Origin of the sequence: Acaryochloris sp. 'Moss Beach', from assembly GCF_021497025.1 — a bacterium.
Lineage (GTDB): Bacteria > Cyanobacteriota > Cyanobacteriia > Thermosynechococcales > Thermosynechococcaceae > Acaryochloris > Acaryochloris marina_A.
This window is the reverse complement of record NZ_CP071717.1, coordinates 864930-922600: the sequence shown is the minus strand read 5'-3', so window position 1 is coordinate 922600 and position 57671 is coordinate 864930. Positions and strand designations below refer to the sequence as shown.

Sequence of the window (57671 nt, the reverse complement as noted above, 5' to 3'; positions counted from 1 at the left end):
GGAGTGGATTCAGCCTTCTCTTCAGGAGCCGTTGCTACAGCTTGTTCCTCTGGTTTAGGGGGGGCAGAATTGGGCTCAGTGACAACTTGAGTATTGGCAGTGGCTGCCTGTTCTTCTGTCATGACATTACCTGTGAGTGGATGGGCAAAATTTTTTATGAGAAAAGCATGGCATTGAGCTGCTTGTAACTTTTTGAGGGTAAGGCAAGCAGCCATTGATTTTCGTAGGCATGATGGCTATTCCAGCTAGGGAACCATCATGCCCTTGACTTTAATGGAGAGGAGAATTGATCCATCAATCCCTGAAGTCGGCGTTATTCTCCAGTGGGTTGCGGAGTTTCCACCGGTTGTGAAGACTCAACTTTGAAGGCTGCGCTAAGCGCTTGGGGAAGATTCTCAAACTTGACGCCCATGGCTCTTAGGCTATGGAATAGATGGCCCTGCAAGCAGTAGAAGCCGACATAGTAAGTCACATTGGATAACCAAGCTCGGGAGCTGTATACACCATCTCCTAATTCAACAGAGTCCTTGAAGTAAGGGGCAATATTAAATTTCACTTCCAGGGCAGCACCGTAGAATTCAACGGGATAGACAAATGTATTAACCGCGCAGAAATAGGCGGAAATGAATCCCATGATGGCAACGGCTCCTAGGGATAAGCCGATCAATCCATCTGCACTATAGTTATCTCGCCGGGCTCCCAGCTGTTGTTCCCAACTGAAGGGGGTGACATTAATGTGCCAAATTCCACCGATAATATCGAATAAACCGATTAAGATATGCCCTGCGGCTAAATCACCTAAATTATCGATAAAAAATGGATTAAATCCAGGCGTAGACCAACCATATTTGTAGATATGGGTGAAATTCTCAACAGTGGGGGTGATAGCTTGAACGTCCCCTATGGTGGGGTCATAAATACCGTGATTGATCATCCAGCCTGCAAACATGAGTGAAGCAAATCCGATAAACAGGAGGTGATTGCCTAAGATATATCCCAACTGTTTTGGATCATCCCAGTCAAACGCAAACTGTTTCGTATTGCCTCGGCCTCCTTTGGACAGGTCAGACGGACCCACGGCGAGGTGATAATAGCCACCAAACAGTAGAACGATACTCGCGACCCAATGCACTAAGGCAATGGCCAAATAGGGGTATGTATCGGTAACGACTCCTCCTGGACCTACACCAATCCCTTCTGCTGCCATATGAGGAATCAGCACTAATCCCTGATCGTACATGGCAACACTGGGGTCAAAAACCTGTAATTCAGATAGGGTGTTGAGCCCTACCCAAAACATAATAATGGCAGCTTGGAGAATATGGGCTGCTAACCATCTCCCTGAAGCAGAGGGTGCAATTAAGCGACTATTCCCTGCGTACCAGGGATAGTCTTGTTTTCCAATTGAGGATTCCATAGGGATCTTCCAAATATAAATAAAAGAAAAAAGGGATATCGAACAAAACGAGGGTTTTGAATATTGCTGCTTTATATCAGTGCAGAACAAGAGCGATTTGTTGCTCTTGTGGTGAGGGGATAAACCCTGGAACTTTAGGTGGTGACGAATCGTGACGGTTGAGTTTCTTGAGGACGACGTGACGATATTGCTGGGCCGCAACATCATGGGGGTCGATCGCTAAAGATTTTTGGAAAGAGGCTAACGCCTCTTCATACCGTTCCAGTTTGACCAAGGTTTCGCCTCGGTTATTCCAGGCGAGAACCTGCCCACTAAATCCCCATTGCTGATCACCTAATAGGGCCATGTCACAGGAATCTAAGGCTTCGGGATATCGACCTAAGACGCTGAGAATGCCGCATCGGTTGGCTAAACCCAAGGAGTAGTCGGGCTTTATCAACAAGGCATTATCAAAAGAAGTCAGTGCTTTCGCATATTGGCGAAAATCGAATAACTTTTGGCCATGGTTGATCCAAGTTGCGGCTACATGGGGATTGAGCTTTAAGGCTTGTTCACAAGCCGCTAGGGCATGTTGGCCCTGTAGATGTTCGCATTGCTTAAACCAATACAGAAATTCTGTTTTGTCAAAGGTTGATGATTGTGTTTGCCCACCTTGTTGGCGTTGAGATGAGACACCATTGCTACTAGAAAGGGCCATCGCTGCCGATGAACCATTCAAGAGAATGAGCCCTGATAGTAAAAGGATGATTAGACTGAGAGCAATGCGTTTCATATCTCCACCTTTCATCGGCACTGGATCCGACAGATTTTAACTGTGTTAAATCCTTGATCTAGGAGGTCAAGGGCAGGATTCAGTTTTGCAGCAATATTCTGATGCTGGGGCGGCGCGATCACAAACCGACGACGGCCTAGCCCTGAAAAAAAAAATAGGGAACTGAATACTTACAGCTCCCCTTGCCATGTCTCTGAGAGGAGAACATTTTTAAGAGCGATCAATGATTGTCAGAATAGATTTATTGATATTCAATGTCAATAATATAATCACGCATTTGTAATAAAACTCAATAATAATAGACCTATTCTGGTAGGTCGATCGAAGCTGTACTCTATAGAACTAACTATTCATGAGATTTATTACTCGTTTTCTTGAAGGCAACGATTTTGATCTGTTAGCGACCTTGTGCAACTATTGAGAGTAACTATCAATAAATTAATCGTACAAAGGAATATCACTGATGATTCGCAATAGTCTCAAACGTTTGCTGATCAGCACTGTAGGTGTGTTTTTAGGTCTGTTGATGATGACCAATGCTGCTTGGGCTACCACTTACTCGTTTAAGAGTGCTGGCAATATTGGCAATGAGGGAGTGATCTCTGGCAAGGTTACCTATGAAAAAGATGTTGTGGTTGATGCCTTGAATACCGGCAAAGATCTAGAGGGATTGATGGGCAGCCTAACTATCAATGACTTGGGTAAGGATGCAAGATTCTCTTTTGAATATATTTCTCCACATACCGGAGTAAAACATACAGAAGAGACCATCTGTAACCGGAATATTTATGATCTCAGATAATGGGCAAGATGGAAATTATTCGATTGGTGGTCAGGATGGTCCCTTCTTTAGTTTTGACAGTGGCGGTAACCTCTACTTAGTAGACTTCAAGTCCTGCGTCGGCGAAGAGGGCGGACTAGCCAGCTCAATTTCTAAGAGAGATCCCAAGATTGCTTACAGTGAACTGGATGTTCAGTTTAGTCAATACAAGTTGGCTGAATTTGACTATATCGGCAATAAGCCTCCCAGATTTATCCAGAAAAATATAAAAAATTAAGTTCGATAGAGACATTGCTTAAGTCGTTTTCTTTTCTAAGCCCAGCACTTACCTCTTGGTCTCGAAAACGAAATTGCATGAGTTAAGACATGGTTTCGATAGTGCACTCGTTGCCAAAATTATTCAGTTAGCTTTATTTACCCATGGCGGATTAGATTGGCTTGTTAGTCTAACTGCCCTTTAATTAGGTCTCCAAGACTTTAGCCATTGATACTCCTCTAAAGGGAAGGGTTGCTTACCCCAGATTTAAATGTGCTTTTATCGACAAATTGAGTTTCAATCAGAATAGATATATTTACTACTGAATTTTCTCAGTTTGCTCTATAGGGTGTAATGCATGCACTTTCTTTTCGAAATTCCTGCTCCGCCATATTTTTTGGTTGGCATTGCTGCTCTCGGCGGATTTGCTTGTGGCAAAGCGTTTGAAGTTTCTATCAGACGCAAGACGCAAGAATGGTCTGAGGGGCTATCCGATAAACCACTCCGGAATATTTATGAACCCAGGCTATTTGTGCCTTATCTAGGTATCTGTCTTTGTAGCTGGATTTTTGTGGGCTCAGCCTTAACGACTTTTGCGGTTACCTGGGCTGTTGGGTTTGCCATGTCTTCCTTTGTGATTCTATCCAGTGGGCTGCTGGTGTGGTATCAGCTGGGAATACTCCTGAGAACTCTAGAGGAAGGTGGGTCTGAAGCCCTAGAAATTAAATAATCTGACCCAACCATGATGGGTGAATCACTGTCCTTTTGCATTTTTGCAAGTTGGGCAAATGGCGTGAATTGTCAATTGACAGTCTAGGAGATGAAAACCAGATTGCTTGGCTTTGGTTTTCCCCACTTTGAGGATTGAATCACTTTTGAACTCAATCGTTTGATTACATTTGACACAGATCAGATGATGATGATGATTCGGGTAGGGTTGGTTCAGCTCATAATGTTTATGCCCTTCAGCGAATTCTAGTTCTCGGAGAATCCCCATATGAGACATGAGTTTGGTATTTCTATAAATGGTTGAGAGGCTGATGGGGCTGCCTTGTTGTAATAACAGCTCGTAGAGATCTTCGGCGCTAAGATGTTGCCCTTTCTGTAACTCTTGAAAGGCGGTCAAGATGATTTCCCGTTGAGGAGTTAGTCGCCACCCTTTCTCATTTAATTCTGCTTTGAGCGAACTGGAAGTATACATGTACCGTCCTAACTAGATAATTTCCTCTGGACTGGGGTAGATCGATGGCTGTATATAAAGGCAGCTGTTAGTTATGGCTGTGATGTTTCCACAAAATCATTGCAAGTGAACGCCAACGCTATATCCAGCCATAACAGTAGAAAAAGGACAATGCATCTGAGCTTATGGGAGTTCAGTCTGTCTCCAAATTTACAACAATTCTCAATAAAAATAAAAAATCATTGCCGATTAGAGGGCAGCAAATAGGCAGGTAGGGATGAGAAAATCATCCCTTTCTATAGCTTGATCTTGGGCAGTTATAGCTTTTACTTATCGAATATCTTAATGAGGACAGAAATTATCTCTTGCATTATTGATAATCACTTGCAATAATGGTGTTGTGAATAAGAATTATTCTCAATTAAGTTAGGAGATGCTTATGGCCGGTGTAACAGGTGAGCGCCCATTTGGCGAGATAATTACCGATTTTTCGTTCTGGAAGCTCCATGTCATCAATATTCCAGCTATTTTTATATCGGGCTGGTTCTTTGTCAGCACTGGGCTAGCATATGACGTCTTTGGGACGCCCCATCCTAATGAATATTTTTCTCAGTCTGAGTCTCAAGTTCAGATCGTGACGGATCGATATGCCGGTAAACAGCAAATCGATGAATTCCGCAATCTTAGTCCAAGCCTTGACACCAACTAATTAGGAGACATTAGATATGACATCTAGAACTCGACTCCAGCGCCCTCCTGAAAGGACATATCCCATCTATACGGTGCGATGGTTAGCGGTACACACGTTGGGTGTTCCCTTGGTGTGGTTCCTCGGCGCAATTGCATCCATGCAATTTATTGACCGAATGAATGTCTATGAGGCAGTTGCTCCAACGGTCATTGCTGGACTTGATCTGCGGCTCGCCTTGGTGCTGGCGCCAATCTTGTTTTCAGTTGTATGGAACGTAATACTGTTTGGTGGTCCGACGTTGCAAGAACTCCAAGAAGTCTTACAACGCGAATAAGATTGGCAAAACGACGCTAGCTTGACACTCTCTTGAGGCAGAAGGGGGTGTCTTTTTTTATCTCTAAGCCATGCTGATTTTTTAGGTGCAACAGCTTTTTTCGAAAGCGGCCTCTCTAAACCGATTGCTAGAGGTTAGTCTGGGTATTGTCATTAGCCTGCTGAGAGGAGTAGCTGGCGGAGCATGGTAGCGATATTACACCTATTAATTGTGTTTGGCTCGATATTAAGGTTCTGAGTGTATTTGCATCGCAGTCCCACTACAAGCGTTTGAATCACTCAATCCGATGTTGCAACGATAGTGCTGTTGGTGGAAATGGCTATCACCCCCCATTCAAGCCTGCCATTTACCCCTTGTCTGTCTTGAGTACCAGGTCTTTAGAGACTGATCAGAGTTTTGTGTAAGCGGTCTAGAATCCAAACACACCAGGAGACCGCATCATGTCTAGAAAGAAACAAGTACCCAATCGAGTTGATGAGCTATTGGATGAACTCATTGGAGAGAATCCACAGCCAGAGGATATTCTGGGCGAATCAGGACTGCTCAAACAACTCAGCAAACGCCTAGTGGAACGAGCCTTGGCAGGTGAATTGACTCATCACCTGCATCAATCCTCCGTCGATGAGCGTTCTCATGGCCCTAGAAACAGTCGCAATGGTTACTCGAAAAAGACCGTCCAGACTGAACAAGGAGAGATGGACCTATCGATTCCTCGCGACCGTTGCAGTGAGTTTGAGCCTGTCCTCGTGCCCAAAGGCCAGCGACGTATCGCGGGACTCGACGAGAAAATCATCGCCTTATATGCTCGTGGCATGACCACTCGTGATATTCGAGCTCAATTGGTGGAGCTGTATGGGGCCAATATCTCTGAGGGTCTGATTAGTGACGTCACCAATAGTGTCATGGAGGAGGTTAAAGACTGGCGCTCAAGACCATTGGATGAGGTGTATCCGATTGTCTATCTCGATGCCCTGTATGTGAACATCAAAGTCAATGGCCAAGTCAGCAAGCGAGCCGTCTATGTCGCGCTAGCGGTAACTGTGGAGGGAAACAAAGAGCTGTTGGGATTATGGATAGGGGCTGCCGAGCGGGAGGGAGCAAAATTCTGGCTTTCAGTGCTCACAGACCTTAAAAACCGAGGCGCTCAGGATATCTTGATTGCTTGCTGTGATGGTCTCAAAGGCTTTCCCCAGGCGATTGAATCGGTCTATCCCGATACTCAAGTTCAAGTTTGTATCGTTCATCTCATTCGCAATAGTTTGCGCCATGTGCCTTGGAAGGAAAGTCGAGCCGTAGCTGCAGACCTCAAGCCCATTTATCAAGCGGCCACTTTGGAGGAATCTGAGGCTGCCTTGGATGCGTTTGCCAACAAATGGGACCAGACGTATCCTGGCATCAGCCAAATCTGGATACGGCATTGGGATAATATTGCTCCGTTGTTTAAGTACCCAATGGCCATCCGAAAGGTTATCTACACCACTAATGCCATTGAGTCGCTCAATCGCTCACTGCGAAAGGTGATTAAGACCAAAGCTGTCTTCCCGAATGAAGAGTCTGTCTACAAATTGATGTTTCTGGCGATGAGGAATATCTCGAAGAGATGGACCAGACCGATTTTGAATTGGAAGGCGGCGCTGTCCCATTTTGCTATTCTGTTCCCAACACGATTCAACTATTGAATACGTTACGGCTTACACAAAAATCTAAACACTCTCGGTCTTTAACTTTTACTGCCGTTTCTTTAGGTTTGCCGGACAGGGGAAACACTAGAATACCTTTAACCTTAGGGTCCTCGACGAGGCCTTGTAATCGGTGGAGTTGGTTGTCTGTAATGGCAATGCCGACCTGGGCGTGGGCGTATTCTAATTCCTTGGCAAAATTAGCTTCGTTATAGGCTTGGACAAAGACTCGATCCACATCCCAGTTCTTCCAATCCGCAGCAAAATGGTAGTTAGGTGAGATTATCTCAGCCCCCTATTCTTGAGAAGCTATATAAACCGGTGCTCTGAGGATCTGAGCTTCGGTCCAAATGTGTTCAGTTAATCCAACTGCCATGGCAGGAGTTCTCTGTTGAAAGCGCTTTTTACCCTCGGTTACTTCTAGAGGAGTTCGTAAACTGCGATGCACTCTCACCCAGTTGTAAACTGTAGCACTCCACCAAGCAACGGCCTGACGAGTATTACTGCGATGAGCGAAAGCAAGTGAGCGTCTGACTTGATGAGCATTCATCCGTCGTGCAGTGCCATTGAAACGCTCCACAGTTGAGGTGTTGGGAATGTTGTACCCTATTTCATCTAGCGCTTGATTGATCCGTTGCCAGCTCCCATGAGCTTTGCTCACCTCTACGGCTTCTAACTTTTGTCCCTGACGATGCTTGATGACTTGGACGTGGGCAAGGGTTCGAGGAATCCGATACTTGGGGGTTGGGAGGTCGACCCATCGTGCTTTGACGGGGGGGGGGAGGTAAGACACCCCGAAGATGACCGGAAAGAGAGTGCGATAACTCGCTTCTCCATCGGTCATCAGCACCAGGTCTTGGGGATGAGCTAGTCGTCTGTGACTGCCTTGCATCAGCCTTTCTATCAGGTCTGTGTTACGGGGACCAACGGCCACGTGGACAATGAATTTACTGGCGGCATCAATGGATACCGCATCCCAACACTGCTGCTTTTTGCTGGCGACGTATCCATGACGTTCGTCCATCTCTAGTATGTCGATATCCAGTTGCTGAGCTTCCTGCTCATGAAAGTCCTGGGCATGCTGACCAAACTTGAGGGTCAAACGTTTCACCGTATCCGGATGGGTGGAGGTCAGACGTGATGTTCCTTTGATAGACGTTCCTTCTGCAATTTGACGACCTACTTCTATTGCTCGAGATTCAGGGATTTTTGTATTCCAAAAGGCAGTGTTCTTGCGTTCACTGAACTCTGCTCCACAGCTATGACAGCGCAGATACCGTATTCGATCTTGTCCGTAGACTTTACGTACTGTTAAATTCTCAAGGCCCGCTTGACCATAGCTTTCACAGTTAGAGTTCACGCAAGCTAGCTCTGAAAGTAATGGCCTTTTTTTCTCTTCCATGGGAGTATCTTGGCTCAATAACTCCCTTCAGCAATACCTTTTTCGAGCCTCCCTTAGCTAGAGGGGCTGAGATAATCTCACCTAACTACCAGCAAAATAGCGTTTGGACCAGTAAGGATTATGGTGACAAAGATCGAAACTCACCTTCGGGTTGGCTTTTTTCATTTCCTTGATCAGGCGTTGGGAAAATTTCGTCAGACTGGCAGTTCGGTCCACCTCGCCCGGAAGTTCAGCGTGATACCCCAAATAGTCATCCCACTGCACCGCATCAATGGTGGGATATTTCTGTACAAACTCCACCATAATTTCCGTGAATAAGTCTGCAACCTTGGGGTGATCGACGTCCAATACATAATGTTCGATACCGCTATAGGTTTTATCGACGCCGGGAACCAACCATTTTTCAGCCACGGCCCGTTCATAAACTGGGCTGTTTTTATCAATTTTGATGCCCTTCTCAAAGTAGGCATGCACTTGCATATCTTGCTTATGGGCTTCGTCGATTAACCAGTCTAGCCATTGATCTTGAAACAGATTAGGGCAGCTAGGAAACCCCAACTGTTGAGCCATCACTTCGCTTTTATACATGGTGCAGGCATTGCCCCAAACCCCATGCAAAATTGTGTTGAACCCTTGGGCGCGATAATACCGCACTCGCTCTCGAATAGTTTCCTCAGAAGCGTTATTGGTGACTTGATACCGACTCAGATAAATCCCCCTCATCTTCTTTTGAGTCCAAGCCTTAGGAAATTCAATTTCTTTCGGTACTTCAACTTCAACCACTTCTGGCGTAGGCAGGGGTTCGACAGGTTTAATGGGAACCACCTTGGGAGTGGAAGAGGGAGAAGGCGATGATGGATTGAGAGTAATCGGCTGATTTAAAACGGGAATGGTAACGGTTGTATCTTTAGGGAAATATCGACCTACCTGTCGATTCTCTGCTTGGCTAAACCACCAGCCCCCAACGCCTAAAATCAACAAGATTAAGGAAATAGGAATACTGCCACATCCACAGCCTGAGGGCTCTTTCTTCTTCTTTTTTGCCATTGATGTAAGTGTTGAATACCACTATTTGTTTAGTAGAGAGTTGTAGAAGCCTTCCTTGAAAACAAGGACTTCTTTGGGACGCTTATGTTTAAAAAGCTTGAAACTGGGTGTAATCAGAGCAAAGCCAAATTGAAAGGATACACATTCAATTCCAGTCATAATGGTTGACTCATCCGTAGACTTAATCCATTGACTGAGTTTCTCAATGGATAGTCGTTTCAGTAAACTGCGATTTTGGAAAATTGGGTTTGCGGGTAGAAACAGAAGAATGCGATCGCAACGGTGATTGGGGGCACGATAACCGATGTTCAGCCCAAGCACACCAAAATGATCACTAATTTCAAAGGAATCAGGGTTCACAAATGTTGATGGTGAATACTTCAAGGCTCGTCGAACTTGCTTAGGAGTCATTCCTAGCTTGACTGGTCCAACACTCTCATAGGGTTTGATTAGGAAATTCATCAACCGTGAACCCAAAATCTAGCTTTTAGACGTTCTTTCTCAGTATTCCCCAGAGTTCTAAACGCAAATCCTTTCCATGCTCTCGAATCCAAAACATTTATATTCAGAAATTGCCTTCATAAAGAAACACCTATGCTTCCGGTCGTTCTACAAAATTCATTGGACAATATAGGCTAATCAGCTGCTTCAGGTCTGAATCATGCAACTTTCCACCCGCTCTACTGCCACACCCCCTGATATCAACCACCGTATTTTAGAAGCAGCCCAACGATTATTTGCCCGTCAAGGATTTGAAAAAACAACAACCCGTCAATTGGCAGAAGCTGCTGGGATTGCTGAGGGTACACTGTTTCGGCATTTTGAAAATAAAAAAGCCATCCTGGTCGCAGTGGTCACCCAAGGCTGGAGTGAAATGCTCACAGACTTGCTCACCCATTTAAGTGAAATGGGCAGCTATCGATCCATCGCCCAACTGATGCGCGAGCGGATGTTAACACTTCCAAAGCAGGCCGACCTCATGCGGGTTTGCTTTATGGAAGCTCAGTTTCATCCTGAACTCAGGGATCGAATCCAAGCGGAAATCATTTCTAAAATGACCAACGTGGTAGAAGCCTTTATTCAAACTGGAATTGAGCGAGGAACCTATCGTGATCTCAATCCCCAGGTTGTGGCCCGTGTGTTTTTAGGCATGTTCATGATTTCCGGATTTAGCCAAGATACCCTCATGGATGAAGATCCTTCTCCTGGGTTTCAGAGAGAAATGGCCGAGACCCTGGCAGATATATTCTTGAATGGAATTCTTGCCCAACCCTCAACATAAAAGCAGCCAGAGATCTGAGACTCTGACTGCTTTATCGAATTTAGTTGAGGTAACCCCTAGACTTTTTATCTAGAGCGCTAAAGAACACCCAAGTAGGTGAGTCCCAAAATCGCTCCAGCACCTAAGACATGACCAAAAACTTGGGTCCCCAGCACAGCATTGAAGCTAAAACCACCAAACAAGCTGGATGCTGGCATGCTAGGGCCAACATTGGGATACTGAATGCTGTACTTTGCGATCGCAATTGCCATAATATTGGCTGCAATCATTACAACACCTACTGTTGGGGTCCAATTAACCGCGCGGACGGCAACCGTAAGAAAAGTTGGTGTGAACAATTTGTATGCTCCTTAACCCTAAAAATAATATTTCAGTCTGAACTGAATGTTGATGAGTGCAATAAGAGTGCCTTGTAGAAAGATACTGTATCAAAGGTGCATCGTGAATCTTTGTATGAAGATTTACTAAAGCTCTTGTCAATAATCTTTATGGGCTACGTCAATAAAGTTCATGTTGAGAGGGCAAGGGGACATCTATTGTGGTACTTGCAACAATGACTCAAGAAAATTTTATTTTCTCAATCCAACCCCAACCACCCAGCTATTCAAAGCTATAAAGCATTATTCGTGCTGAGACAGAGCAGGAACATAGATACCCGATCCAGCTCTTTTTCATCCCACTAGTGTGTAAGTGATTTTTGCAATTCCCACTGACTTAAGAGCAATATAAATATATACTTTTGTAAATTAAGCTTTTATTTATATTCTCTCTATAAAGATTTATTCAATCAAGGAGTAACTGTGTACATTGTCCAGATTGCCTCTGAATGTGCCCCAGTAATCAAAGCCGGTGGGCTCGGAGATGTTGTTTATGGTCTTAGCCGAGAACTCGAAGTTCGAGGCCATTGCGTTGAACTCATCTTGCCAATGTACGACTGCATGCGCTACGACCACGTTTGGGGCCTGCATGAAGCCTATCGAGACTTATCAGTTCCTTGGTATGGCGGAGCGATTCATTGCAATGTCTATTGTGGTTGGGTCCATGGCCAAATGTGCTTCTTCATTCAACCCAACTCTGGTGATGATTTCTTCAATCGGGGTCATTTTTACGGAGCGACCGATGACAATATGCGCTTTGCCTTTTTCAGTAAGGCAGCCTTGGAATTCTTACTCAGATCGAATAAGCGACCCGACATCATCCACTGCCATGACTGGCAAACGGGTCTTATCCCAGTGTTGCTCTACGAGGTGTATCAATATCATGGAATGGAGCGCCAGCGTGTAGTTTATACCATTCATAACTTTAAGCATCAGGGAATTTCGGGAGCGAACTTACTATCGGCAACTGGACTCAACAGAGAATCCCACTATTTCAACTCTGACCGACTCTTAGATAATTTCAATCCCTTTGCTATAAACCTCATGAAAGGTGGGATTGTATATTCCAATTACGTGAATACTGTATCCCCCCATCATGCCTGGGAAGCTCGCCATGAAACGGTGGGATATGGGCTAGGAAATACCCTAGAAATCCACCACAGCAAGTTTAGCGGTATTCTGAACGGCATTGATTACAATGTCTGGAACCCCGAGAAAGATGACTATATCCCCCATTCTTATTCCGTCAATGATTTAAGCGGCAAAGCCCTCAATAAAAAAGCCCTGCGAGAGCGTTTACTACTGCGGGATATAGACCGTCCCCTCATTGCCTTTATTGGTCGCTTGGATGAACAGAAAGGGATGCATTTAGTTCACCATGCCATCTACCATGCTCTGAATCAAAATGCCCAATTCGTTCTCTTAGGATCTGCCACTGAACCTGGGATTAATACTTGGTTTTGGCATGAGAAGAATTTCCTCAACTCAAACCCAGATTGTCATCTCGAACTCAGTTTCAACGAAGAACTGGCCCACCTCATTTATGCTGGGGCAGATATGATTGTGGTCCCCAGTAACTATGAACCCTGTGGATTAACCCAGGTAATCGGCCTACAGTACGGCACTGTTCCCATTGTGCGTGGGGTAGGTGGTCTAGTGAACACCGTCTTTGATCGCGATTTTGATCCAGAAAAGACTCCCGAAGAGCGCAATGGCTATGTTTTCTATCAGACCGATAACCATGCCTTGGAATCAGCGATGAATCGAGCCATTGGTCTATGGACGGATTATCCGAAAGAATTTCAAAAGCTAGTGATGCAAGGCATGGCCCATGATTATTCCTGGAACTGTCCTGGAGAGCAGTATCAAGATATCTATGAAATGGTTCGTTGTTAAACCATTAGGCCAGTAGCATCAGTCATAAAATTTGATCCCCCATCTCCATCTTCAATGGATGGAGATAGGCTTTAGGATCTAAATATGAATCGCTTTATGGACAGTGACGCATAACCGTGACCGATGCCGTTTCGACAACCACCCTGCTCAAAGATCGTGATCGATTAGAAGCCAGACTTAAAGAGATCCCCCCCGAGCCGGGGGTGTATTTTATGCGAGATGTCAATGATGACATCTTGTATATCGGCAAGTCCAAAAAGCTGAGAAATCGTGTCCGCTCCTATTTTCGACAAATCCAAGACCATCCTCCTCGCATTGAACTGATGGTTCATCAGGTGGCGGATATTGAGTTTATTGTCACGGATACCGAAGCAGAGGCTTTGGCCCTAGAAGCCAACCTGATCAAACAACATCAGCCTCACTTTAATGTTCTCCTAAAAGATGACAAAAAATATCCTTACCTCTGTGTGACCTGGTCCCAGACCTATCCCCGCATCTTTATCACCCGCAAACGAAGGCTGGGAAAGGCACAGGATAAATACTATGGCCCCTATGTTGATGTGTGGCAGCTTCGTCAGACCCTGCGGTTGGTCAAACGTCTTTTTCCCTTACGACAACGACGGAAGCCCCTGTTCAAAGATCGTCCCTGTCTCAATTATGAAATTGGTCGCTGTCCTGGTGTTTGCCAAGCCTTAATTACGCCAGAAGCCTATCGCCAAATTCTGCAAAAGGTTGTGATGATTTTCCAGGGGCGCACGACTGAGCTTATCAACACCTTGTCTCCGCAAATGGAGCAGGCCGCTGAAGATCTAAATTTTGAGCTGGCAGCGCGGCTGCGGGATCAGATTAAGGGCTTACAGGGGTTGGGGGTTGATCAAAAAGTTGCCTTGCCCGATGACACCGTATCGCGAGATGCCATCGCCCTCGCTGCCGACGATCAAATTGCCTGTGTCCAGCTTTTTCAGATTCGGTCCGGACGCCTAGTGGGCCGTTTAGGGTTTATGGCCGATGCCCAATCAGGCTCCCTGGGAATGATTTTGCAGCATGTGCTAGAAGCCCATTACGGTAGCGCTGACCCTGTAGAACTCCCCTTGGAGATTTTGGTGCAAACTGAGTTGCCAGAAACAGACTTGTTAGCGAGCTATCTCAGCCAGCGGAAAGAACGCAAAGTCAGCATCACCTGTCCCCAGCGGCAGATCAAAGCTGAACTGATCGAAATGGTCGAACGCAATGCCCAGTATGAGTTAGCTCGTACCCAAAAGAGTCGAGATCGCACCCTCAATGCCCTCCAGGACTTAGCCGATCTCTTAGACCTTCCAGACCTCCCCCATCGGATTGAATGTTATGACATCTCTCATATCCAAGGGTCCGATGCCGTCGCCTCTCAGGTGGTCTTTATCGACGGTCTACCCGCTAAACAACATTACCGACGCTACAAAATTCGCAATCCCGATATCAGGGCAGGGCACTCAGATGATTTTGCCAGCCTAGCGGAAGTCCTACATCGACGTTTTCGCCAGTATCATGAATTCCCAGAACAGCCTCGACAGGGCACCTCTGACTGGCCTGATCTAGTGGTCATTGATGGAGGCAAAGGGCAGTTATCAGCAGTCTTAGGATCTTTAGCAGAAATTGAAGTCGTTGAAGATCTACACATCATCAGCCTAGCCAAGCAACGAGAAGAGATTTTTCAGCCTGGAGAAAGCCAGCCATTGCCGACGGACTCTGAACAGCCTGGCGTCCAGCTCATTCGTCGCTTACGAGATGAAGCCCACCGATTTGCCATCAGCTTCCATCGACAAAAGCGATTAGAGCGAATGCGGCGCTCGCGGCTAGATGATATTCCAGGGCTCGGTCACCACCGCCAAAAAGAACTACTAGCCGCTTTTCGGTCTGTTGACTATATCCGGGAAGCTAGCCCAGAGCAATTAAGAGCCGTCCCTACGATTGGCCCTCAGCTCGCTCAGAAAATCTATGATTATTTTCATCCTGCTTAAAAAAAGATGACGTTAGTTGATCTTTCTATAACAACAATAAAGTATTTTGATAAATTATTTTTTCTTGAGAATATTATTAACGCATCTATCAAACTCAGAAATTGTGATCGGGTATTCTGCTTTTACAAAAAAATTAATCATCCCGTCAGTAAAGTAAAAAAAGTCTTTTTTGTATGATCCCCAACCTTCAAGCTCAATAGTTTACAGAAGTATTCCCTCTGAGAAATGGTTTTCGCCAACGGGGATCAAATATAAAATTCATTGAAAAATCTCAGTCACCTTTAAGAAGTCGATGCTATAAAAGAGGGGATCAAGGGTTCGAAATTGTCAACAAGCTTAAGATTTAAACACATTTTTTTTAATCTTTTTTTTAGCTTCTGTCACTGGGTCACTCACTTCTCTCTTTAACAAAGGTATTTAATTATGAGTCGCATAGAAAAAGTTCGCTGCCCCAACTGTGGAAGCCAGCATGGAGAGCGTCACCATATTGATAATTTAATGCGCACCCAGTGTATAGAATGCGATTATTTGATGATCACTGATGCCAAGACCGGTGAGGTCGTTGAGGCCTATGCACCTGGACTTTATATGCATCAGCTTAGGAGCTGCGCACCCTTGAAAAGCTAAGGCAGCTCTACTGATGTTGGCTTAGCAATGTGGGGTAGCCCCCAACCCAGTTTTTCCCGCAGGATTTTGAAAAACTCTGGAGATCCCAATCGGATAAAACGAGCTGAATAGGGCGACTTAATTACGCGAACGCGATCGCCGGGTGCTATGTAGCATCCGGCGTTTCCGTCTACTTCCAGCACTAGCTGCTGTTTGTTTGCCGGAACGACCTCTAACGGTTCTGTATCCGCAAATACCAATGCTCGCGACGCCAGGGAGTGGGGACAAATCGGGATCAGCTGCATCACCGGCACACCGGGCGCAATCACAGGGCCACCAGCAGCTAACGCATAAGCTGTAGAGCCTGTTGGGGTAGATACCAGCAGGCCATCCGAAGCAATATCAACCACTGCATGCTCGCCAACGGCAATTTCAAAGTGGCACATCCCTGCTAGCGGTTCTTTATGAAGCAACATCTCATTGAGAGACAGAGCTTCCCAGAGGACTTTGCCGTCCGTAATTACCTGTACCGTCAGAGTAGCGCGCTCTTCTACGGAAAACTGACCTTGCAACAACAGCTCGAGAACATCGTCTAATTGATTGACATAGGTTTCCGTCAAGAACCCCATATGTCCTGTATTCACCGTCAGCATGGGCACATTACAGGGAGCCAGTTGTCTGGAGGCAGACAAAACAGTGCCATCTCCACCTAAGACAATGGCAAATTTGATATCCTCATCAAATCCGTTAGGCACCAGCTCATCAATGGCTGAGAAACAAATCGGATGCTCGGGTCGAGAATATCCAAGAATGCCGCCCACCCCTGTAGCCAAAGAGACTTGCCAACCACAAGCATGCAGCTTGTCTTTGAGTTCAGTCGCAATTCGGCACGCGAACGGCTTGAGTTCGTTATAGATAATGCCAGCTTTCGGCACGCTCAAGGTTCAACCTATCGTTAGGAACTGGGAGTTTTGAAAGGGCTCCGTTTGCGGGATTGTTTTTGATTCTTTTCGTATTCCAATTGCTTAAGTTTCTTGAGAATACGATCAAAATATTCTTGCATATAGGCTTCCAGAGTAGCAATCTCAGATTCATCCACTCCAAATACCTTACAGGTCTCTGCCATCGGAACGGTAATTGGAGCCTGAGAAGTAACCACTTCACTAAACGCTAAGCGATCGGCAATGTTCCAGCTCCATTGGAAGAAACGGGCTATTTTCTGCCCACTCCGCAATAAGCCAATCGGCATCCGTGTGACTTTGGCGGGCTGATTAGCAATATTCTCGCAAAGAGCCACAATTTGTTCAGGGGACCAATCTTTGGGGCCAGCTAAATCAAAGGTTTTGTTTTCAGTTTCAGGATGGGAGAGGGCATTCACCGCAAACTTAGCGATGTCTTGAGTATCCATGTAGGCCGTTGAGGTCGCCTCATTCATCACCCAAACGGATTGGTCTTCTAGGATGGGAATAGCATATTGCCCAATGAGACCTTGGAAAAAACCACAGGGCCGTAGGATCGTGTAGTTGAGGCCAGATTCTTTAAGAAACAGCTCGGTGCAGTTTTTAATATCCATCAAGGGCACATTCGGATAGTTCTCTGCCCCCAAAATAGAGAAAAAGACAAATCGCTGGATACCGGCTGCTTTGGCAGCCTGAATTAATGCAACCTTGCCATCCCAATCCACTTCTCGAATACCGATGGAATCTGTGGCTCGAACCGTTGAGGCGTCAATGACGGCAGTATGGCCTTCCATAGCCAATCTGAGGGTTTCTGGATTCCGTACATCTCCTTTAATCAGGGAGGCTCCCCATTCCCTAAGAAAAGTGGCAGCACGAGGTGCGCGTACTAAACAAGTGACCTCATGTCCCTCATCTAAGGCTCGACGGGCAATTTGCCTGCCAAGTGTTCCTGTAGCACCGACAATTAATAGATTCATGAGGTCGTAAATTACAAATCTTAACTTTTGTAATATTTTATCAGAAAGTTGAGGGTTGCATGGGTGAAATCAAGAGATTTCTCTATTCACTAACGGGATTTTCCCGGTAGATTTGAGCGGGGATCATACTGCCGCAGGCTAGAAAGTTTCTCATATAAGTCTTTTTCGGCTGCACTGAGATCAGGGGGGGGAACGATTTGAATCTTGACTACTAGATCGCTGGCACTCCCCTTAGCCCTCGGCCATCCCTTCCCCTTTAAACGCAAGGATTGTCCGGATTTGATACCGGCAGGAATATTCATGCTGACCGTTCCGGTCGGAGTAGGAATATCAACCTTGGCCCCCAAGACAGCTTCATCTGGAGCAATGGGTAGAGTACATAGAATATTCTCCTTGTCAAACTTAAAAAAAGGATGGGAGTCTAGTTTGACTTTGAGGTAAAGATCCCCTCTGGATTGATTAATGGGGTTCACTTGCCCTTTACCTTTGACTCGAATCCGGCTACCGGGCTTTGTACCGGGCGGTATCCGAACGGTGATGGTCTCAGTGCCGCCAATAGTCAGTCGTTTTTCTACGCCTTCTAAGGCTTCCGAAAAGGTCAATTTTAATTCTGCTTCTGCATCTGCAGAAATACTAGGGGTGTTGAAGCCTGCGAAGTCTTGAAACCCACCAAACCCTGGCGTACTGGATGTACCCCCACGGTAAGAATAGTTTTTGGAACTGGCCGATGAGTTACCTGCCCCAAACCCACCTGAAAACCGCCCTAATAACTCATTGATAAAGTCGTCAAAACTGCCATATTGTCCAAAGTCAACATCGAATCCTCCAGCCTGTCCACCGGCTTGATTCCAATATTGGCCATACTGATCGTATTTGCGTCGTTTATCTGAATCTGACAGCACTTCGTAAGCTTCGCTGATTTCTTTGAATTTGGCCTCGGCAGCTTTATCTCCCGGATTCATATCCGGGTGGTACTTTCGAGCTAGTTTACGAAAAACCTGTTTTATTTCTGCTTCACTCGAAGATTTATTCACCCCAAGAATTTGGTAGTAGTCTTTGTAATCCGCAGCAGGCATTGGCGTTACTCCTAGGGTCAAGCAAGACAAAACAACAAATACTGGGTACCAACCTATCGGTGTCAGTCCGTTGGTTTCCAGAACAGGCAACCACGCAGTCTAGGGGCAAGGAAGGATCATGCTCTTTGTTTATCTGAGGATGAAAGCGTCAAAACACCTGAGATAGAAGGGTTGGCGTAACTTTACCCTAACAAGTTTATGGCATTAATATGTTCGGTTTTTGCTAAAGCAGGGTGAGGCATAACCGTACTCTTCTTATAAGTTCTACTTCATCACAACGGGTGACTCAAAGCCGAGGTTCCTCAAGCCTAGAACAGCATAGTCTAAGCCAGTAAACCAATACCTAACAAAAGACCACTGACAAAATGTAGACCTACGGCGATAAACTTACAGTCCTTAACTAGGTCAGGCTGATCGTGATAGCGCCAAACATGGCGACAGAGATGGATGGCTAAGGGCAAACTCACGAAACTCAACACAACCCCATGGCCAAATAGTTTGAACACCATAAACATCAAAATCAGACCAAAAATCCCCCCACAGATCCAAGGCAATAATCGGGCGCCCCGAGCTGTGCCTAAACGAGCAATGGGGGACCGTTTGCCTGCTGCTAGATCATCTGCGATTTGATGAAAATGGGAGCAGAACAGAATCAAGCTGGTGGTGAGGCCAATAATAATGGCGGCAGGCAAGGGGCGAGTTGACCAGGTTTGGGTTTGGCTATAGTAGGCCGCAAACACGGCCAGGGGACCAAAGGTAATGAAACAAATGAGTTCTCCTAAGCCTTGATATCCCAAGCGGAACGGCGGGCCTTGGTAGGTGTAGCCCAGGAAGCAGCTGAGTAAGATTAGAGCCAATACAGTGACATCTTGCTGCCACCAGGCAATCGCAACTAATCCTAGACAGCCTAAGCCCAGAAAGCCATTCGCTAGCCAGAAAATCAGGGATTGATTGCCGGTTAAATTCACCAGGGAATGGGCCTTGTTCACGTCAATCCCGGTGTCGGCATCAAAGACATCATTGGTGAGATTCAGCCAGGCAATAATCAGGATGGCGGCGCTGAGGAACGTCCAAAAGATAGGGATATTTAATTGCTGTTGTTCTGACCATGCGATCGCAGATCCCACCCAAATCGGTATCACGGCCACACTATACATGGGGGGCTTTAGGGCAGCGAACCACAGCTTACGAGTCGGCAGGGTTTGGGTGGTCATAGAAAAATTGCAATGGCCTTCATTAAGTTTAGGGTACAGGATTGGCACTTTCTAAGCATTTGTGAACAAGGGGGCGGTGAACCGCACGGGTTGCCCCTTTCAATGGTTAGATGGAATATTAGGTACGAAGTCTGGCCGGACGTAGCGGTAATGCTACAGCCAGATTATGTCCTTTACATTGGAGGTCATCTGCACTCCCGGCGGCCCACCTTGCTATCCTCGATTTCATGACAGTAACTTCCTCTTCTGCCAATTTATTTCAGGACCGCAAGTCACTCCACGAGTTTCTCGCTTCCTGTCGTACAATCGCCCTTGAAAAGGAACATGCCCAGGTTGTCAGTCTTTCTTTGGAGCTACCCAAGTTAGACCCATTGGCTGCCCTAGACTTGCTGCAACAGGCAGACCATCCTCATTTTTATTGGGAAAAGCAGTCGCAACGAACTGCGATCGCAGCAACGGAACCGTTACTCCATTTACAAATCGATGGTACTCAACGGTTTACCCAGGCCCAACACTTTATCTGTACTTCTTTGGTGGATACCGTCTCCGCGGGTGCCCTCCATCTTCCCTTTGCGGGACCTCATTTTTTCTGCAGTTTTACCTTTTTTGATCGCACGAATCAAGAACAGGCGTTTTTTCCTGCCGCTTCCGTTTTCCTCCCCCGCTGGCAAGTCGCTTGTGTTCAGGACCAAGCAGTACTGGTGGCTAACGCTGTTATTGATTCGGAAACCGCTTTAGAACCTTTGGCTCGGAGCATTTGGGAACATTGGCAGCTACTGCAAACCCCTCGTCGCTGTCCTTCACCGCGATCACAACCCTCCCAATTTACCTATCCCCAATTAACCAATGCAGACGCTTTCACAACAGCGGTAGCCGATACCTTAGGCCTTATTAAGGCCAACAAACTGCAAAAGCTGGTCTTAGCCCACACATTAGATGTCAAAACACCTCAACCACTGGATTTATGCCATGCCTTGGGGACACTCCGGGAACGCTATCCAGAATGTTATGTCTTTGCCGTTAGTAATGGTCAAGGCCAGAGCTTTATTGGCGCTAGCCCTGAACGACTGATTGAATTACATGATCACCACCTCGTTACGGACGCTTTGGCCGGATCAGCGCCTCGGGGACTTTCCCATGAAGACGATCAGATCTTAGGGAATCAACTCCTCAGCAGTAAAAAAGATGGCCATGAACATCGAGTGGTCCTAGACTTTATTCGTGATAGCCTCTGGGAATTGGGCATTACCCCCCAAGTCACCTCTTTGCCTCATCTGCTCCAGCTCCCCAATATTCAACATTTGCGTACCCTAATCACTGCTGAAGTCCCTCAACATCTGCATCTACTGGAAATTTTGGCAGCATTACATCCAACACCTGCTGTAGCAGGAATGCCACGAGAAGTCGCTCAACAGCAAATTCACCACCAAGAAACCTTTGAACGCCATCTATATGCAGCACCTTTAGGGTGGATTGATTATCAAGGGAATGGTGAATTTACAGTAGGCATTCGTTCAGCGTTGATAAACGGCTCCCAAGCCCGGCTCTATGCCGGGGCAGGAATTGTAGCTGGCTCTGACCCCCAACGAGAACTGGCCGAAATTCAGCTCAAACTCCATACTCTACTCGATGCACTGTTGTAAGGAGATACCCTGTGCTCGGGAGAAAAAGCGGCTACCGTCCATTCCTTCCCGCCAACCCAACAGCCCCTTCCATTTAAATCAAACGTTTGTGACGCGAGGACGATGACCCTAGATTTTCGCAATGTCAATATGTTGTGGTCATCGATTATCGCGGAAACCCTCAGTCGATTGGGGTTAACGACTGCCATCATTTGTCCTGGGTCACGGTCAGGGCCTTTAGCCATTGCCTTTGCCCAACATCCTAAAATTGAAGCCATTCCAGTACTAGATGAACGTTCAGCAGCTTTTTTTGGATTAGGGATTGCCCGTTGTTCAGGCTTACCTGTCGTATTAGTGTGCACCTCTGGGACCGCCGGGGCCAATTTCTATCCAGCCGTGATTGAAGCAGAAGCTAGCCGGGTGCCGTTACTGCTGCTCACGGCGGATCGACCCCCAGAATTACGCCACTGTCATGCCGGGCAAGCCATTGATCAAGTCAAGCTCTACGGCCAGTACCCGCGGTGGCAAGTCGAGTTAGCGTTACCCAGCTCAAATCCTGACCTGCTGGCCTATTTACGACAAACTTGCCTTTATGCCTGGGAGCAATCACAGTGGCCCGTCCCCGGTCCTGTTCATCTAAATGTTCCCTTTCGGGATCCGCTGGCCCCGATCTCTGACCCTGAGACGGAAAGTCTATCTGAAAACTTTGACGTTGATCAATTTTTTTCTGCTGCCCACCCCTTGCCCTCTATTCAGACTTCGCTCAATCTTCAGACCATCAACACCTATTTGCACAAATGGCTCAGCTGCGATCGCGGCATTATCATTGCAGGGCCAGCCCAACCCCACGACCCAGAACAATACTGTGTAGCAATCGCCCAACTCGCTCAAACATTAGGTTGGCCTGTGTTAGCGGAAGGTCTATCCCCCCTGCGCAATTGGGCGGACTGTAATTCTTTGCTCATTTCAACCTATGACTTGTTATTGCGCAACCAGACTGTTGCCAATCAGTTCCGACCGCAACAAGTGATTTGCATCGGAGAATTACCGACTAGTAAAGTCTTGAGGACATGGCTTACCCAGGGTCGTCTCCAAACCTGGATCATAGATGCCACTGATCACAATATGGATCCACTGCATGGTCTCTCTATTCCTGTACGCATTTCTGTGGAAGGATTGATCGCATCTATTCCAGCATTCAAGAAAGAAAACTTCCAGCAGCCCACGGAATATGCAAAATCTTGGTTAAGCGTCGATCAATCTGTACGAACGCTGATCAATCAAACCATGCAGACACAAGCAGAGCTGACAGAAAGTAAAATCGCCTGGTTACTCTCTCAAGTCCTTCCCCCCAACACCCCATTATTTATTGCCAATAGCATGCCAGTTCGAGACATGGAATCTTTTTGGCAGCCGGGGTCCCTGCATATGCAGCCCTACTTCAATCGGGGGGCCAACGGTATTGATGGCACTCTATCTACAGCTTTAGGAATGTCCCATCGTCAACAAAGTAGTGTCCTGTTGACGGGTGATTTAGCGTTGCTCCATGACACCAACGGCTTTTTGTTGCGAAACCACTGGCAAGGCCATTTGACGATTATTCTTATTAACAATGGTGGCGGGGGTATTTTTCAAATGCTACCGATCTCAGCATTTGAACCTCCATTTGAGCAATTTTTCCGTACCCCCCAACAGATAGATTTTGAGCATCTAGCAGCAACTTATCAGGTTGCGTGGGAACGGATTGAGTCTTGGGCACACTTGCAACAAGCCTTAAAACCCTTGCCAGAAAGCGGCTTACGGATATTAGAAGTCTCCTGTGATTGCCAGAATGATACCCAATGGAGGAGAATAACCTTTAAGGAATGCGTGAAAAGTCTCTAAATGCTAGGAATTTCTCTGAAAGTTCCATCATTTTGGCTAATAAGCTGGGTTAGATTCTTTCCATCTCTTATGAGCTATTTCTGGGTACATAAGGTGAAAAGCTTTCAAAATCAGTCTATTATTCAGCCACTAAAGCTTAATGAGGTCATTACTTCAATAGACTAGCGCTAACTGGGGGAAGTAGGGGGATTGACTCACATCAACAATCCAAAAGAGTCCTATTTCGAAACAGAGAATTTCTTCCTGCCAGAAATATGGGTTAATTGGGGAACACTAGGGCTGTAAGGATGAGCTACAGGCAATAGATTCTCAGAAGAACATTCTCTAAGTCGAGGGTTGATCTCAACTTAAAGAGTGATTTCATCCAAGATCTTTTGGTTGTCAATGATCTTGTTGCAGAACCACTAAAATGCAGACTTTAGAACAAACTCAGCAATTTTCTTTTCAGTCCCAAGAACTGCCAACGAAATTACTAGATCCCGCACTTGTTCACAGTGACGGACATTGGAAGATACAGTTTTCCCGCTTGGCGAATCGGAAAGAGAATACCTTCGGCTATCTGGGCATTACGGATGCAGGAACCATTAGCTACTCCGGCTATCGCCCTTGGAATAGTCGTGAACTCCTACAGACTGCAAAACGCTATATTTTGCAGACTCGACAGGACTCTCTCAAGCCCCATGTCGCCCGTTGGCAGTCTGCCCTCAAAGAGCAGAAGATTACTGCCCATGCCATGTATGAGCATATGTTGCAGCTGGGGATTACGCCAGAACAGATTCAACAAGCGTTGCGATTGAAAATACTCAATGACTTCGACGCGTTTTTAACCTTTGGTGCTGGCGAAGCGTCGTTCATCCCCAGTACGCAACTGCGAGACCTTATTCCAGTCCCTGGTTTTTCGATGGCTGGGCTGTTGGATGAAGCTCAGAAACGCCAAGTCTTATGGCAACAGTTACGACCTATTATCCCTTCGATGCAGATGTTGCCTGTGCTAGATCCTCAGGTCCTGGAAGCCGCAAACTTACCTCAATCCCAAAGACAGTGGATTGAAAAAGTGGTTCAGCACCAGCGCCCCCTCAATAAGATTGCCATTGGTCTGGCGAAAGATCCCCTAGAAGTTGCCAGACTATTTGCCAAATGGGTGCGGGCAGAGTTGCTGCACCTGGAGCCCTTGCCACAGACTCAATCCACTAAGGTGATGATTATCGATGACTCACCTTTAGTGCTGAAGCAATTTCACAGTCTGGTGGGAGCCCTTGGTTACCAGGTTGAAGTTTGTCAACAAGCTGAAATCGCCCTACAACAAATCGCTCAAGTCAAGCCTGGTATCGTTTTTATTGATATCAATATGCCCGGAATTACGGGTTTCGAATTAGTGAAGGAAATTCGGCAACAGCCTAGTTTAGCGGCAATTCCGCTAGTCATTTTAACGGGAGAACAAAAGCTATCTAATAAATGGCGGGCCCAATGGAGTGGTTGCGAATTCTTGACGAAACCCTTGGCATCGACAGAAATCAATCAGTTCCAACTGCAATTGCAGGAATTGATCTATGCATTAGTCTTTGGTCCATCTATGATCGTGGGCGCTTAAGAACACACCACTTTACCCAGCGAGTTATTAACTAAGCAAGTTTTTTGGAGTTAGGAAGATGCGTTTATTAGTCATTGATGACAGTTCTGTAGATCGATTGGCATTGGTCACAATGTTGCAAAATCTAGGCCATGAAGTGGATGAATGTGATGGCACTGAGAATGCCCTACCTCGAATTGAGACGGGAAACTACAACCTCGTTTTTCTGGACGTTGTCATGCCTGGACAGGACGGCTACAAATTTCTTCGTTCTCTCCGGCTTAACCCCCCGACTGCCGACCAATATGTGGTGTTCTGTTCCAGTAAGAAAACGCCATTAGAAGTGAACTATGGCATTAAGCGGGCTGGGGCTAATGATTATCTCACCAAGCCTGTCACCAACGAAACGATTGAAGAAATCTTACAGCGCGTTAGTTCGTAATGGAGGTATAGATGTCAGCTACCGCAACAACCGAACCCATCGTCTACTCTTCGACTTCCATTAAAGAGAGGTACATCCTCACTCAGGTTGGTTCATGGGTGTTGGTTTTTCCCGCCCGTTGGGTCGCTGAAATTTTTAGAGTTCAAAGATCTAGAATTCTAGATCTGCCTTTTTATCAATCTCCATTGGTCGGTGTTACTCATCACAACAGTCAAATTATTCCCTTGACCTCAGCTCATCAAGTGTTGCAGACAACAGAAAACACCCTGCGCGAAACCGTCACCGTACTTCAGTTAAGTCATGAAGCAGAAAGGTTAGCCAATATGGGAATTATTGTTGATAAGGCCCTAGGCAGTGCCAGCAAAGAAGAACTCCCTCCAACCGTTCTAACCACGCAAGCGCTCCACCCTCCAGACACGGACTCCAAGGTTCTATTCCAGTCTGATTGGTTTCCCTCAGACTTGTGGCATCCTCAAGGTTAGGGGGCGTTTCTTAGCCCAAAAATTTTTCTAATGTGGATTCCCGATACTCCCAAAAGACAGATTGTGCTGTCTTATTTGATGGCCTTTCACGTACTGTAATCAGTTTGCGCTTATGAACTCTGATCAACTTCAGCCCAGCATCTCGGATCAAGCCTTCTCGATCCAGTATTACTCTCCCTTACACCACGCTAAACAGTTTGTTAGAAAGAACTTGGTGGCAACCCTTTCCATATCTGTTGCCACTAGCCTATTAGTGACAGCAGGCTGTGGGGTTAGTATCTGGAATAGTTCGCGCAACCTAGAACAGATTGCTGAACGCGAACTTAAACTGCAAAAGCATACTGGGGAAATTACCTATTTCGATGAAGTGCTCACCATGTCGGCGCGCATGGCCGCTAGCACGGGGGATTTGGTATGGCTACAACGCTACGAGCAACATGTTCCTTTATTGAATCAAGCCATCGCTCAAACCTTTGACAATGTTACTGAGGACATCCGGGCCGATGCGAGTAAAACGGATGCAGCCAACAAACGGCTGATTGAACTGGAAGAGCAGGCGTTTGGACTGGTCAAGGCTAACAAGGCGGAAGATGCACAAAAACTACTGGCAGGGGAAGAATACGAACTCCTTAAAGCCCAATATACAGAAGGCAATCGACAGGTCACGAAACGCATTGAGATCTTTATTGACCAACAGCTAGAGACTTCTCAAAACCAACTCAAAAATTCCATTGGTTTTGCCGGCTTGGTGGCTTTCCCCATCCTGTTGGCAGGCTGGATTTTGGTTTTAGTTGCCGTCCGTGACTACGTCCGAGATAAACAAGACTCCCAGGACAAGATTAATCAATCCCAGCTCGATCAATTGGTTTTGAATAGCCAACTCCAGGAAGAGATCGATTCTCGGAAGCAGCAGGAAGAAGAGGCCCGCCAGGATAATGACCAATTGCAAGGAGACATTATTGAGCTACTGGATGTGGTTGCCAACGTTGAAGAGGGAGACTTTACTATCCAAGCAACGGTGAATGATCGAGCCACCGGCTTAATTGCAGATACCCTCAACCGCTTAATTGAAGAGCTCGGCAGTATTCTCACCCAGGTTTCGGCAACGTCCCGCCAAGTTTCGGCTAGCAGTACCCGCCAAAAAGATATTTCCGAGGTTGTGGCCCGGAACACTGATCAGCAATCCCAAGAAGTGATGCAGGTATTGGGCTTGATCAATGACGTTCGCTCCTTTGCCACCAACGCTGCTCAGCAATTGGCGACGACCAATCGGTCTTTGGTGACCCTCAATACCGCTGTGGCTCAAGGTCAAGTTGAGATTGGCTCTTTGGGTGAAGAAATTGATGTACTGCAACAGGGTAGCGATCGCATCGTGCAGCAGATGAAAACCCTAGGGGAATTCGTGGGTTTGACCGATCAATTTGTGCAGGACCAAGGAGACATTGCTGAACAAACTCAGATGTTGGCTTTGAATGCAGCGTTGGTGGCAGCAAGAGCCTCGGAACAATCCGATCCTAAGAGGTTTGCTCAAGTGGCTCAAGAATTTGAATCCATCGCCAACCAGGTGAGCCAACTCGCTCAAAAAACTAACGACGGACTCGGTTCTCTAGAACAACGAAGCGCCCAAATTCACCGTGTTGTGGCCGATGTGGATGCCGATGTGCAACGTCTAGGCGGCGTGGTGGATGACTTTACCCAAGGGGTTCGACATACCCAATCTGTGTTCCAAGAGGTGCAGGAGGTGACGGGGCAAGCGGTAGAGTCCGGTGAAACAGTGGCCAAGACCAGTGAAGATATTGTTCAGACCTCGGAACAAACGGCAATGACCATGGAGGCGATTGCCCAACTCTCGACTCAAATTGCGAGCCAGTCGGATGATGCGCAACAGTTAGCAGATGCCATGAACCTGCTTTCCGATGACTTGTTAGGGAAAGTTCAAGTCTTCACTCTGCCAGAAGAGGAAGATTTCACCATTCTACAAACGTCTCCCTCTCCGCAACCTGAGGAATTTACGGCTGATGAACCATCCGAAGAATTAAGACCGATTGCGGAATCAGAAGAATTCACGGCTGATGAACCATTTGAAGAATTAAGTCCGATCGCGGAATCGGAAGCATTCACTTCTGAGGCCCAATTCGAAGAGTTAACTTCTGCATTGGAATCCGAGGAATTCACGACGGCTGAACAATTCGAAGAATCTGTTTCTACTGAGGAATCCGAAGAATCTGTTCCTGTTGGGCAAACTGAAGAACTCACTCCTGTGGCGGAGGTTGAAGCGTTCACTCCTGCTGCAGAATCCGAGGCACTATTTCCTGCTATAGACTCTGAAGAATTCACTCCTGGATTGGAATCTGAAGAATCTGTTCCTATGGGGCAATTCGACGAATTCACGCTTGCTGAGGAATCTGAGGAAACTCTACTTCCTGAGTCATCCGAATCGTTAATTCCTGCAGGAGAATCTGAGGAATTAACGTCAGATTCCGTATCCGAAGACTCTATTCTTGCTGAACAATCCGAAGACTCTATTTCTGCTGAAGAACCTGAAGAATCCACCTCATCCGAGTCAGCACTTGCAGTTTAGATTCCCGACATCCATTCCCAATTATTTGGTCCACTGACACTAGGTACACATGATGATGACTGGCCCATCCCTTTCTCCCCTATCTGAAGATGCTCCTATCGAGCAGGTTGAATCTTCAGCGGTTTCCATAGAGGAAAATGATCAGGGCTCTTGGCTTCAGCGCGTGCAACAGCGCTTACAGAATTACTTAGTTGGTACCATTTCAGCATCTGTTTTAGTCAGTTTGGCCCTCACAGGTACCTCTGCTTGGAATATCTGGCGGATTAATCAGGGGCTAGAAACAACAATTGCTAAAGAGTTTGAACTGCAAGAGTTGAGTGGCTCCATTGTGCATTTGGACGAAGTGCTGACCATGTCGGCACGGATGGGAGCAAGTACCGGCAATACGCGATGGGAAGATCGATACAACGAATATGTACCCCAGCTAGATATCGCCATTGGCAGCCTATTGGATCAGGTCCCCGTTGCCGAGCAATCTAACCCTGGGCAAACAGATGAAGCCAACAAAAAGTTAGTGGACTTCGAAACACAGGCCTTTGCGTTAGTCCGTCAGCAAAAAGCCCCCGAAGCCCTAAAGTTACTCCTGGGTCCTGAGTATGAAGCTCAGAAAAAAATCTACAACGATGGGATTCAGGGGACGTTGCAAACGGTTAAGAACAACGTGCAGACCCAGTTGGGTATTTATCGGCAACGATTGACTTGGTCTTTGTCCTTTGCGCTCGTTAGTTTGGCCGTGTCGGCACTGACTTGGTACATCGTCTTTCTAGCGGTTCAGGGGTATATCCGAGAACGGAAGCGATCTCAAGCTGCTTTGGAATCATCAAAAGTGGATCTACAAATGGTGAACCAGCAATTAGAAGCTCAGCTGGAACAACGGTCTACCCAAGAACAAGCCATTTTAGCGGAGAGCGAGCTGTTCCAAGAAGATGTGGGTCATATTTTGGATGTGGTTTCAGCCATTGAATATGGAGACTTGACCATTGAAGCTCAGGTCAACGACCGTGCCACTGGTCTGATCTCAGATACCCTTAATCGTCTAATTGAATCTTTGCACCGGATTATGTTGGTGGTTTCTACCACTGCCAGCGAAATTTCGAATAATACGGAACAGCTAGAAACCTTAGCAGTTGAGACCAATGAGCGGGCCCAAAGCCAAACACAGTCCGTTACGGATGTGCGATCGCTCATGGAAAACGTCAACACCCTAACGACCAATTCTCGGGAGCAAGCCACCACCACCGAGAACGCCCTGGACCTAGCCAAAGCCGCCGTTGAAACCGGTCAGCAGGAAATGAACGCGATGGTGCAGGGAATTTCCACCCTGGAAGAGGGCACCGAACAGATCGTGAAACGAACCCAGCTCTTGAATGAATTTGTGGATCTGGCCGCCCAGTTCTCTAAAGATCAAAAACGCGTCGCCTCTCTGACTCGCGTTTTGGCCTTGAATGCTTCTATGCTTTCCACTCGGGCCTTAAAAGAAAAAGACCCCACCCAATTTGCCAGTATTGCCAAAGAATTTGACACCATCTCTCGCCAAGTCAATGACTTGGCCGCTGAAACCAACCAGACCCTAGCTCAGCTCCAGCAACGAACGGATCAAATTCAGACCGTAACATCAGGTCTTACTCAGGATGTGGGCGATATCAACCAGCTCGTGAATAAGTTTACGGATGAGGTGGGTAAATCCCGACAAGCCTTTACCAATATGCAGGCTGCTACTGACCAAGTCGCCTTAGCAGGACAGGAGGTCCGCCAAGCCAATGACGACATTTTTGAGGCGGTGCAAAGTACACTCATCGCCACTCAAACCATTGCCCGCGAAGCGGAAGATTCAGCCTCCCAAGCCAACATTACCCAAGAGCAGGCGGCCTCCATGGGAGAGTTAGCCCATAACCTCGCCAATATGGTGGAATTCTTCCAGCTCAAGACGATGGCCGAAGATAGTCTATCTCCGTTAACGGCCGATCCTGACCTGAAATCAGCCAATATTCCCTTAGCCGTTGCGGCTGAGTCTTAACAGGGGGACTGAATTCACCGAACCACCGCTCCATAAAACCGACCTTTTTCGTCCTACCGAGATGATGACTGACCCCGACTTCTCCTATTCGTCCCCCGTCAATCCTGCAATCAGCGATCCTGAAGCTGAGCTGCAGAAAGAACTGCAGGCCATGTTCGAGATTGACAGTCAAGAGCATCTGCGGTCCTATTTTCAGCTCTCTCAATCCCTCAATCCAGCCTCCTGGGTTGCAGATATCCAGAATATCTATCGGGCTATCCACACGATTAAAGGGAGTGCGGTCACGGTAGGGGCCGATGCGGTTCTCCATGCTGCCATGGTCCTAGAGGACCTGCTCTCTGATTTGCGTTATTTAGAAGAAGCACCTCCCCTAGAAGATGGGGTCTTGCATCGCATGCTCCTAGAAGCAGGTGAACTTCTGGGGAGTTGTTTGCAGCTATCGGGCCCCGAAGCCCAAACTGCAGTCACTCCGACGGTTGACCGCATCAAAACCCTGCATGAGCAGATTCAGCTGAACTATCTGCCCAACTGGGATGAGTTGACCCAAGTTCATCAGGAATTTGCAGAACAAGGTTTCGATCTAGTCATTTTAGAACTAGAAATGGCTGTCAATCAGCTGAATACCCCCCAGGTTTCCTCCCTAGCCTTGACCAAGGCCCAGCAAATGTTGAGCCAGCTCCAACAAATTGGTCAGGATCTCCAATTGGCAGAGGATTGGTCCAAGCTGATAGAGAGTGCCTCTCAGCTCCAGCAGTTTCCATTGACTGATGTATGGCGTCAGCAATGGCCGGTGTACTTTGATTTACTCAAGCACTGTGCTAAGCAAAGTGGTCAGTTAACCCCTGACCAACAAGAGCGGTTCGACACGCTAATCACATCACTGCCAGAAGAACCGATTCAAGTCCCCTCCCCCGCTCAGGAAGCTGAAGCAGTATCTCCAGGGGCGGTTGACACTAGCTTTGATGACCTAGATGTAGATATCGATCTCGATGCAGATCTCAGCTTTGATGACTTGGATGGGGATATTGATCTAAGTTTCGATGAGATGGACTTGGATCTGGCAGCAATGACCCCTGCTGAATCTGTCCTCTCTGGTGCCATTGCTGAAGATCAATCTGAGGCAGCCGATCTGGATGACATGGCCGATCTAGATGATATGGCTGATTTGTCCGATGAGTTTTTGGCAGAAGCCGATGACATGGACTTCGATGACCTCATCGACCTAGATTTAGGCACCGGCGATCTGCCAGATCTGCCCGCCGCTGTAGCGGACTCTGTTGAGTCATCCTCCCAGCCTGGCCTATTCCCTAGCGCTAAGCCATCTACGGCTCCTGCAGCTCCGGCCCCCACAAAGCGGGAAATCAAAATTCCGGTTCCTTTAAGCCGACTCAATCAATCCTCTCAACAAGTGGTCGAGACCCTGCTGACGGCACGGTCAACCTTTAATGAGTCTTCAACCCTCCAATCCCAACTGTCCCAACTGACGGCCCTTACCCAAGAAAGCGCAGAATATATTTCTAGACTCCGACAACTCCAGGATGACTATGCTTTGTTGCGCGATATCAGTGACGTGCAAGATTCTGACAGTGGTGTCTCGATGGAACGTTACCGCCAGGGTTACACCACCATTAATCGCCTCTTAGAAAATATCTTGCGGATGGCAGAGCTAGGGGCAGAGCTAGAAGGCACTACTCAACACACCGTCAGCAATTTGGGGCAGCTCAGTCGCAACATTACTCAGCTCAAAGATGGTATTGAAACCAGTCGCCTGGTTCCCTTTAGTAATCTCACCCTCCGGGCCCGAGCCATCCTGCGAGACTTGACCAATCGCTACGATAAGCCCGCCCGTTTAGACATTAAAGGTGAGCAAGTCGAACTGGATGCAGGGGTCGTCCAACAACTCGAACCGGCCTTGCTCCACTTACTCCGCAATGCCTATGACCATGGCATCGAGACGATGGATGAGCGACTAGAGCGCGGCAAGCCAGTGCAGGCCACCATTCAAATGACCCTAGAGCGGCGAGGAAATTTATATCGGCTCTTGCTGCAAGACGATGGTCAAGGGATTGATGGACAAAAAGTCAGTCAGATTGCCCAAGAGCGGGGCTTTCCCCTAACCCAAACCAACACGCCCGCCGACATTATTGCTGTGCTCTGCCAGCCCGGTTTCAGCTCCCGCAGCTCCGTTAGCGAAGTCTCGGGTCGAGGCGTCGGCATGGATGTGGTTGCCAACCAAATTACCAATATTGGTGGCCGGTTACTGCTAGATACCCAGTTGGGACAAGGCACCACTTTTATTATTGAAATTCCTGCTCCGCAGCTATTAGTCCCTTGTGTCCTACTCAAAGTCGGGGAACGGACGGTGGCGGTACCCACAGATGACATTCGGGAAACCCTCTTGGCGAGTGCGAACCAACTGCAGCCGCCAAAAGACAGTGATCTAACCTGGCAGCTCTCCCTGAAGGAAGGCTCTGCACCGGGCTATGGGTTGGCAGCATTTTGGCATGAATCAACCCAAGTGTCGGACACGGCTATTTGTGTTCGCATCTCCCTGCTAGACAACAGTGATGTTTGGTTAATTGCGGATGATTTGTTGGGCCAAGAAGAACTTCTCATTCAACCTCTGCCCCATCCCCTCATCAGTCCACCAGCCCTCATGGGGGTAAGTTTACAAGCCGATGGTCAGTTGCTGAGTATTTTAGATCCCCTGGAACTTGCTCGGTCTTTGGCTCAACAACAGCCCCAAACCAGCAAAGTTCAGGAACAACCCAGTACCCCAGTGGCTCAGGACGTCCAAACCATTTTGGTGGTGGATGATGCTGCCCTGATGCGTCGGCGGTTGGAGAGCAGCCTGAATACCTACGGATTTGCGACCTTTACCTGCAGCGATGGCCTAGAGGCCTGGCAATGGCTGCAGGCCAACGGCGTGCCAGATATGATGATTACCGACGTAGAAATGCCCAATATGGATGGGTTCACGTTAATTGACCGCTGTCGGCAGTCCGATATGGAAATGCCGATTTTGGTCGTGTCTTCTCGACTCTCTGAAGAATGGGGAAAAGAGGCAGAACGCTTAGGGGCCAACGATTATTTGAATAAAGGGTTCTCGACGCCAGAGCTAATTAACTGTGTTAAAACCCACCTCAACAAGCAGCCAGCCGAATGTTGACCAACAGATCATGGAGGTCAGCTGCAGCAGAGGGGCTGTCTGGGAGGATGCTGGACTGGCTAGCATTTTCTAGGCACTGTAAAAGACGACTATATTCTTGATGGTAGAACCCCTGATCAGTCTCTTTAATCACGGCTTGTTCTGGACCAAATGATTTTTGGGCGATTAAATCGGGAATGTAAGGCAATTGAAATTTCTCGTTCAAATGCCTGAGATTGGCTTCAATTTCGCCCGTTTGCATCAGATGAATTCCTGTTAATAGCACCCGAAAGACATAGAGCAGGGGCTTCACTCGGGCTAGGGATTCTTTGGTAAAGAGTTGCCATTGGGTCTGGGCAAATCCCAGGTAGTGATGACTATGGTGCCGAGTGATGCATCGGGTTGCGATCGCTTTCAATGCATCATGCTCAGGAGACGACGCTACAATCAGTGGAGAGTAGAGCTGCTCCAGCACATAGCCATTTCGCTTTAGCAGCAACCCCATAAATTTCTTGACATCGTGAGTCACCAGATCCAGCTCGATGCCCTCCTGATCAGCGGAAATCTCCCGGGTTTCGGGTCCTGTCTGTAGACCCATCACTTCCTTCAGGGGCAAGATATGAACGCCTCGCAAGTCATAGTCTGAATCAGCAGAGGGAAACCCATACAAATGGGCACCGCTAATGGTGGCAAACAGCAGGGGATAAGGCTGTTGTGCCACGACATCTTTAAGCTGAGGCGGTAAATCAAAGATCATGGGATTTGGCCTCGGCTTGGCAAAACAGCTGGGGCGGTGCATCTGCAAAGTATTTGAACAGGGCTGGACAGAGCCATCCATCCATCTTCTCTGCCGACCAGCGATACCAATGGCCACCAAATTCTGGCCGCAGCCACTCTAGCTGAGCCTGATACCCCGGAAAAGGGGTTTGAGCAAAAATCAGCTTAAATCCCTGGTCAGCTTCTGGAATATCGATCACTAAGCGATCGATCATTTGGGGAATACCGCTGACAAAGGGTTCTTGAACCAAGCCCGCTTGCAGATCGTCAAATACCCACATTTCTTCATACCGATAGGGGGCAATTACCATCATTGAATTTGCCATGACTGGATCTCCTTGTCTTGCACCATGCTTTGTCGTGCTTCGATCAAAAAAGCGTTGGCTTGTTCATAATTGGGGCGTTCTGGTAGCTGGGTTTGGGCAAAGGCTTGCTCAAACTCCCGATGGAGCTGTAGCCGCCACTGATCCACCTGGGACCAAGTCCAGTGCTCGTATTTTATCCCCAACAGTTTTTCGCGATAGTCACTCATATCCACGGGGACAAACCCTTCCTTGAGGACGGTAATCCCAGACAACAGCAGCCGAATCAGATGCATGGCATGCTTCCAACGGATGTGGCCTTTGGTCCGCAAGTCCTGCTCCATTTTTTTGAATTGGGAGAGGGCATAGCCATTGTAGGTTTGATAAACCAACCGGGATAAAAACATCGTCCGCTGGTCCAGGAGTGTTTGCGCTAGGGGTGTGGCTGTTTCAATTAGGGGGGAATAGAGACATTCCAGCACATTGGGATTGGCTTTGAGGGCCAACACGATAAACTTCTGCAGTTCCCAATAGCATTCTTGAGCGGGTTTATCTTCTATTTGTTCGGGAATGCCATACAGGGACCAATGCAAGGGGGCTGGGGGGAGGTAAATGCCCCTGCGATCGCAATCTGAATACGCATCATCCAAGCCATAGGCCCGCGAACCGACAACACAGCGATAAATCACGTAATCTTGCAAGTTGTAGTCTGCTAAAAAGTCGGGAAGCCCTTGGACTTGATACTGTTTGCGCAGGCTAAACTGGTGCCGCTGTAAATGTAAACAGCGGCCATCGGGCAGTTCAATCTCATAGGAATGGGAGTTATCGGTGGGTGTTCTAACAATCTTGCCTACAGCTCCTGCTAAACAGACACCGGACTCAGTATTAACATCGACCCGGCTGACCACTTGGGTACCCACCGGCACAATCAAATGGGGTTTCATGAGTTGTAGTTTCCAAGTTTTCTAAAATAAATTGGAAAGGGCATGATAATGTAGTATAAATACTACATTATCATGCCCTTATCTTAACCCAGTCCGCTTTTATCACTTCTTGCAAAGAAAAAATAGAATATTCTAAGCCTGCATTTACCTAGTAAACAATGTCAAGCTCACCTCATGTCTATCAGGTGGCTTTATCAATGAGAGCTTCTAATTCGTTGATTTTTTAATTAATGTTGACTCTTGACGTTCGCGTAATCAAATCGCATAAAGATAATCAGCGTATGCTCATCTAGCAATCAAGCTAGGACTGTGTCATGGCAGATCAACTAACCGTTACGACTGAGCGTATTGATGATGTAGTACTCCTGCTCCACATGATGATGCAAATGGGCTTGCCAGAAGTACTCAACCTACATTCATCAAGCTCAACAGCAGGCAGCAACTTATCTTGCCGTTCCTTGGGAAGGGCTGTAAAAAATATTATCTGCTCTGCTAGCTAGCCTGCTGAATGTAGGTTTAAGCCATAATGCTGGGCAATTGGCATAAATAATTGATAAGCACCACTCCCTTTGGGAGGCAAAGCAACTGCTTTCCCTTGCAAATCTGCCATCGTTTCGATGCCAGCCTGTCTATTGACTAGGACATGAGCTGTCTCAGGGAAAAGTAACGCCATAGCTTGCGCCGATGATTGGATCGATGAATCTCCCTGGATTAGGGCTACCTGGGCTGCCCCTGATTTGATAAACTCCAGATTTTGCGCTGAGCCTTCTGTATGAATGACGTTAATCCGGATCTGAGGATGATGGCGAGCGACAACCGTTGCTAGTGCTTGACCAAATTTATAGTATTCACCGGATCGACTTGCTGTCGCTAAGGTTAGGACATAGCTTTGACGATGCTGCCAGAATAGTTGTATTGCCATCCCTCCAGCAGTGAGTAGGCTAATTATCAGGATAGAAACAGTAATGCGACCCTGATTCATCAGTTCAACGCAACCTATGGTGTCGATGAATAAATCCTAGTGCTTGCCAGTACCATGGAGAACATTCGTCAACATTTTGACAATGTCTAAACGCAAACGAGATTCTAGGTGGTGCAAACGTCGATGGAGCATATTGGGATTGATTGGACTTGCAATCATCGCAGTGTCCCTCGTCTTTGCTCAATTACCCATCCTCATCGATCAGCGATTTAACCCTGTGTTACAACGGCCACCCTACCCTGTGGGAGACTCAGTGAGCCAGATTCATCAGGGATTGTGGATTGCTGATTTTCATGCAGATTCTTTGTTATGGCATCGGGATTTAAGTCAGAAACATCGGTATGGGCATGTTGATTTACCACGATTGCAGGATGCCAATGTGGCTTTGCAAGTCTTTACCGTTGTCACCAAAGTGCCGACTAATCTCAAGCTGGAGAATAACGATCATCGATCTGATGACATCTGGAAGCTAGCCCTTGTTCAACGTTGGCCGTTATCGACTTGGAACAGCCTATTACAAAGAGCGTTGTATCAAGCGGAAAAGCTCCATAACCTGGCTGAATCTCAACAACAGTTTCGACTTTTAAACAATCAAGCTGACCTAAAGTCTTTTCTTCAAGATCGAAAACAGCAGCCCCAATTAACCGCAGGTCTTTTAGGACTAGAGGGAGCTCATGCCTTACAAGGTCGATTAGAAAATATAGATCGCCTTTACGACGCTGGATTTAGGATGTTAGGACTGGCTCATTTTTTTGATACTAAAGTGGGTGGCTCTGCCCATGGCCTGCAAAAAGGGGGTCTAACCCGTTTAGGACGCCAGATCGTTGTAAAAGCCCAAGATCAACATCTGCTGTTAGATTTAGCTCATTCTTCTGCACAAGTCATTGATGAAGTTGTTGCCCTGAGTAACCAGCCCGTGGTGGTTTCTCATACAGGAGTGAAAGGAACCTGCGATAACTTGCGCAACCTCTCTGATCAACAAATTCAGGCAATTGCAAAGACGGGCGGTGTGATTGGGATTGGATATTGGCCAACGGCAATTTGTGGGAATGATGCATCGTCTATTGCCCATGCCATCCGTTATGTTGCTGATCTGGTAGGCGTGGACTATGTCGGTTTGGGGTCTGACTTTGATGGGGCAGTGCGCTCACCCTTTGATGTTACAGGTTTGCCTTTAATCACTGAAGCATTGCAGGAAGAGGGATTTACCACTGGGGAGATTAGTAAAATCATGGGACTCAACCTATTGCGAGTCCTTGATTTAGTTCTACCTAAGTGAGCCTCAGTCATCTGTCAGGTGGATAGCGAATATCACAACCGCCAAAAGCTAGGCATCCAAGTGCTAATCAATTCAATATTTTTTACCAGATTGGGTTAATTTAAACGACACATATCTCAATTAAAGAGAGTGCAAACTATTCAATTATTGAATAACAAGAAACAATGATCAGCAAGTATTTTCTAGCTAGCCAGAGATAACTGGAAAACGATAGCAGATTGTATCTAAAACTACAAAAAACAAGGCCTAACAGTAATCATCCTGGCATAAAAGAAATGGCGTAGAATTGACTCTGGCATAGGATGGACGATGGCCCAAATATCTTGGAATACCTCGAATCTATCTCGATTATTTTCATTCCTCGGAGCCTTAAAGATACGTAGGATTACGGAAGATTTTGGGCATCATAGGGCGGTATAAGTGATATACCTAAGGACTTATCTTCTCCGTATTAGTTCGGAATGACAGTGAATTTTTGCCCAGAAGAACGTCTAATTTTTTGACAAGGGGGCCCCTGAAAAATGCAAGCTGCTCATCTCAATATCCTCATGATCGATGATGACGAGCAGGACGTGGAAATTGTTCGGGAATTGCTGAATGTCAGTCATGATTTCCCTACAGATCTTTTACACTGTTCCAACCTAGTGGCTGGGTTTGAGTTATTAGAGTCTGAGATTGCGATTGATCTCGTTCTCCTAGATTTGTGTATTGCAGGAACGGTAGGACTTGATCTTTTCCACCAAGTCAATCAAGCATTTCCTTTAACTCCCGTGATTATATTGAGTGGCAATTCAGATGAGACGGTCGCTCTGACAGCGATGCAAGAAGGTGCTCAAGACTATTTAGTTAAAGGACGGTTTACAAGTAGTCATTTACGTCGCTCTATTCAGTATGCGGTTGAACGCCAGAGCTTATTACTAGAACTGGATGCCAAAAATCGAACGTTGCAATCTCTGTCTGAACAGCTTGAAATTGCCAACCTGCAGCTGGAACAACTGGTAACAATAGATGGTTTAACTCAGGTTAATAATCGCCGTTGCTTCGATGAAACCTTTTTATCGGAATGGAACAGATTATGTCGAGAGAATCATCCCTTGTCTTTGATTATGTGCGATGTAGATCACTTCAAAGCGTTTAACGATACCTATGGTCATCAAGCTGGAGATGACTGCCTGCGCAAAGTTGCTCAAGCGATTGCTAAAGTGGCTAAACGACCTGCCGACTGTGTTGCTCGCTATGGTGGTGAAGAGTTTGCCATTATCTTACCGAATACTGATTTAGATGGGGCAACCCAAGTCGCAGAAGCTATCCGAAGTATTATTCATAATCTTGAGATTCCTCACCAACTCTCTTTAACAGGAAGTAATGTTACCGCGAGCTTAGGGGTTGCCAGTCAGGTGCCTGATGAGAATGTGGCCCCTTCTATCCTGATTGAAGCGGCCGATCGTGCTTTGTATGTGGCTAAGCAACAGGGACGCAACCGCGTCCAGACTCATCAAAAAGATTGTGCCTCTTTGGAGTCGCGACGAACCTTAGAATTAGTAGGACGCTTACAGCAAGCACTCCATCAGCAAAAAAACAAACGACGAGGCAAGCTACGATTAAGACCTGGAGCGCTGTTTACGTCCCAATAGTCCCTTCCCTGGTTGAAGGCATTACTTTTTCAGCAGCTTTTAAAACCAACTAGTGAAGAAGCATTTCTCATCTCAAGTGCTATTGCTTTTTCTCTGAATCATGAAACCTTGATTTAGCTATTTTAGCTAAACAGTTAGATAGATCATTCTTTAAGAAGATTCACAAATTTTTCTTGAGAAGATTACAATTTATCTGTGTGAGGTTCAATGCAGTAGAACCTTTGTGTCAATTACTTTACAAAGTTTTAATTCAGTCTCTCTCAGGGGCAAATTATTTTTAGATGTATAGAACAAAAGACTTTCTCTAACGTCTAGAAATAGTAATGGTATCTGTAGGGTTGTGAAGTGATATTTAACTTTGTAATCAGCAGTTTTCCTCTGTGATGTTTCTCATTTAGCTATCTAGGTACAATTCATCTCTCTAGATCAGCTTCACCTATAAATTCGTTCAAAGAACATCTGGGTTGGTGAACGCCTCGTGCAACATGGAATGAGTGATCAAGCTCCTCAGCAAAGTCTCCCTATAATTTCACAACGTGATCTCGGTAACCAGAGGCATCTGGTCTCTTTTCTCACCAAGATGCACAATTCTCCCTATGCATGGATGGCGGTAGGAATTGGTATATCGCTAGTGTTATTGGCCATTTTCCATCCCCATAGCCCTTTTAAGGCTCATTTAACAGGAACAATGGGGGGGGCAGATATTGCTGAGGATGATCCCCCGATTTCTCAGCCACCCAACCAAATTAAGCCAACAGCAAATCTGAGGTTATTGACCTTAGCTCTCCATGAGCAACCTACGGTTGATTCGCCTTTAGAAGGTTTTTGCCATCCACTCTGGGGACAAGGATGGTTAAGCCAAGGGATCCGAGGGGTGACCCATAATGGTCGGATGGAATATGCCTATGATTATGCGGCTGGAATTGGTACGCCTGTCTATGCGATGCGGTCAGGGCGAGTCATCAGTATTCAAGATAAATATCCCGATCGTGGGGGCGGCAAAGAACAAATTCACCGATTTAACCACGTCTGGTTGGAGCATGATGGCGGTTACCGTTCAGCCTATGTTCACCTGCAGCAAGGATTTCGCCAACGGGTAAGTCTCAAAGTTGGGGATCAAGTGACGGTAGGACAAATCATTGGCTATAGCGGTAACTCTGGATGGAGTAGTGGTCCACATCTCCATGTAGAAGTCCATCGTGCTGAAGAACCCTTTCAGTTTACCCAAACTGTCCCCTTTGCTATTGCTAGCTCCTGTAGTCTGGGGCGTCAGGCTACAGAGCTTGCGGCTAAATCGTCGATAGTTGTGGACTCGCCGTAACGACCGGGGGTTGGCTTTGGCTAATCGTGAGAATCTCTTGTCTAGCCCACTGATCTGCGGCCAAAATATCTTCTAGGCTGGGTTGTAATGTGTTTTGAGACCGATAGCGATCGCAAGCCGTTTCAATCACCTTCGGAATATCCAAAAAGCTGATTTTCTCTTCTAAGAACAGAGCAACTGCTTGTTCATTGGCGGCATTCATCACGGCTGTCATGGCTCCACCCATGCGACCCACATCATAGGCCAACTGCATGCAGGGATATTTCTGGTGGTTAGGCTCGCGGAAAGTCAGATCCCCAGACTTCACCAGATCTAGCGGTTCCCAATCCGTGGCGATGCGCTCCGGCCAGGACAGCGAGTAAAGCAAGGGGAGTCGCATATCTGGCCAACCTAGTTGGGCCAAAACGGAAGTATCTTGCAGTTCAATCAGAGAGTGAATAATACTTTGGGGATGGATAACAATATCGATGTGGTCATAGTCCACACCAAATAAATAATGAGCTTCAATCACTTCCAGCCCTTTGTTCATCAAAGTGGCAGAGTCAACAGTTATCTTTTTGCCCATGGACCAGTTGGGATGCTTCAGGGCATCGGCAACGGTAACTTCTGGTAACTTTTCCACGGGCCAGTCTCGGAATGCGCCCCCGGAGGCCGTGAGGATAATCCGACGGAGGCCACCTTCAGGAACCCCTTGCAAGCATTGAAAAATGGCGGAATGTTCTGAGTCAGCGGGTAAAAGCTTGACCCCATGTTTCTCGACTAGAGGTAAGACAACGGGACCGCCCGCAATAAGAGTCTCTTTATTGGCGAGGGCAATATCTTTCCCCGCTTTGATGGCAGCAATGGTGGGTAATAGCCCCGCACAGCCGACAATCCCAGTAACGACGGATTCTGAGTCTCCATAAGCAGCGACTTCCACCACACCCGCTTCTCCAGCTAAGAGTTGGGGTTGGGGATCGACATCTGCGATCGCATCTTTGAGATCAGAGAGTTGATTTGGATCTGATATGGCAACAATTTCGGGCCGGAACTGCCGTATTTGCTGCGCCAGAAGCTCGATATTTCGGCCTGCAGCCATCCCCACAATTCGAAACTGATCGGGATACTGAGCGACAATATCTAGGGTCTGAGTTCCGATGGATCCTGTTGAGCCGAGAAGAGTAATTGCTTTCACAGTTTCTTAATAATTGCGGGTCTCTCTTATCTTACTAGGTCAATGGACCTCTGGGGGAGAGGGGCACAATCGCCAACGTATTGCTTAAGTCACTTGTGGGGATAAGCTTTTCAGGACAAATTGAGCAACCCCAAAGAGGATGATTGTTTCGCCCAACAATTCACCAAACTCTTCAACAGTGACCCTAAGATGCTCAACCCAAAACAGCAGATTTATAGTTTGCCCTGCCAAGGTGAAGGTGGCTTCAGGAGAGACTCCTGTATACAAATGCTCCTTGATCAGTTCTGCACCAAATCCACCGAGCAAGAAAATACCGAGTCCCAAAAATACCCACAACACAATTGAACGATGCTCCCGCCATAGCCGAGCTAGATCCCGCCAACAGATCAACGGAATGGCAATCAAAATAGCCACATAGATGCCTTTCCAGTTGTATTGATTCAGATGCAGATGGAGCTTCGTCAGTTCATCAATGCCTCCATACAGGCAAAGGGATGCAAGAGCTAAGGGGAGAAATCTAGAAACGGGCCGTTGAATTCGCTGCCGAAAGAGGAGCAGGAGCAACGCTAAAATGCCGATTGCAAATAAAGTAGCGGCCTGCATTAGTGATGGCACTGATCTCAATCCATCCCAATCCAACCAAACTGGGACAGACTGCTGCCGCCAGATAGTGATGAGGTAGGCCAAGGCAAGCCCTATTTCTAAGCCAATAAGGAACCATAGCCCGACTTTCAATTGTTTTGGCATCATCTTTCTGATGGGCGAATACTGAGGAGATTGGACTCATCTGCTAAAGGTTGCAAGCCCTTAAAAACGGCGTCCAAGGGAGGGATATTCTTTGGGGCTATCCAACCAAGCTGGGCAGTACAAAGTTGAAGATAAGACCTAGAATAATGAAGAATCCGCCAAAGCCAAAAGACCAAAACCGATGATAGCTATTGATCACGCGCCCGCCATTCGTTCTGATTTGGACCAGATCCATCCAAGGGGCAATACTGCGACGAAACCACCCAGTTGTGCCTACCTGAGTGCCAATCAAATCTTGGACTTGAGACATACCAAATAGGAAGTTACCAATCGGGCCAAAGCGAGAGGAATAGCGAAGGAATAACATACCGCTTTTGTCTTGCAGCTTCAAATCTGAACCAAACTTATAGCCTGCATTTCCACGTCCAATCAGTTGACCTGCGAGCTGCACGGGTTGTCCACGCAGAGGACTGGCATAGGGATCTGACATCAGGGTTAAGATATCGCGTTCAGGAGCCTGACCAAAGTTGGGATACATGATGAACGTTTTAGCGATAATGCCAATCCCCAAACCAATCATCATCAACGCAATGGGATTCGTTCCGGAGGCAAGTCCCAAAATCAATCCCACGCCTAGGCCAATAAATTCAGCCCCATAGAGCAATAAATCCAAAAAGAAGTGGCTATAGAGGCGTTGTTTATTTAATTGACGGCCTTCTCCCACTACTCGGCCCATATCAAACTCAATATCCAAACCCAGCTGCTCGGCATAGGTACTTAAGGCCCGAACACGCTTGCCCGTGAGGGGGTGGGTAGATTGCAGTTCCATCCAAAACGCCCAGGGGTTGAATAGATCCCACAAAAAGACACGGCCAATTTTGCTGGTATCTGCAGCCACACGATAGGCCGTGCCGGAGGAGGTCGCCGCTTTAGCATCGTAAATCCCCAAAGCTCGGGTTCCTTCTAGCAAGCGGCTAGGTTCTTTGGACCGCTGACCTTCTTCGACAATGCCATAGGCAATTTTCACTAATGCCCGAGATAAGGCATTGGGGTTGCCTGTGACTTCAGCCGCAAAGTGATCGGCAAAATATTCCCGCGTTCGGGATAGATATAGGACAAGATAGGTGCCGATAATATAGAAAACATAAGCTGAGATCGCAGCTGCTTGCAAAGCATCTTTGCCCTTGCTGCTGCCTCCTCGACGGCCTGCTCGGCTCGCAAAGGTGTAAATCAAATAAGTGATCTGCACCAACGTAGAGGCCAAGGTCATGACCGCAAAATCCCAGTGAACAATGTGGCCTAGCTCATGGGCATAGACCGTTGCGACTTCGTCTTCATCTAGGTAGGTGAATAATCCGCGGCTAACAACGAGCCGTGCACTATTGGGAAGCGATCCATAGGTAAAGGCTGTTGGATTTTGATCTTCAATAATGCCTAGCCGAGGCATTTTCAGATTCTTCTCGGCACATATCCTTTGCAAGATTTGGCTGGTTTCGGGGCTGAGATGCTCTAGCTCTCCCAAGGTGATCCAGTGGGTGCCATAGAGCCACCTTTGGGTCCAATCCATGAGCCAGGGTGAAAAGAAGAATATTGCTACATTGACAACGATCGTTATAACAACAGCCGCTCCTAGTCCCAAGCCTGGATTATCACTTGCTGTGATTAAAAAGATACCCAAGACAAGGACAAGCACCATGCCAAACAGCAGGCTAATGGTGACACCAGAGGCCAAACTGAGATTTCCCCCTATACCCGCCATAGCTAATTTCATCCCTCCGACTGCGCGGGATTTTTGACTGGGGGCTGCGCTGGAGACTGGACTGGGGGCTGAACTAGGTTGACTGAACGCTGGACTGGGAGCAGAAACAGTTTCCGCAGCAGATGCCGTAGCAGTTGGAATTTGATTTTCCTGGTCTTGCTGTAGCTGGGGCAAGACCTGATTCGCCCATTCCTGAACTTGGGCAATGGGGCTGGCAGCCAGGGGTTGGCAGAGCATCAAAGCTTGTTCGAGTTGGCCACAGCTTTGGTGAGCCATGATCAAATACATTTGGGCCTGCACATGAACAGAACTTCCTGGCGTGGCAGCTTGCCACACGCGTTCTAAAATGCGGATGGCCTGGGACTGTTGTCCTTTTTGGTGGGCAGCAATCCCAGCTTTTAGGTCTTCCTGTTGTGAGGCCATAAACAGCTCCTTGCTTTGTCAACGGCTATAAATACACCGAGAGCAGTTAAACGAAACTTAGCTTATCAGTATTTTTAGAGGTACGTAGTGACTTACCCCCTAGTCAAATAAAAAAATTTATGCAAGGGATGGAATGGATTTAGAAAATAGAGGAGGAACTCCTTTAGAGATTCTCCTTCATTCTTAAGCTAACAAGTTAGCTCTGGATTGGGTGAAGTGTCCAAAATCCTTGGGTTGAGCAAAGATGACTAAGACTCATCAGGCTAGCTGTAAATCAGGGCTGGGAGCAGATTCAGCCAGTTGAGCGACCAGAGTCATATCAAATTCGGATTCAAAGCAAGCTTTTTTCATCTCTAAACTCCATAGCTCTAAAGCACAGTCATCGTCGGTTTGACTCGCTTGGAGATGGAGGGTAATGGTATCTGAATCAATTTCACAATGTAGGGATTCAATCGCACCTATCTGCCGCCGATCCAAGGCGACCGCTAACTTAAGAATGGCACTGAGCTGGTCGACGATCTGACGTTGGGCTTTATTCACCAAGTTCTGATAGTTCTCATGCTTCTTTTTGGGAGCTCCTTTGCGGTGATACCGGGCTAAGTTGGCAATAATCTCGACTTCGGCATCGGTATAGCCCAACAAGCCGCCATGACGGATTAAGTAGTAGGAATGTTTATGATGGGCGGAATGGCTGATGTAATGCCCGCAGTTATGCAAAATAGCGGCTGCCCACAGGGAATGACGCTCGTCTATTCCCCAATGATGGAGAGAGCCTTGGGTTTGATCAAATAAAGCGACGGCAAAATCAGCGATTCGCTCAGCAGTTGATAACTCCACATGGTACTGATGGGCCAAGTTCATGACGCTGCGTTCTCGCACGGAACCCTGGTAGCGGAGTCGATCTTCAATCAATCCTTGCTTCATCATCCAGTCCACCACGATGCCTTCTCGTAGAGCGCGTTCACAGGTGGTAATGGAATCTAAGTGCAGCAGGGTCATTGTTTCAGCCAAAATTACAGCTCCGGCTAAAATAATTTCTGCTCGCCGCTCCGTCATCCCAGGCATTTTGCAGCGTTCGTCGTAATTGAGCTTTCGCAGCTTGTGGATGAGGTCGTTCAGGTCATCAAGGGTGAGGACGTGGCCATGAAGAGAGGTGGGACAAGCTCCCATAACCTCGCAGGCATGCAGTTTGAGAATGCTTTCAATTGTTCCGGAGGTGCCAATAAGGGTTGGCACTTCATCGGGAGAGAGATGGGAACGCAACTCTTCAACCGGCCATTCCAACATTCCTCGAACATAGGCCTGTAACCGCTCAAATTCGCTAGTACTGACCGGATCGGTGGTGATATATTCCTCAGTCAGCCGTACCGCTCCTACCTTGGTACTGCTGAGGGAGCGCGGATCTTGACCATTCCCTAAAATGAGCTCGGTTGATCCACCCCCAATATCAATCATGACGTGGGGCTTGTTATTAAATTCAATACCGGACAAGACCCCGAGGTAAATTCGCCGGGCTTCTTCTGGACCGGATATGACATTGATTTTAAGCCCGAGTTCGGACTCGACGGCACGAATAAAGGTCCGACCATTGAGGGCTTCCCGGACAGCACTGGTAGCAACCGCTTGGATCTGTTCGACTTTGCAGGCTGCGGCAACTTCTTGACATCTGCGCAAGGCGGCAATTGCTCTTGCGATCGCATCCGGATGCAGCTTCCCAGTATCTTTGCTGCCTTCCCCTAGGCGAACGGTACTTTTCTCAGTATCAATAATATTGAATGCTGGAATTTCAGGGTTAACTTTCACCACAACCATGTGGATCGAATTGGTTCCCACATCAATAGCGGCAATGGTTTGCATGGCTCGTTTGGCCCCTGGGTGATCCTGCTAGAAACTGTATGCGGATTTGGGGACAGTGGTCAACGGGGGTTTGAATCTCTGCAATAGATTAGTCTCTATCTTCAAGTCAGAAGATTGGAGATTTAAATCGAAATCAAACCATAGAGAAACCTTTACCTAGAGCTGAATTCCGTATCATTCTCGCCTGTATTGATGGCCATTGATTTCTACACAGTAGTTTTTAAAGGTACGAATTTTAAAAATATTTCTATATTACTTAGCCTATAGATGCGACCCAATTAGAATCATGCTGGACTTGTTTTTTATCGCATCTTTCCTGCAATAAAAAATACTACAGGAAAAGCATATAATATTATTTGTAAGTATAAAAAAATATTGCATGCAAAGAAGAAATTTTCAATGATTTATGTCACACAAAATATTGAAGACAATCACTTTTATCTAAGTTTTTTTTGGATTATATTGATTTCAGATTAACGAACTGAAGACAGGTTAAAACAAATCAAAATCTTCCCTATTTAATTACCTTAAAAGGTAATTAAATTGAGCTTTCACTATCTAAGTAAGATGACTAAACTAGTAGATTTCGAAAGTCAATTTAGGTATCAGGTATTGAAGCTGCATATTTTTAGAGCTTAGCCTCTAACTATTACGCTCAAGTATCCTAGGAACTCTCAATGGCACTAATAAGCTATCTGCTTTGTTATTTTGCCTTGAAAAAACTATGGAAGATAAATTTGAGATCTTTACTGGAAAAGAACATTTTTCTTCTGTTTATCTCAGCAATCGTTACTCATAAATACATTCAATGATTCTCACTGGAATTCATTGATCAGCCATCACACAAAGGACATTTCTATGCTACTTTCAACCTTTGAACTTCTCCTTAAAGATATTACACCTGCAGAAGGAAATATATCTAACTCCAATCGGAAAATTTTGCAGGGATATTTTCTAACAGTTTCTAATCCCCATAACTTTGATGTGTTATTGCGATTGAAATTTAATGCAACAACCCCAGCTCTCGATACCAGTAAGCTAATTGTAATTCGAGATACCGGTGGTTCTAACGATTTTGGCACTCTGGATGCTGATAGTTGTTATGACTTTGGACTCAGAGCCAAGGACACAGGCTTAATCATTTTGCAACCTGATATTCTCACCCTCGACCCCAATGTCGACACTGTTGAGTTTCGGGGTTATGTCGAAGTTTTTGTCCGGCAACGATTCCCTTTTCCAGCGTTGCTGAATCGCCAACTCCTCTTTACCCCTGAACATCGTGGTACTTTTCTGCCCAACGCTGGCGCAACTGAGTTTGATCAGCTCTCCACAGCAGTTCCCACTTCTACGGGAGCTAGTCTAATGGAGGTTGATTCTATCTTTACCGGAGGGATTGGGATTCCCTTACCGGTTTCACCCTCTACGATCCCCGCACTACCCAATGGCGCCGGGGCTGATGTAGAAAGCCTTCAGCAAGCTTTAGCCATCATGTCCCAAAGTGTTAATGATTTAAGCCAGCAGGTAAATGGGGTGAACTAGAAACATCCCGTTTCCAGAAACCTTGAGCCAGTGGGGGAAAGAGCTGTCTGACCTCCACTGGCTCAAGTGCTGTGAGTACCGTGTTTTCTTTCCCAGATAACCCTGGAAGTTTGATCTCAGGAGTTAGGTGGCTGCGTTGTTCTTAAAAGTTACTGATAAATCTTATTTGAAGTGTATCCAAGGCATTTCAGCATGATCAGTGACCGAGACTAAATAGTGTAGGAAGGTTTCGGCCACAACAGAGAGATGTTTACCCGATAAATAGGCAACTGACCATTGCTGCTCAATGGGAAAATGTTCGACATCCAGAATGGCTAGGTCAGTATATTCTCGACCATTAAGGGAGTGGCGCGATAGCACTGAGATTCCCAATCCTCCTGCAATCGCTTGTTTGATCGCTTCATTACTGCCCAGTTCTAGTTTGATTTCAACATTGACTTTATGTTTGTTGAATAGAGCCTGAACAGCATGGCGAGTTCCCGAGCCTGACTCCCGCATAATAAAGCGTTCATCATTGAGAGCAGAAATATCGATATTCTTCTGACCCACGAGGGGATGGTTGGGTGGAGCTACCACTACAAGTGGATTCTTAATGACAGGCTGAACTTTGAGATCCATATGTTGGGGAGGATGACTGAGGATGTAGAGGTCATCTCGGTTTTCCATCATCCGCTTTTCCAGCTGGAGATGGTTAGTGATTTTCAGAGAAATATCGATGCCAGGATATTGGTCACAAAAATTACCCAGTAAACGAGGGACAAAATACTTACAGGTAGTGACTGTAGCAAGATGTAACTTGCCTTGGGTCATCCCCTGCAAATCACTGACAATCATCTCGAATTGATCAAGTTCTTCAAAAATGGATTGACAGGTGCTAAATAACCGATTGCCAACTTCTGTTAAGTAGAGCTGTTTTCCCAACTTCTCGAATAAAGGGAAACCGACCGTCTTGGAGAGCTGCTTGATCTGAATTGATACGGTCGGTTGTGTCAGGTAAAGTTCTTCAGCGGCGCGAGTAAAGCTGCCATGGCGGGCAGCAGTTTCAAACACTTTCAGTTGATGTAGAGTTGGCTGCATTGCGATCGCACAGAAAGATTGTGTATAGACTAAAGTCGTTGCCTGATTCTATTGTAATAGATTATTGTCTATTCACCTAAGAAACCTTCCCTGGGATCACAGAGAATGCCAAGGCCGCAAACACTGGCTAAAAAAGGGATTAGTAGACAATAAAGCGGTATAGTCATCCCAGGAGTCTTTTGCAAGTTGCAAAGTCAGAGCCTCCTGCTTACTATTGGCAATCATTAGCGGTGCCCAAGTTGCCTTCTAAATCTTCAAAAACCAAGGTTGTCGCCGTCCTCAATGGCAAAGGTGGTGTTGGTAAAACTACCACGGCTGTTAATCTCACAGCAGTATTCGCAGAAGCTCATCAAGTTCTCCTAATTGACGCCGATCCGCAAGGGTCCGCAACTTGGTGGACCCAGCGTGATACAAATTCCCTTAAATTCCAAGTCCAATCTGGGGCTAGCGCGAAAGAATTGAAAAATTTGCGCCGTTCCAGTAAGCAAGAGCTGGTCGTCGTAGATACGCCACCAGGTCTAGAGTCAGAGATTTTGAAAATGGTCATTCCTGTGGTTGACTATTTAGTGCTCCCTACGCCTCCTGCCCCAATGGAAATTGCCGTTCTAATTGAAACGGTGCGGACATTAGTCAAACCATCGGGAGTGGCTCATCGGGTATTACTAACTCGGGTCGATCCTCGAAGCTTGCGAGAAGCATTGGATGCTCAAAACACTTTGATGGAGTTAGGCATTCCGGCTTTTCATGCCTTTGTACGTAGTTATAAGGCGCATGAACGGGCAGCTTTGGAAGGACAGCCGATTACACAATGGAAAGGGAAATATAGTAAAGAGGCAAAAGCAGATTATTGCCGCGTTGTTGATGAAATTAAGCGGGATTGGGACAGTTAATGGCTACGAAGAAAAGTTTGTCAGATTTATTACGGGAAGAAGCAACTAAAACTGCGACCCCTGATCAAAAAGATGGCGCAGGTGCAAAACCAGCCGCGTCAACGACCCAAAAGAAAGCCACATCAGCGAAAAAAGCTGCAGCGAAAAAGACAACGACAGCCCAGAAAAGTACGGCTAAATCGACCACTGCCAAAAAAACTACGGAAAAGAAGACTGCCGGGGCTACTAAGGCTGCACCCGCAGCTAAGAAATCGACCCCTAAGGCTACTTCCACTACTAAGGCTGCTTCACCCGCAGCTAAGAAGTCAACGTCAACAACCAAAGCTGCTGCACCCGCAGCTAAAAAATCAACGGCTAAATCTTCTACTGCTAAAAAGGCAACGTCCAGCCGATCTTCTAGCCGGAAAACAACAGCCACAAAGACGGCGGCAGCGAAGAAGGCTAAGCCTGCCACCTCTACGGCACAGAAAGCAGCAGCAAAACCTGCTTCAACCGCAAGCAGCTCCGCAGCCAGTAGTGCTCAATCCATTAACGCTGATTTAAAAGTGAAAGTAAGTGCCCTAACTAAAGATTTAAAGGCAGCTCAAACCAAAGAAACCTCTTTGCAGAAGAAGGTGGCTCAATTGGAGTCACAGCTAGCTGAGCAAAAAACGGCCCTGACAGCGTTGCAGAAATCGACCCATCAAACAGATGCAATTAAAGAGAAGCTGGAGCAAACCACCCAGGATGCAGTGCGATTAGCAAAAGAGAATGATCGGTTGCAAAAACAAGTAGCTGAGCTGCAAACCAGTTCAACCTCTAGAAAAACGCAAAAGTCCTCAGCATTAGCCACCACCCGCAAGAAGCCAACTAATACTAAATCCATCTTTCATCGACCGGTGCGATCGAATCAGGCACCGCCCAGCCGATCCTTTGATACCTGGTGTTACGACTAGGCACCTGTTTTTGCCTGTCCTAGGCTTTGCTCAGGCGTTCCTGTCCACCTAAATACAGCAACCAAATCGCAACAACTAGCCAGTGGATGATAGTACCTGGCCAAATTGAGCCTGTGAATAAATAGGTGCAAGTACAGGCCATACCCAGCACAGTGGCTAAGGTTAAAAATCTGGGATTAAAGAAGGTTGGATTACCTACTTTGTAGAGGGTGCGGGCATTGAGGGGATGATATAGCACAAAGAGGATTAAGCTGAACCCTGACCAAAGCAGCAGGGTAACCCACCACACCCCTTCTTGGGGGTGGGGAATCAACAGGCAGCGAAAGAGTAATTCTTCGACTAGGGCTGGCAAGATCAAACTGCCGACCCAAATTTTTACTTGAACGGATGGGGCATGAACCGCAAATTTAGGTGGGGCCAGAAACCCGACCTTTCTGCCCCAAGCTACAGCAAAGAGACCATATCCTCCTAAAACCAACCCTGAGACGAGCCATCCCATTGGAGTCGGGAACGTTGTGGTCCCTTCCACTAGTCGAGAGAAGGAAAAGGAAACGATCGGCCACTTCCCAAATAATTCTGTGGGGGCTAGGGGGCTGATATCTGCATCCCAACCTCCCACTTGATTGGTGTTGAGAAACCACAGCGGGGTGCCTTGCTTGAGGAAAATACGAATAATTTGATCTTGGGCCACCCGAGGAATCAGCGTTCGCCAGCTGAGAACTTGAGTCCAGAAATCGTCTGAGTGGCGAAATGTTCCTGGTAAAGCGATACCTGCTGCAACCTGGGCATTTTGTTGCCAATCCCTGCGGACAATCCCTAGCGGAACCAGCTCTTTCTCCAGGGCATTCCCTAAAGTCTTTAATTCTTGGAACCGAAGCGTTTGAGGAGCTTGTGGGTGATCTGCCAACCAAGTTTGAATGGCTGGAGACATCTGCACCTGATATTGGATTCGCCGAATGGTTTGGTAAACTGCTTGGCTGGAATCTTGGACACAGGACTTAGCCGGGGTGACCAAAGCAGACCCTGTGCCATCACCCATTCGATAGCGTGCCGCCATAAGTTGGAGCTGAGTTTTTAGCTCAGTTAAGGGATCTAGAACAATCTCGCCAAAGTCATAGGGCTGCGTCAGGGCCTCAGACTTGACCAGTACGTCCAATACTGGCCGACTCCCCAACCATCCTCGGTTGAGATGGCCCATATATTCTGACCAATGGGTGGGTCCGGCTACAATTCCCTCAGGGTTGTGGGCGTACACCTGTTGGTACTCAATATCAAACTGTCGTTCCCCGGTAAAGGGATCGTTGATCACAGTCGCGATACCATATCCAAAATGACCCGTGATAGTACCGATAACCGCCTGGGGTTCAGCTTTGTTACCACCAATCCCGCCAAAGAGATGTACGACTAGGGATTGATCTCCTTCCTGCCACTGATCTAAGACTGCTTGTTGTTGACGTTGCTGGTTATCAACCATGGCTCGTTGGAGTTTGCCCTTATGTTGAGCCGTTTGCTGCCAAACTTTGCGTTTGAAGTAGTGTAGTCCGGCGCCAGTGCTGGAGAAATGGTGATCGGGCTGGAGTTGGAACAGAGAACGAGGTGCGATCCCATTGACCTCAAATATCCCCTCCATATTCTGCGAGCCATAGATATACCAGCCTGCTTTTCCGGCTGGGGATGCTGCTAACTTCCTGGGAGTGGACTGAAAGACACCGGCTGAATTGGGCTGATCCTGACGAATGTGAACGATTTCTTCTGGGCCATTAAACCGTTGAGTGGTGGGGTTGTAGTGACGAACCTGAGTCAATTCACTGGGGCAAGGAGATGGGCCAGGGCATTGATTGGGAACCGATTGAGAGGTTGGGACTGGACCGAGGATTTTGACGAGTCCATAGTTAAATCCAGCGACCTGTACGGGATCTTCGGCAATGTCGAGGTGAGGAAGAGGGCCAGGGACGACTTGGACCTCTTTCAATCTGACGAGTAGGTCATCTGTGGGTCTTGCTCCTGCTAGGGACTGTAGCGGTCCAACCTGTCGTCGTCCATCTAATCGCTTTGGGTGAATATTGCCTTGCTTTAGGCTTTGGTGAGCCTCTGCCGAGAGTTTGATATCCTGCTGTACCCGTTTGATCCGGGCTTGGACATCAGGATTATCCTGCCATTGCAATCGCACTGTTTGACCGGCAAACTCGGAATTGGGACTATGGTGAACCTCAAACCAGACCCAATCTGTGTCATCCGCCGATTGTGGCGGTAGAATCAGCCGTCCCACCCACTCGCCGACTGGGCGATAGGGATCTAAGTCTGTAGTCGAGATTTGAAGGGTTGAGGAAGGGGCTGCCTCTGCTCGAAGAGGCTTGAGTTGGCCCCTTACCGGATCGAGTAAGCCCCAGCAAAGACATAGAGTGATAGTGATCAGACTGAGGAAGATCCATCGGTAGTGGTTACGAATAAATTGAAGGAATTTTGGGACCATCTTTAAATGGGGAATGGGGGCAATTAGAACCCTAAAACAACAAGTTTCATCTCGAAAGCCTTGCTATTTCATGATTTCGATGCTAAGTAAGGGCTAGAAAATAAGAGATTGAAGCTAGTTTGCCCCCTACCGTAGTTGTAAATATGCACGGTATCAAAGTTTCTGCACCATTTAGTATTGATGGCTAGGCTGAAACTTTCCAGCAAATTTAGGGTCATTACCCATATGCTCGTCTTGTCTAGGGAGAGATAGCGATGAAATTTAAGTCTATGGTGGCTGTGCCCGTAACAGCAGTGCTCGTAGTCACCACCACTATGCCGACGATGGCAGCGACAGATGTAGAGAAGCAGGCCCATGCCGAAAAGATTATTTACTCTTCTCAGAATGTCTTAGAAGAAATTCTGAGTGATCCCAAAACTCAAATTCCGTCAGAACTGCTAGAGCAAAGCGAAGGCATTGCTATCTTTCCAGGTGTCATCCAAGCGGGGTTCCTATTTGGTGCTCGCCGAGGCACTGGGGTGATGATGCTCCGACAAGAAGATGGCACTTGGAGTAACCCCGCTTTTATCAACATCACTGGCGGCAGTTTTGGCCTCCAAATTGGGGCTAAATCGAGTGATATTGTCTTGGTGTTTCCCAACCGCAGCACGGTCAATGAAGTACTGTCCAAGTCTTTTGATATCGGCGGTAGTGTCTCAGGGACAGCGGGTCCCGTGGGAGCAACGGCGGTTGATCCCACTAAAGATTACAGCAAGTCACCGATTCTGACCTATGCCCGCAGCAGTGGTCTGTTTGGTGGTGTTGCCATTGATGGCTCTAAGCTCGGCTTTAACAGAGGTAAGAACCGCGATTTATATGGCAAATCGATTACCCCACGCCGAATTTTTAGAGACCCAGATGTAGAAGCCCCCGTGGTGGTTGATTCTCTCCGGCAGGTATTGGAAGAGTCTGAGTTAGGGACTTTTAGCCGCTTTTAGATCTTTTGTTGATGCAGCGGCTGCAATGGGGATTGACCTCTCTGGTCCTACTCGGTGCTCTAGGGATTGGGGTGAATCGTTGGCAGCGATCGCAACCTCAATTCCAGTCCATTCAACCTCTCCCACAACATAGCCAGATTCAGGTGTATATGAACCAGAATCTGGCTAATTCTTTTACGGATTCCTATCGGCAAATCTCCCGCCCAGGGGATGATTTAGAGTCCATTATTGTCGAGAATATCCAGGCTGCTACATCCACAGTAGATGTAGCAATACAGGAATTGAGATCGCCCCGTATCGCCCAGGCCCTGCGAGACCGCAAACAAGCCGGTGTTCAGGTCCGAGTCATCTTAGAAAATACCTACAGCCGCCCTTGGAGTAGCTTTACGTCCCAAGAGGTGGCTCGGATGGATCCGCGGCAGAAGAAACGATACCAAGACAATTTTCAGCTGATCGACCAAAATCAAGATGGCGAGCTGAGTTCAGCTGAAATTCATGAGTATGATGCCCTACAGGTACTCCGTAGAGCTGATATCCCTTGGCTGGATGATACAGCCGATGGCTCTGCCGGAAGTGGTTTGATGCACCATAAGTTTGTAGTCATTGATGGGCAGACCACTATTGTGACGACGGCCAACTTTACTTTGTCTGGACTACTTGGCGACTTAGATCAGCCAGATAGTCGGGGGAATGCCAATTCTCTGGTCGTTCTGGAGAGCCCAGGTTTAGCACAGCTCTTTACTGAGGAATTTAAGGCCCTTTGGGGAGATGGTCCCGGTCGGACAACGGATAGCAAATTTGGAGTGAACAAGCCCTGGCGTCCACCCCAAACTCTTAAGCTTGGTAATGCCAAAGTGCAAGTGCAATTTTCGCCAACATCTATCTCTAGGCCTTGGTCCCGCAGTACCAACGGGCTGATCCGCCAAACCCTAGCTAAAGCCAAACAGAACATTGCTTTGGCGTTATTTGTCTTTTCAGAGCAATCCTTGGTGGATCAGCTAGCAGGGGAGCACCAGCAAGGGGTGAAAATTCGGGTCTTGGGTGATCCTCAGTTTGCCTATCAAAGCTATAGCGAAGTGCTCGATATGCTAGGAGTGACCCTCAGTCCCTCTCGCAGTGGAACTTTGACCTGCAAGGCTGAACCCCAAAATCGGCCCTGGTCCCCACCCTTGCAAACCGTAGGGACACCTCAACTCCCTAAAGGAGATGTGCTGCACCATAAATTTGGCATTGTTGATAGTCAGATCGTGATTGTGGGATCTCACAACTGGTCAGATGCGGCCAATCGTCGCAATGATGAAACCCTACTGGTGATGGAACATCCTCAAATTGCAGAGCATTATCACCGGGAATTTGAGCGGTTGTATGCCAGTAGCCGTCTAGGCATTCCTGCCTTTCTCCAAAAAAAAGCCCAAGACCACCAACGTCAATGTGGTGATTTGCTGGTGAGGGGCAGGGGAACGACCCAACCCGTCTTACCAGAAGGGAAGCAAGCCACCCTCGTCAATCTGAATACCGCGAATCAATCGGAACTGGAGGCATTGCCTGGTGTGGGGCCCAAGTTGGCTGAACGAATAATCGAAGCTAGACAAGAACGCCTATTTACCTCCCTAGCAGACTTAGATCAAGTTCCTGGCATAGGGCCGAAACTGCTGGAACAACTCCGAAACAGAGTGACTTGGTGAGAGTCTTTTTGGCCTTGAAACCTTTCAGAGGCTGGATTATAATTTTTGCTGTCTGCGTATAAAATTTTTCAATTGTTTACGCTTCTCCCTGATCAAACTTGAAGAATGTAGACCAACCTTCAATAGTTTTGATCCTTATAGAGTGAAACAGTAGAATGTAAGACTATGTTGATAGGGCTTAAGCATGAACTTGCTCAATGCACCTTTCAAAAGCCTTGATAATTCAACCATTCAGCGAGTCAGCTGACCTTAAGGAGAAAACGTTGCTTACTGACACCTTAAATACAACCAAGTCAGAGGAGATTTTTGCGGCAGCGCAGAAATTGATGCCTGGTGGCGTAAGTTCACCGGTCCGCGCATTTAAATCCGTTGGCGGCCAACCCATTGTCTTTGATCGGGTTAAAGGGGCTCATGTATGGGATGTTGATGGCAATCAGTATATTGATTACGTCGGCACCTGGGGACCCGCAATCTGCGGCCATGCTCATCCTGAAGTCCTCACGGCTCTCAAAGAGGCATTAGACAAAGGCACCAGCTTTGGCGCTCCCTGCTTGTTAGAAAACGTTCTGGCTGAAATGGTCATTGATGCCGTTCCTAGCGTGGAAGTGGTCCGCTTTGTGAACTCAGGGACTGAGGCTTGTATGTCCGTCCTGAGACTGATGCGAGCTTTTACCGGCCGGGAAAAAGTGATTAAATTCGAAGGCTGCTATCACGGTCATGCCGATATGTTTTTGGTCAAGGCTGGCTCCGGCGTGGCGACTTTGGGGCTACCGGATTCTCCCGGTGTGCCCAAGGCCGTGACGGGAAATACCCTGACCGCTCCCTACAACGATTTGCAGTCTGTACAAGCTCTATTCTCCCAACATCCCGATCAGATTGCTGGGGTGATCTTAGAACCAGTGGTCGGTAATGCTGGGTTTATTCCGCCAGATGCCGGGTTCTTAGAGGGCCTCCGGGAAATTACCAAAGAGAATGGAGCCTTACTCGTTTTTGACGAAGTCATGACCGGCTTTCGGATCTCTTACGGAGGTGCCCAAGAGAAGTTTGGCATTACGCCCGATTTGACCACCTTGGGTAAGGTCATTGGGGGCGGCTTGCCAGTGGGCGCTTATGGTGGACGCCGAGACATTATGAGTATGGTTGCTCCGGCTGGACCCATGTACCAAGCGGGTACATTGTCTGGTAATCCATTGGCGATGACGGCAGG

At 47.2% G+C, this 57671-nt stretch carries 49 protein-coding genes and 2 pseudogenes (2 of these 51 cut by a window edge); 28 read left to right on the top strand and 23 right to left on the bottom strand.

The window, feature by feature from the left end; all coding sequences use genetic code 11:
* The 3 genes from HRE53_RS04285 to HRE53_RS04275 form a co-directional block, all read right to left on the bottom strand.
* Positions 1-215 carry the 5' portion of a hypothetical protein gene (locus tag HRE53_RS04285; RefSeq protein WP_235109195.1) on the bottom strand. Its footprint begins 172 nt before the window's first position, so the window shows 215 of its 387 coding nt (coding positions 1-215); its start codon is at positions 213-215; the stop codon falls past the left edge of the window.
* Between the two features lie 98 nt (positions 216-313).
* Positions 314-1417, bottom strand: a complete 1104-nt coding sequence (locus HRE53_RS04280; protein WP_235109194.1) for a chlorophyll a/b binding light-harvesting protein — start codon at positions 1415-1417, stop codon at positions 314-316.
* A gap of 76 nt (positions 1418-1493) precedes the next feature.
* On the bottom strand, positions 1494-2189 hold the full coding sequence (locus HRE53_RS04275; RefSeq protein ID WP_235109193.1) for a tetratricopeptide repeat protein: 696 nt from the start codon (positions 2187-2189) through the stop codon (positions 1494-1496).
* A gap of 463 nt (positions 2190-2652) precedes the next feature.
* Between HRE53_RS04275 and HRE53_RS04270 the strand changes: the two genes are divergently transcribed.
* From HRE53_RS04270 to HRE53_RS04260, 3 genes are all read left to right on the top strand, one after another.
* A complete protein-coding gene (locus HRE53_RS04270; protein WP_235109192.1) occupies positions 2653-2991 on the top strand; it encodes a hypothetical protein in 339 nt (112 codons plus the stop codon).
* Positions 2978-3247, top strand: coding sequence for a hypothetical protein (locus HRE53_RS04265; protein ID WP_235109191.1), 270 nt, complete (start codon positions 2978-2980; stop codon positions 3245-3247). The genes HRE53_RS04270 and HRE53_RS04265 overlap by 14 nt, the downstream gene beginning before the upstream one ends.
* 337 nt (positions 3248-3584) lie before the next feature.
* Positions 3585-3956: a hypothetical protein gene (locus HRE53_RS04260; protein ID WP_212662358.1), complete on the top strand. Its 372-nt coding sequence runs from the start codon at positions 3585-3587 to the stop codon at positions 3954-3956.
* Positions 3957-3980: 24 nt separating this feature from the next.
* Here the strand turns inward: HRE53_RS04260 and HRE53_RS04255 are convergent, their stop codons facing one another.
* On the bottom strand, positions 3981-4427 hold the full coding sequence (locus HRE53_RS04255; protein ID WP_212662357.1) for a Fur family transcriptional regulator: 447 nt from the start codon (positions 4425-4427) through the stop codon (positions 3981-3983).
* Positions 4428-4845: 418 nt separating this feature from the next.
* Between HRE53_RS04255 and psbE the strand changes: the two genes are divergently transcribed.
* The 3 genes and pseudogenes from psbE to HRE53_RS04240 all read left to right on the top strand — a co-directional run bounded on the left by psbE (position 4846) and on the right by HRE53_RS04240 (position 7110).
* Positions 4846-5115, top strand: coding sequence for a cytochrome b559 subunit alpha (gene psbE, locus HRE53_RS04250; RefSeq protein ID WP_212662356.1), 270 nt, complete (start codon positions 4846-4848; stop codon positions 5113-5115).
* Between the two features lie 16 nt (positions 5116-5131).
* A pseudogene (psbF, locus tag HRE53_RS04245) lies at positions 5132-5272 on the top strand (cytochrome b559 subunit beta); the annotation flags it as partial.
* A gap of 599 nt (positions 5273-5871) precedes the next feature.
* Positions 5872-7110, top strand: a complete 1239-nt coding sequence (locus HRE53_RS04240) for an IS256 family transposase (protein ID WP_235106803.1) — start codon at positions 5872-5874, stop codon at positions 7108-7110.
* Here HRE53_RS04240 and HRE53_RS04235 read toward each other — a convergent pair.
* The 4 genes and pseudogenes from HRE53_RS04235 to HRE53_RS04220 all read right to left on the bottom strand — a co-directional run.
* Positions 7100-7378: pseudogene (locus HRE53_RS04235) on the bottom strand (hypothetical protein); the annotation flags it as partial. The gene HRE53_RS04240 and the pseudogene HRE53_RS04235 sit on opposite strands and share 11 nt — an antisense overlap.
* 27 nt (positions 7379-7405) lie before the next feature.
* Positions 7406-8512, bottom strand: a complete 1107-nt coding sequence (locus HRE53_RS04230) for a hypothetical protein (protein ID WP_235109189.1) — start codon at positions 8510-8512, stop codon at positions 7406-7408.
* Positions 8513-8593: 81 nt separating this feature from the next.
* Positions 8594-9559, bottom strand: a complete 966-nt coding sequence (locus HRE53_RS04225) for a family 10 glycosylhydrolase (protein ID WP_235109188.1) — start codon at positions 9557-9559, stop codon at positions 8594-8596.
* Between the two features lie 21 nt (positions 9560-9580).
* Positions 9581-9970, bottom strand: a complete 390-nt coding sequence (locus HRE53_RS04220; RefSeq protein ID WP_235109187.1) for a hypothetical protein — start codon at positions 9968-9970, stop codon at positions 9581-9583.
* Positions 9971-10220: 250 nt separating this feature from the next.
* Here HRE53_RS04220 and HRE53_RS04215 point away from each other — a divergent pair, with 250 nt between their 5' ends.
* A complete protein-coding gene (locus HRE53_RS04215) occupies positions 10221-10841 on the top strand; it encodes a TetR/AcrR family transcriptional regulator (protein WP_212662353.1) in 621 nt (206 codons plus the stop codon).
* A 77-nt stretch (positions 10842-10918) separates the two neighbouring features.
* Here the strand turns inward: HRE53_RS04215 and psaK are convergent, their stop codons facing one another.
* Entirely contained in the window at positions 10919-11179 is a 261-nt protein-coding gene (gene psaK, locus HRE53_RS04210; RefSeq protein ID WP_212662352.1) for a photosystem I reaction center subunit PsaK, read from the bottom strand.
* A gap of 462 nt (positions 11180-11641) precedes the next feature.
* On the opposite strand from psaK, the gene glgA reads away from it, so the two are divergent.
* From glgA to HRE53_RS04195, 3 genes are all read left to right on the top strand, one after another.
* Entirely contained in the window at positions 11642-13114 is a 1473-nt protein-coding gene (gene glgA / locus HRE53_RS04205) for a glycogen synthase GlgA (RefSeq protein ID WP_235109186.1), read from the top strand.
* Between the two features lie 116 nt (positions 13115-13230).
* Positions 13231-15111: an excinuclease ABC subunit UvrC gene (uvrC, locus tag HRE53_RS04200; protein WP_235109185.1), complete on the top strand. Its 1881-nt coding sequence runs from the start codon at positions 13231-13233 to the stop codon at positions 15109-15111.
* 423 nt (positions 15112-15534) lie between these two features.
* Positions 15535-15738, top strand: coding sequence for a hypothetical protein (locus tag HRE53_RS04195; RefSeq protein WP_235109184.1), 204 nt, complete (start codon positions 15535-15537; stop codon positions 15736-15738).
* Here HRE53_RS04195 and HRE53_RS04190 read toward each other — a convergent pair.
* The 4 genes from HRE53_RS04190 to menA all read right to left on the bottom strand — a co-directional run bounded on the left by HRE53_RS04190 (position 15735) and on the right by menA (position 19943).
* Positions 15735-16652: an NAD(+) kinase gene (locus HRE53_RS04190; protein WP_212666329.1), complete on the bottom strand. Its 918-nt coding sequence runs from the start codon at positions 16650-16652 to the stop codon at positions 15735-15737. The genes HRE53_RS04195 and HRE53_RS04190 overlap by 4 nt on opposite strands.
* Before the next feature lie 20 nt (positions 16653-16672).
* Positions 16673-17653: an SDR family oxidoreductase gene (locus HRE53_RS04185; RefSeq protein ID WP_212662349.1), complete on the bottom strand. Its 981-nt coding sequence runs from the start codon at positions 17651-17653 to the stop codon at positions 16673-16675.
* Positions 17654-17742: 89 nt separating this feature from the next.
* Positions 17743-18729 carry a DnaJ C-terminal domain-containing protein gene (locus HRE53_RS04180; protein ID WP_212662348.1) on the bottom strand — a complete coding sequence of 329 codons (987 nt, stop codon included), beginning with the start codon at positions 18727-18729 and terminating at the stop codon, positions 17743-17745.
* A gap of 323 nt (positions 18730-19052) precedes the next feature.
* Positions 19053-19943 carry a 2-carboxy-1,4-naphthoquinone phytyltransferase gene (menA, locus tag HRE53_RS04175; RefSeq protein ID WP_235109183.1) on the bottom strand — a complete coding sequence of 297 codons (891 nt, stop codon included), beginning with the start codon at positions 19941-19943 and terminating at the stop codon, positions 19053-19055.
* 227 nt (positions 19944-20170) lie between these two features.
* Between menA and HRE53_RS04170 the strand changes: the two genes are divergently transcribed.
* From HRE53_RS04170 to HRE53_RS04135, 8 genes are all read left to right on the top strand, one after another.
* Positions 20171-21586, top strand: a complete 1416-nt coding sequence (locus HRE53_RS04170) for an isochorismate synthase MenF (protein ID WP_235109182.1) — start codon at positions 20171-20173, stop codon at positions 21584-21586.
* 102 nt (positions 21587-21688) lie between these two features.
* Complete coding sequence (gene menD / locus HRE53_RS04165) at positions 21689-23449, top strand: 2-succinyl-5-enolpyruvyl-6-hydroxy-3-cyclohexene-1-carboxylic-acid synthase (RefSeq protein WP_235109181.1); 1761 nt, start codon at positions 21689-21691, stop codon at positions 23447-23449.
* A gap of 409 nt (positions 23450-23858) precedes the next feature.
* Positions 23859-25040, top strand: a complete 1182-nt coding sequence (locus HRE53_RS04160) for a response regulator (RefSeq protein ID WP_235109180.1) — start codon at positions 23859-23861, stop codon at positions 25038-25040.
* A gap of 58 nt (positions 25041-25098) precedes the next feature.
* Complete coding sequence (locus HRE53_RS04155; protein WP_212662343.1) at positions 25099-25461, top strand: response regulator; 363 nt, start codon at positions 25099-25101, stop codon at positions 25459-25461.
* A gap of 11 nt (positions 25462-25472) precedes the next feature.
* On the top strand, positions 25473-25943 hold the full coding sequence (locus HRE53_RS04150) for a chemotaxis protein CheW (protein WP_235109179.1): 471 nt from the start codon (positions 25473-25475) through the stop codon (positions 25941-25943).
* 112 nt (positions 25944-26055) lie between these two features.
* Positions 26056-28524 (top strand): methyl-accepting chemotaxis protein, encoded by a 2469-nt coding sequence (locus HRE53_RS04145; protein WP_235109178.1) that lies wholly within the window; start codon positions 26056-26058, stop codon positions 28522-28524.
* Between the two features lie 49 nt (positions 28525-28573).
* The gene (locus tag HRE53_RS04140) at positions 28574-30541 is read left to right on the top strand and encodes a methyl-accepting chemotaxis protein (protein WP_235109177.1); all 1968 of its coding nucleotides are present in this window, start codon (positions 28574-28576) and stop codon (positions 30539-30541) included.
* Between the two features lie 61 nt (positions 30542-30602).
* Positions 30603-33710: a response regulator gene (locus HRE53_RS04135; RefSeq protein WP_235109176.1), complete on the top strand. Its 3108-nt coding sequence runs from the start codon at positions 30603-30605 to the stop codon at positions 33708-33710.
* Here the strand turns inward: HRE53_RS04135 and HRE53_RS04130 are convergent.
* The 3 genes from HRE53_RS04130 to HRE53_RS04120 are packed head-to-tail and all read right to left on the bottom strand — an operon-like array spanning position 33685 to position 35712.
* Positions 33685-34446, bottom strand: coding sequence for a DNA polymerase beta superfamily protein (locus HRE53_RS04130; RefSeq protein WP_235109175.1), 762 nt, complete (start codon positions 34444-34446; stop codon positions 33685-33687). The two genes, HRE53_RS04135 and HRE53_RS04130, sit on opposite strands and share 26 nt — an antisense overlap.
* Entirely contained in the window at positions 34436-34792 is a 357-nt protein-coding gene (locus HRE53_RS04125; RefSeq protein ID WP_235109174.1) for a DUF6717 family protein, read from the bottom strand. The genes HRE53_RS04130 and HRE53_RS04125 overlap by 11 nt, the downstream gene beginning before the upstream one ends.
* Positions 34777-35712 carry a DNA polymerase beta superfamily protein gene (locus HRE53_RS04120; RefSeq protein WP_235109173.1) on the bottom strand — a complete coding sequence of 312 codons (936 nt, stop codon included), beginning with the start codon at positions 35710-35712 and terminating at the stop codon, positions 34777-34779. The genes HRE53_RS04125 and HRE53_RS04120 overlap by 16 nt, the downstream gene beginning before the upstream one ends.
* Before the next feature lie 314 nt (positions 35713-36026).
* Here HRE53_RS04120 and HRE53_RS04115 point away from each other — a divergent pair, with 314 nt between their 5' ends.
* Positions 36027-36212: a hypothetical protein gene (locus HRE53_RS04115; RefSeq protein ID WP_212666461.1), complete on the top strand. Its 186-nt coding sequence runs from the start codon at positions 36027-36029 to the stop codon at positions 36210-36212.
* Here the strand turns inward: HRE53_RS04115 and HRE53_RS04110 are convergent.
* Positions 36209-36634 carry a TAXI family TRAP transporter solute-binding subunit gene (locus tag HRE53_RS04110; RefSeq protein ID WP_235109172.1) on the bottom strand — a complete coding sequence of 142 codons (426 nt, stop codon included), beginning with the start codon at positions 36632-36634 and terminating at the stop codon, positions 36209-36211. The two genes, HRE53_RS04115 and HRE53_RS04110, sit on opposite strands and share 4 nt — an antisense overlap.
* 142 nt (positions 36635-36776) lie before the next feature.
* Between HRE53_RS04110 and HRE53_RS04105 the strand changes: the two genes are divergently transcribed.
* From HRE53_RS04105 to HRE53_RS04095, 3 genes are all read left to right on the top strand, one after another.
* Positions 36777-37973: a dipeptidase gene (locus tag HRE53_RS04105; protein ID WP_235109171.1), complete on the top strand. Its 1197-nt coding sequence runs from the start codon at positions 36777-36779 to the stop codon at positions 37971-37973.
* A 521-nt stretch (positions 37974-38494) separates the two neighbouring features.
* Positions 38495-39607: a diguanylate cyclase domain-containing protein gene (locus tag HRE53_RS04100; protein WP_235109170.1), complete on the top strand. Its 1113-nt coding sequence runs from the start codon at positions 38495-38497 to the stop codon at positions 39605-39607.
* 580 nt (positions 39608-40187) lie between these two features.
* Positions 40188-40928, top strand: a complete 741-nt coding sequence (locus HRE53_RS04095) for a M23 family metallopeptidase (protein ID WP_235109169.1) — start codon at positions 40188-40190, stop codon at positions 40926-40928.
* Here HRE53_RS04095 and dxr read toward each other — a convergent pair.
* The 4 genes from dxr to HRE53_RS04075 form a co-directional block, all read right to left on the bottom strand.
* A complete protein-coding gene (dxr, locus tag HRE53_RS04090) occupies positions 40897-42102 on the bottom strand; it encodes a 1-deoxy-D-xylulose-5-phosphate reductoisomerase (protein ID WP_235109168.1) in 1206 nt (401 codons plus the stop codon). The two genes, HRE53_RS04095 and dxr, sit on opposite strands and share 32 nt — an antisense overlap.
* An 84-nt stretch (positions 42103-42186) precedes the next feature.
* On the bottom strand, positions 42187-42852 hold the full coding sequence (locus HRE53_RS04085) for a hypothetical protein (protein WP_212662334.1): 666 nt from the start codon (positions 42850-42852) through the stop codon (positions 42187-42189).
* Positions 42853-42946: 94 nt separating this feature from the next.
* Positions 42947-45031, bottom strand: a complete 2085-nt coding sequence (locus HRE53_RS04080; RefSeq protein WP_235109167.1) for a zinc metalloprotease HtpX — start codon at positions 45029-45031, stop codon at positions 42947-42949.
* A 258-nt stretch (positions 45032-45289) separates the two neighbouring features.
* On the bottom strand, positions 45290-46888 hold the full coding sequence (locus HRE53_RS04075; protein ID WP_212662332.1) for a Ppx/GppA phosphatase family protein: 1599 nt from the start codon (positions 46886-46888) through the stop codon (positions 45290-45292).
* Positions 46889-47746: 858 nt separating this feature from the next.
* Here HRE53_RS04075 and HRE53_RS04070 point away from each other — a divergent pair.
* A complete protein-coding gene (locus HRE53_RS04070; protein ID WP_235109166.1) occupies positions 47747-48427 on the top strand; it encodes a hypothetical protein in 681 nt (226 codons plus the stop codon).
* A gap of 162 nt (positions 48428-48589) precedes the next feature.
* Here the strand turns inward: HRE53_RS04070 and HRE53_RS04065 are convergent, their stop codons facing one another.
* Entirely contained in the window at positions 48590-49504 is a 915-nt protein-coding gene (locus HRE53_RS04065; RefSeq protein ID WP_212662330.1) for a LysR family transcriptional regulator, read from the bottom strand.
* 239 nt (positions 49505-49743) lie between these two features.
* Between HRE53_RS04065 and HRE53_RS04060 the strand changes: the two genes are divergently transcribed.
* The gene (locus HRE53_RS04060; protein WP_212666325.1) at positions 49744-50394 is read left to right on the top strand and encodes a ParA family protein; all 651 of its coding nucleotides are present in this window, start codon (positions 49744-49746) and stop codon (positions 50392-50394) included.
* Positions 50394-51329: a hypothetical protein gene (locus tag HRE53_RS04055; protein WP_235109165.1), complete on the top strand. Its 936-nt coding sequence runs from the start codon at positions 50394-50396 to the stop codon at positions 51327-51329. Before HRE53_RS04060 ends, HRE53_RS04055 begins: the two co-directional genes overlap by 1 nt.
* A gap of 19 nt (positions 51330-51348) precedes the next feature.
* Here the strand turns inward: HRE53_RS04055 and HRE53_RS04050 are convergent, their stop codons facing one another.
* Entirely contained in the window at positions 51349-53802 is a 2454-nt protein-coding gene (locus tag HRE53_RS04050) for a type II CAAX prenyl endopeptidase Rce1 family protein (protein ID WP_235109164.1), read from the bottom strand.
* A gap of 254 nt (positions 53803-54056) precedes the next feature.
* Here HRE53_RS04050 and HRE53_RS04045 point away from each other — a divergent pair, with 254 nt between their 5' ends.
* The 3 genes from HRE53_RS04045 to hemL form a co-directional block, all read left to right on the top strand.
* Positions 54057-54779 carry a lipid-binding SYLF domain-containing protein gene (locus tag HRE53_RS04045; protein ID WP_212662328.1) on the top strand — a complete coding sequence of 241 codons (723 nt, stop codon included), beginning with the start codon at positions 54057-54059 and terminating at the stop codon, positions 54777-54779.
* An 11-nt stretch (positions 54780-54790) separates the two neighbouring features.
* Entirely contained in the window at positions 54791-56464 is a 1674-nt protein-coding gene (locus HRE53_RS04040; protein ID WP_235109163.1) for a phospholipase D-like domain-containing protein, read from the top strand.
* A gap of 263 nt (positions 56465-56727) precedes the next feature.
* Positions 56728-57671, top strand: the 5' portion of a protein-coding gene (gene hemL / locus HRE53_RS04035; protein ID WP_235109162.1) for a glutamate-1-semialdehyde 2,1-aminomutase. 355 nt of this gene lie beyond the right edge of the window; the window shows 944 of its 1299 coding nt (coding positions 1-944); the start codon lies at positions 56728-56730; its stop codon lies off the right edge, out of view.

What these genes read in the sequence shown, in the direction of transcription:
- HRE53_RS04280 (WP_235109194.1), bottom strand. Translation starts at nt 1,417, where the DNA reads ATGGAATCCTCAATTGGAAAACAAGACTATCCCTGGTACGCAGGGAAT.
- HRE53_RS04275 (WP_235109193.1), bottom strand. Translation starts at nt 2,189, where the DNA reads ATGAAACGCATTGCTCTCAGTCTAATCATCCTTTTACTATCAGGGCTC.
- HRE53_RS04270 (WP_235109192.1), top strand. Translation starts at nt 2,653, where the DNA reads ATGATTCGCAATAGTCTCAAACGTTTGCTGATCAGCACTGTAGGTGTG.
- HRE53_RS04265 (WP_235109191.1), top strand. Translation starts at nt 2,978, where the DNA reads ATGATCTCAGATAATGGGCAAGATGGAAATTATTCGATTGGTGGTCAG.
- HRE53_RS04260 (WP_212662358.1), top strand. Translation starts at nt 3,585, where the DNA reads ATGCACTTTCTTTTCGAAATTCCTGCTCCGCCATATTTTTTGGTTGGC.
- HRE53_RS04255 (WP_212662357.1), bottom strand. Translation starts at nt 4,427, where the DNA reads ATGTATACTTCCAGTTCGCTCAAAGCAGAATTAAATGAGAAAGGGTGG.
- psbE (WP_212662356.1), top strand. Translation starts at nt 4,846, where the DNA reads ATGGCCGGTGTAACAGGTGAGCGCCCATTTGGCGAGATAATTACCGAT.
- HRE53_RS04240 (WP_235106803.1), top strand. Translation starts at nt 5,872, where the DNA reads ATGTCTAGAAAGAAACAAGTACCCAATCGAGTTGATGAGCTATTGGAT.
- HRE53_RS04230 (WP_235109189.1), bottom strand. Translation starts at nt 8,512, where the DNA reads ATGGAAGAGAAAAAAAGGCCATTACTTTCAGAGCTAGCTTGCGTGAAC.
- HRE53_RS04225 (WP_235109188.1), bottom strand. Translation starts at nt 9,559, where the DNA reads ATGGCAAAAAAGAAGAAGAAAGAGCCCTCAGGCTGTGGATGTGGCAGT.
- HRE53_RS04220 (WP_235109187.1), bottom strand. Translation starts at nt 9,970, where the DNA reads ATGACTCCTAAGCAAGTTCGACGAGCCTTGAAGTATTCACCATCAACA.
- HRE53_RS04215 (WP_212662353.1), top strand. Translation starts at nt 10,221, where the DNA reads ATGCAACTTTCCACCCGCTCTACTGCCACACCCCCTGATATCAACCAC.
- HRE53_RS04195 (WP_235109184.1), top strand. Translation starts at nt 15,535, where the DNA reads ATGAGTCGCATAGAAAAAGTTCGCTGCCCCAACTGTGGAAGCCAGCAT.
- HRE53_RS04185 (WP_212662349.1), bottom strand. Translation starts at nt 17,653, where the DNA reads ATGAATCTATTAATTGTCGGTGCTACAGGAACACTTGGCAGGCAAATT.
- HRE53_RS04180 (WP_212662348.1), bottom strand. Translation starts at nt 18,729, where the DNA reads ATGCCTGCTGCGGATTACAAAGACTACTACCAAATTCTTGGGGTGAAT.
- menA (WP_235109183.1), bottom strand. Translation starts at nt 19,943, where the DNA reads ATGACCACCCAAACCCTGCCGACTCGTAAGCTGTGGTTCGCTGCCCTA.
- HRE53_RS04170 (WP_235109182.1), top strand. Translation starts at nt 20,171, where the DNA reads ATGACAGTAACTTCCTCTTCTGCCAATTTATTTCAGGACCGCAAGTCA.
- menD (WP_235109181.1), top strand. Translation starts at nt 21,689, where the DNA reads ATGACCCTAGATTTTCGCAATGTCAATATGTTGTGGTCATCGATTATC.
- HRE53_RS04160 (WP_235109180.1), top strand. Translation starts at nt 23,859, where the DNA reads ATGCAGACTTTAGAACAAACTCAGCAATTTTCTTTTCAGTCCCAAGAA.
- HRE53_RS04155 (WP_212662343.1), top strand. Translation starts at nt 25,099, where the DNA reads ATGCGTTTATTAGTCATTGATGACAGTTCTGTAGATCGATTGGCATTG.
- HRE53_RS04150 (WP_235109179.1), top strand. Translation starts at nt 25,473, where the DNA reads ATGTCAGCTACCGCAACAACCGAACCCATCGTCTACTCTTCGACTTCC.
- HRE53_RS04145 (WP_235109178.1), top strand. Translation starts at nt 26,056, where the DNA reads ATGAACTCTGATCAACTTCAGCCCAGCATCTCGGATCAAGCCTTCTCG.
- HRE53_RS04140 (WP_235109177.1), top strand. Translation starts at nt 28,574, where the DNA reads ATGATGATGACTGGCCCATCCCTTTCTCCCCTATCTGAAGATGCTCCT.
- HRE53_RS04135 (WP_235109176.1), top strand. Translation starts at nt 30,603, where the DNA reads ATGATGACTGACCCCGACTTCTCCTATTCGTCCCCCGTCAATCCTGCA.
- HRE53_RS04130 (WP_235109175.1), bottom strand. Translation starts at nt 34,446, where the DNA reads ATGATCTTTGATTTACCGCCTCAGCTTAAAGATGTCGTGGCACAACAG.
- HRE53_RS04125 (WP_235109174.1), bottom strand. Translation starts at nt 34,792, where the DNA reads ATGGCAAATTCAATGATGGTAATTGCCCCCTATCGGTATGAAGAAATG.
- HRE53_RS04120 (WP_235109173.1), bottom strand. Translation starts at nt 35,712, where the DNA reads ATGAAACCCCATTTGATTGTGCCGGTGGGTACCCAAGTGGTCAGCCGG.
- HRE53_RS04115 (WP_212666461.1), top strand. Translation starts at nt 36,027, where the DNA reads ATGGCAGATCAACTAACCGTTACGACTGAGCGTATTGATGATGTAGTA.
- HRE53_RS04110 (WP_235109172.1), bottom strand. Translation starts at nt 36,634, where the DNA reads ATGGCAATACAACTATTCTGGCAGCATCGTCAAAGCTATGTCCTAACC.
- HRE53_RS04105 (WP_235109171.1), top strand. Translation starts at nt 36,777, where the DNA reads ATGTCTAAACGCAAACGAGATTCTAGGTGGTGCAAACGTCGATGGAGC.
- HRE53_RS04100 (WP_235109170.1), top strand. Translation starts at nt 38,495, where the DNA reads ATGCAAGCTGCTCATCTCAATATCCTCATGATCGATGATGACGAGCAG.
- HRE53_RS04095 (WP_235109169.1), top strand. Translation starts at nt 40,188, where the DNA reads ATGCACAATTCTCCCTATGCATGGATGGCGGTAGGAATTGGTATATCG.
- HRE53_RS04085 (WP_212662334.1), bottom strand. Translation starts at nt 42,852, where the DNA reads ATGATGCCAAAACAATTGAAAGTCGGGCTATGGTTCCTTATTGGCTTA.
- HRE53_RS04080 (WP_235109167.1), bottom strand. Translation starts at nt 45,031, where the DNA reads ATGGCCTCACAACAGGAAGACCTAAAAGCTGGGATTGCTGCCCACCAA.
- HRE53_RS04075 (WP_212662332.1), bottom strand. Translation starts at nt 46,888, where the DNA reads ATGCAAACCATTGCCGCTATTGATGTGGGAACCAATTCGATCCACATG.
- HRE53_RS04070 (WP_235109166.1), top strand. Translation starts at nt 47,747, where the DNA reads ATGCTACTTTCAACCTTTGAACTTCTCCTTAAAGATATTACACCTGCA.
- HRE53_RS04065 (WP_212662330.1), bottom strand. Translation starts at nt 49,504, where the DNA reads ATGCAGCCAACTCTACATCAACTGAAAGTGTTTGAAACTGCTGCCCGC.
- HRE53_RS04055 (WP_235109165.1), top strand. Translation starts at nt 50,394, where the DNA reads ATGGCTACGAAGAAAAGTTTGTCAGATTTATTACGGGAAGAAGCAACT.
- HRE53_RS04050 (WP_235109164.1), bottom strand. Translation starts at nt 53,802, where the DNA reads ATGGTCCCAAAATTCCTTCAATTTATTCGTAACCACTACCGATGGATC.
- HRE53_RS04045 (WP_212662328.1), top strand. Translation starts at nt 54,057, where the DNA reads ATGAAATTTAAGTCTATGGTGGCTGTGCCCGTAACAGCAGTGCTCGTA.
- HRE53_RS04040 (WP_235109163.1), top strand. Translation starts at nt 54,791, where the DNA reads ATGCAGCGGCTGCAATGGGGATTGACCTCTCTGGTCCTACTCGGTGCT.